This is a genomic window from Comamonas piscis, assembly GCF_014109725.1.
Classification (GTDB): Bacteria; Pseudomonadota; Gammaproteobacteria; order Burkholderiales; family Burkholderiaceae_C; genus Comamonas; species Comamonas piscis.
In genome coordinates, this window is record NZ_CP058554.1 from 1,591,222 (window position 1) to 1,645,387 (window position 54,166).

At 61.5% G+C, this 54,166-nt stretch carries 60 protein-coding genes (1 of these 60 cut by a window edge); 38 read left to right on the forward strand and 22 right to left on the reverse strand.

Features of this window, described 5'->3' with window-relative positions:
* The 3 genes in view from HS961_RS07055 to HS961_RS07065 are tightly spaced (each overlapping or abutting the next) and all read right to left on the reverse strand, a layout consistent with a single transcriptional unit that may run on beyond the window.
* Positions 1–903: the 5' portion of a ParB/RepB/Spo0J family partition protein gene (locus HS961_RS07055; RefSeq protein ID WP_182327031.1), read on the reverse strand. It extends 1,353 nt beyond the left edge of the window; the window shows 903 of its 2,256 coding nt (coding positions 1–903); the start codon lies at positions 901–903; its stop codon lies beyond the left edge, outside the window.
* On the reverse strand, positions 893–1,081 hold the full coding sequence (locus HS961_RS07060) for a hypothetical protein (RefSeq protein WP_182327032.1): 189 nt from the start codon (positions 1,079–1,081) through the stop codon (positions 893–895). Before HS961_RS07060 ends, HS961_RS07055 begins: the two co-directional genes overlap by 11 nt.
* The gene (locus HS961_RS07065; RefSeq protein WP_182327033.1) at positions 1,078–1,293 is read right to left on the reverse strand and encodes a hypothetical protein; all 216 of its coding nucleotides are present in this window, start codon (positions 1,291–1,293) and stop codon (positions 1,078–1,080) included. The genes HS961_RS07060 and HS961_RS07065 overlap by 4 nt, the downstream gene beginning before the upstream one ends.
* Before the next feature lie 155 nt (positions 1,294–1,448).
* Between HS961_RS07065 and HS961_RS07070 the strand changes: the two genes are divergently transcribed.
* From HS961_RS07070 to HS961_RS07140, 15 genes are all read left to right on the forward strand, one after another.
* Entirely contained in the window at positions 1,449–1,838 is a 390-nt protein-coding gene (locus tag HS961_RS07070; RefSeq protein WP_238347822.1) for a terminase large subunit domain-containing protein, read from the forward strand.
* Complete coding sequence (locus tag HS961_RS07075) at positions 1,835–2,677, forward strand: hypothetical protein (RefSeq protein WP_182327034.1); 843 nt, start codon at positions 1,835–1,837, stop codon at positions 2,675–2,677. The genes HS961_RS07070 and HS961_RS07075 overlap by 4 nt, the downstream gene beginning before the upstream one ends.
* Positions 2,674–3,570: a hypothetical protein gene (locus tag HS961_RS07080; protein WP_182327035.1), complete on the forward strand. Its 897-nt coding sequence runs from the start codon at positions 2,674–2,676 to the stop codon at positions 3,568–3,570. The genes HS961_RS07075 and HS961_RS07080 overlap by 4 nt, the downstream gene beginning before the upstream one ends.
* Before the next feature lie 119 nt (positions 3,571–3,689).
* Positions 3,690–4,226 carry a hypothetical protein gene (locus HS961_RS07085; protein WP_182327036.1) on the forward strand — a complete coding sequence of 179 codons (537 nt, stop codon included), beginning with the start codon at positions 3,690–3,692 and terminating at the stop codon, positions 4,224–4,226.
* Between the two features lie 29 nt (positions 4,227–4,255).
* Positions 4,256–5,041, forward strand: coding sequence for a glycine-rich domain-containing protein (locus HS961_RS23755; RefSeq protein WP_327012019.1), 786 nt, complete (start codon positions 4,256–4,258; stop codon positions 5,039–5,041).
* A gap of 9 nt (positions 5,042–5,050) precedes the next feature.
* Positions 5,051–5,620, forward strand: coding sequence for a hypothetical protein (locus tag HS961_RS07095; RefSeq protein WP_182327038.1), 570 nt, complete (start codon positions 5,051–5,053; stop codon positions 5,618–5,620).
* 163 nt (positions 5,621–5,783) lie between these two features.
* Complete coding sequence (locus HS961_RS07100; RefSeq protein ID WP_182327039.1) at positions 5,784–5,975, forward strand: Com family DNA-binding transcriptional regulator; 192 nt, start codon at positions 5,784–5,786, stop codon at positions 5,973–5,975.
* A complete protein-coding gene (locus HS961_RS07105; protein WP_182327040.1) occupies positions 5,941–6,732 on the forward strand; it encodes a DNA adenine methylase in 792 nt (263 codons plus the stop codon). The genes HS961_RS07100 and HS961_RS07105 overlap by 35 nt, the downstream gene beginning before the upstream one ends.
* 67 nt (positions 6,733–6,799) lie before the next feature.
* Positions 6,800–7,180 (forward strand): hypothetical protein, encoded by a 381-nt coding sequence (locus tag HS961_RS07110; RefSeq protein ID WP_182327041.1) that lies wholly within the window; start codon positions 6,800–6,802, stop codon positions 7,178–7,180.
* Positions 7,177–7,581: a hypothetical protein gene (locus tag HS961_RS07115; RefSeq protein WP_182327042.1), complete on the forward strand. Its 405-nt coding sequence runs from the start codon at positions 7,177–7,179 to the stop codon at positions 7,579–7,581. The genes HS961_RS07110 and HS961_RS07115 overlap by 4 nt, the downstream gene beginning before the upstream one ends.
* Positions 7,582–7,658: 77 nt before the next feature.
* Complete coding sequence (locus tag HS961_RS07120) at positions 7,659–8,174, forward strand: N-acetylmuramoyl-L-alanine amidase (RefSeq protein ID WP_182327043.1); 516 nt, start codon at positions 7,659–7,661, stop codon at positions 8,172–8,174.
* Positions 8,171–8,740 (forward strand): hypothetical protein, encoded by a 570-nt coding sequence (locus HS961_RS07125; protein WP_182327044.1) that lies wholly within the window; start codon positions 8,171–8,173, stop codon positions 8,738–8,740. Before HS961_RS07120 ends, HS961_RS07125 begins: the two co-directional genes overlap by 4 nt.
* A 323-nt stretch (positions 8,741–9,063) precedes the next feature.
* Positions 9,064–10,119, forward strand: a complete 1,056-nt coding sequence (locus tag HS961_RS07130) for a DNA cytosine methyltransferase (protein WP_182327045.1) — start codon at positions 9,064–9,066, stop codon at positions 10,117–10,119.
* Positions 10,120–10,136: 17 nt separating this feature from the next.
* Positions 10,137–12,191 (forward strand): ATP-binding protein, encoded by a 2,055-nt coding sequence (locus tag HS961_RS07135; protein ID WP_182327046.1) that lies wholly within the window; start codon positions 10,137–10,139, stop codon positions 12,189–12,191.
* Between the two features lie 632 nt (positions 12,192–12,823).
* Positions 12,824–13,495, forward strand: a complete 672-nt coding sequence (locus HS961_RS07140; protein ID WP_182327047.1) for an MOSC domain-containing protein — start codon at positions 12,824–12,826, stop codon at positions 13,493–13,495.
* Between the two features lie 106 nt (positions 13,496–13,601).
* Here the strand turns inward: HS961_RS07140 and HS961_RS07145 are convergent, their stop codons facing one another.
* From HS961_RS07145 to HS961_RS07155, 3 genes are read right to left on the reverse strand one after another with little or no spacing between them, the layout of a single operon-like run.
* On the reverse strand, positions 13,602–17,999 hold the full coding sequence (locus tag HS961_RS07145; RefSeq protein ID WP_182327048.1) for a translocation/assembly module TamB domain-containing protein: 4,398 nt from the start codon (positions 17,997–17,999) through the stop codon (positions 13,602–13,604).
* A 2-nt stretch (positions 18,000–18,001) separates the two neighbouring features.
* Positions 18,002–19,888, reverse strand: coding sequence for an autotransporter assembly complex protein TamA (locus HS961_RS07150; RefSeq protein WP_182327049.1), 1,887 nt, complete (start codon positions 19,886–19,888; stop codon positions 18,002–18,004).
* Positions 19,889–19,890: 2 nt separating this feature from the next.
* On the reverse strand, positions 19,891–21,078 hold the full coding sequence (locus tag HS961_RS07155) for a vWA domain-containing protein (protein ID WP_182327050.1): 1,188 nt from the start codon (positions 21,076–21,078) through the stop codon (positions 19,891–19,893).
* 73 nt (positions 21,079–21,151) lie between these two features.
* Between HS961_RS07155 and HS961_RS07160 the strand changes: the two genes are divergently transcribed.
* The gene (locus HS961_RS07160; RefSeq protein ID WP_182327051.1) at positions 21,152–21,721 is read left to right on the forward strand and encodes a hypothetical protein; all 570 of its coding nucleotides are present in this window, start codon (positions 21,152–21,154) and stop codon (positions 21,719–21,721) included.
* Between the two features lie 16 nt (positions 21,722–21,737).
* On the opposite strand, the gene HS961_RS07165 is transcribed toward HS961_RS07160, so the two are convergent.
* The 3 genes from HS961_RS07165 to HS961_RS07175 are packed head-to-tail and all read right to left on the reverse strand — an operon-like array spanning position 21,738 to position 23,444.
* Positions 21,738–22,331, reverse strand: coding sequence for a GNAT family N-acetyltransferase (locus tag HS961_RS07165; RefSeq protein ID WP_182327052.1), 594 nt, complete (start codon positions 22,329–22,331; stop codon positions 21,738–21,740).
* Positions 22,332–22,354: 23 nt separating this feature from the next.
* Positions 22,355–22,582, reverse strand: coding sequence for a hypothetical protein (locus tag HS961_RS07170; protein WP_182327053.1), 228 nt, complete (start codon positions 22,580–22,582; stop codon positions 22,355–22,357).
* A gap of 7 nt (positions 22,583–22,589) precedes the next feature.
* Entirely contained in the window at positions 22,590–23,444 is an 855-nt protein-coding gene (locus HS961_RS07175; protein ID WP_182327054.1) for an AAA family ATPase, read from the reverse strand.
* 103 nt (positions 23,445–23,547) lie between these two features.
* On the opposite strand from HS961_RS07175, the gene HS961_RS07180 reads away from it, so the two are divergent.
* Complete coding sequence (locus tag HS961_RS07180; RefSeq protein WP_182327055.1) at positions 23,548–24,228, forward strand: c-type cytochrome; 681 nt, start codon at positions 23,548–23,550, stop codon at positions 24,226–24,228.
* Positions 24,229–24,256: 28 nt separating this feature from the next.
* Here HS961_RS07180 and HS961_RS07185 read toward each other — a convergent pair whose 3' ends face one another.
* Entirely contained in the window at positions 24,257–24,691 is a 435-nt protein-coding gene (locus HS961_RS07185) for a DUF1841 family protein (protein WP_182327056.1), read from the reverse strand.
* A 73-nt stretch (positions 24,692–24,764) separates the two neighbouring features.
* Positions 24,765–26,639 carry a glutathione-regulated potassium-efflux system protein KefC gene (gene kefC / locus HS961_RS07190; RefSeq protein WP_182327057.1) on the reverse strand — a complete coding sequence of 625 codons (1,875 nt, stop codon included), beginning with the start codon at positions 26,637–26,639 and terminating at the stop codon, positions 24,765–24,767.
* 245 nt (positions 26,640–26,884) lie between these two features.
* Between kefC and HS961_RS07195 the strand changes: the two genes are divergently transcribed.
* A complete protein-coding gene (locus HS961_RS07195; RefSeq protein ID WP_182327058.1) occupies positions 26,885–27,523 on the forward strand; it encodes a LysE family transporter in 639 nt (212 codons plus the stop codon).
* A gap of 59 nt (positions 27,524–27,582) precedes the next feature.
* On the opposite strand, the gene trmL is transcribed toward HS961_RS07195, so the two are convergent.
* Together trmL and HS961_RS07205 are read right to left on the reverse strand one after the other, a co-directional pair.
* Positions 27,583–28,068 (reverse strand): tRNA (uridine(34)/cytosine(34)/5-carboxymethylaminomethyluridine(34)-2'-O)-methyltransferase TrmL, encoded by a 486-nt coding sequence (trmL, locus tag HS961_RS07200; RefSeq protein WP_182327059.1) that lies wholly within the window; start codon positions 28,066–28,068, stop codon positions 27,583–27,585.
* A 65-nt stretch (positions 28,069–28,133) separates the two neighbouring features.
* A complete protein-coding gene (locus HS961_RS07205; RefSeq protein WP_238347823.1) occupies positions 28,134–28,889 on the reverse strand; it encodes a ComF family protein in 756 nt (251 codons plus the stop codon).
* Positions 28,890–28,951: 62 nt separating this feature from the next.
* Here HS961_RS07205 and HS961_RS07210 point away from each other — a divergent pair, with 62 nt between their 5' ends.
* The 7 genes from HS961_RS07210 (at position 28,952) to HS961_RS07235 (ending at position 35,497) form a co-directional block, all read left to right on the forward strand.
* Complete coding sequence (locus tag HS961_RS07210; protein WP_182327060.1) at positions 28,952–29,854, forward strand: biotin synthase; 903 nt, start codon at positions 28,952–28,954, stop codon at positions 29,852–29,854.
* A gap of 427 nt (positions 29,855–30,281) precedes the next feature.
* Positions 30,282–31,916: a cytochrome c oxidase subunit II gene (gene coxB / locus HS961_RS07215; protein WP_182327061.1), complete on the forward strand. Its 1,635-nt coding sequence runs from the start codon at positions 30,282–30,284 to the stop codon at positions 31,914–31,916.
* 39 nt (positions 31,917–31,955) lie between these two features.
* Positions 31,956–33,602, forward strand: a complete 1,647-nt coding sequence (gene ctaD, locus HS961_RS07220) for a cytochrome c oxidase subunit I (RefSeq protein WP_182327062.1) — start codon at positions 31,956–31,958, stop codon at positions 33,600–33,602.
* The gene (locus tag HS961_RS23605; protein ID WP_230775372.1) at positions 33,599–33,706 is read left to right on the forward strand and encodes a cytochrome oxidase small assembly protein; all 108 of its coding nucleotides are present in this window, start codon (positions 33,599–33,601) and stop codon (positions 33,704–33,706) included. Before ctaD ends, HS961_RS23605 begins: the two co-directional genes overlap by 4 nt.
* 18 nt (positions 33,707–33,724) lie before the next feature.
* Entirely contained in the window at positions 33,725–34,351 is a 627-nt protein-coding gene (locus HS961_RS07225) for a cytochrome c oxidase assembly protein (protein ID WP_182327063.1), read from the forward strand.
* Positions 34,351–34,563, forward strand: coding sequence for a DUF2970 domain-containing protein (locus tag HS961_RS07230; RefSeq protein WP_182327064.1), 213 nt, complete (start codon positions 34,351–34,353; stop codon positions 34,561–34,563). Before HS961_RS07225 ends, HS961_RS07230 begins: the two co-directional genes overlap by 1 nt.
* 52 nt (positions 34,564–34,615) lie before the next feature.
* Positions 34,616–35,497 carry a cytochrome c oxidase subunit 3 gene (locus HS961_RS07235; RefSeq protein WP_182327065.1) on the forward strand — a complete coding sequence of 294 codons (882 nt, stop codon included), beginning with the start codon at positions 34,616–34,618 and terminating at the stop codon, positions 35,495–35,497.
* 63 nt (positions 35,498–35,560) lie between these two features.
* On the opposite strand, the gene HS961_RS07240 is transcribed toward HS961_RS07235, so the two are convergent.
* Positions 35,561–35,887, reverse strand: coding sequence for a DUF2909 domain-containing protein (locus HS961_RS07240; protein ID WP_238347824.1), 327 nt, complete (start codon positions 35,885–35,887; stop codon positions 35,561–35,563).
* Positions 35,888–35,973: 86 nt separating this feature from the next.
* Here HS961_RS07240 and HS961_RS07245 point away from each other — a divergent pair, with 86 nt between their 5' ends.
* Genes HS961_RS07245 through HS961_RS07265 form a run of 5 tightly spaced genes read left to right on the forward strand, consistent with a single transcriptional unit; the run spans position 35,974 to position 40,160 of the window.
* Positions 35,974–36,795, forward strand: a complete 822-nt coding sequence (locus HS961_RS07245) for an SURF1 family protein (protein WP_182327066.1) — start codon at positions 35,974–35,976, stop codon at positions 36,793–36,795.
* Positions 36,728–37,468 carry an SCO family protein gene (locus tag HS961_RS07250; protein WP_182327067.1) on the forward strand — a complete coding sequence of 247 codons (741 nt, stop codon included), beginning with the start codon at positions 36,728–36,730 and terminating at the stop codon, positions 37,466–37,468. The genes HS961_RS07245 and HS961_RS07250 overlap by 68 nt, the downstream gene beginning before the upstream one ends.
* A 12-nt stretch (positions 37,469–37,480) precedes the next feature.
* The gene (locus HS961_RS07255) at positions 37,481–38,611 is read left to right on the forward strand and encodes a COX15/CtaA family protein (RefSeq protein ID WP_182327068.1); all 1,131 of its coding nucleotides are present in this window, start codon (positions 37,481–37,483) and stop codon (positions 38,609–38,611) included.
* A 33-nt stretch (positions 38,612–38,644) separates the two neighbouring features.
* Positions 38,645–39,544: a heme o synthase gene (gene cyoE / locus HS961_RS07260; protein WP_412101634.1), complete on the forward strand. Its 900-nt coding sequence runs from the start codon at positions 38,645–38,647 to the stop codon at positions 39,542–39,544.
* 7 nt (positions 39,545–39,551) lie between these two features.
* On the forward strand, positions 39,552–40,160 hold the full coding sequence (locus HS961_RS07265; protein ID WP_182327070.1) for an SCO family protein: 609 nt from the start codon (positions 39,552–39,554) through the stop codon (positions 40,158–40,160).
* A gap of 4 nt (positions 40,161–40,164) precedes the next feature.
* On the opposite strand, the gene HS961_RS07270 is transcribed toward HS961_RS07265, so the two are convergent.
* Positions 40,165–40,995 (reverse strand): urease accessory protein UreD, encoded by an 831-nt coding sequence (locus HS961_RS07270; protein ID WP_182327071.1) that lies wholly within the window; start codon positions 40,993–40,995, stop codon positions 40,165–40,167.
* 260 nt (positions 40,996–41,255) lie between these two features.
* On the opposite strand from HS961_RS07270, the gene HS961_RS07275 reads away from it, so the two are divergent.
* The 8 genes from HS961_RS07275 to ureG are packed head-to-tail and all read left to right on the forward strand — an operon-like array spanning position 41,256 to position 46,712.
* The gene (locus HS961_RS07275) at positions 41,256–41,558 is read left to right on the forward strand and encodes an urease subunit gamma (RefSeq protein WP_182327072.1); all 303 of its coding nucleotides are present in this window, start codon (positions 41,256–41,258) and stop codon (positions 41,556–41,558) included.
* Positions 41,559–41,589: 31 nt separating this feature from the next.
* The gene (locus HS961_RS07280) at positions 41,590–42,198 is read left to right on the forward strand and encodes a HupE/UreJ family protein (RefSeq protein WP_182327073.1); all 609 of its coding nucleotides are present in this window, start codon (positions 41,590–41,592) and stop codon (positions 42,196–42,198) included.
* A 14-nt stretch (positions 42,199–42,212) separates the two neighbouring features.
* A complete protein-coding gene (locus HS961_RS07285; protein ID WP_182327074.1) occupies positions 42,213–42,521 on the forward strand; it encodes an urease subunit beta in 309 nt (102 codons plus the stop codon).
* A 49-nt stretch (positions 42,522–42,570) separates the two neighbouring features.
* Positions 42,571–44,289: an urease subunit alpha gene (gene ureC, locus HS961_RS07290; RefSeq protein WP_182327075.1), complete on the forward strand. Its 1,719-nt coding sequence runs from the start codon at positions 42,571–42,573 to the stop codon at positions 44,287–44,289.
* 14 nt (positions 44,290–44,303) lie between these two features.
* Positions 44,304–44,786, forward strand: a complete 483-nt coding sequence (locus HS961_RS07295) for a GNAT family N-acetyltransferase (RefSeq protein WP_182327076.1) — start codon at positions 44,304–44,306, stop codon at positions 44,784–44,786.
* Positions 44,783–45,352 carry an urease accessory protein UreE gene (gene ureE / locus HS961_RS07300; protein WP_272956291.1) on the forward strand — a complete coding sequence of 190 codons (570 nt, stop codon included), beginning with the start codon at positions 44,783–44,785 and terminating at the stop codon, positions 45,350–45,352. Before HS961_RS07295 ends, ureE begins: the two co-directional genes overlap by 4 nt.
* Positions 45,349–46,056 carry an urease accessory protein UreF gene (locus tag HS961_RS07305; protein ID WP_182327077.1) on the forward strand — a complete coding sequence of 236 codons (708 nt, stop codon included), beginning with the start codon at positions 45,349–45,351 and terminating at the stop codon, positions 46,054–46,056. Before ureE ends, HS961_RS07305 begins: the two co-directional genes overlap by 4 nt.
* On the forward strand, positions 46,053–46,712 hold the full coding sequence (ureG, locus tag HS961_RS07310) for an urease accessory protein UreG (RefSeq protein WP_133855334.1): 660 nt from the start codon (positions 46,053–46,055) through the stop codon (positions 46,710–46,712). Before HS961_RS07305 ends, ureG begins: the two co-directional genes overlap by 4 nt.
* A gap of 23 nt (positions 46,713–46,735) precedes the next feature.
* Here ureG and HS961_RS07315 read toward each other — a convergent pair whose 3' ends face one another.
* From HS961_RS07315 to rpoH, 7 genes are all read right to left on the reverse strand, one after another.
* Positions 46,736–47,239 (reverse strand): gamma-glutamylcyclotransferase family protein, encoded by a 504-nt coding sequence (locus HS961_RS07315; RefSeq protein WP_182327078.1) that lies wholly within the window; start codon positions 47,237–47,239, stop codon positions 46,736–46,738.
* Between the two features lie 23 nt (positions 47,240–47,262).
* Entirely contained in the window at positions 47,263–48,186 is a 924-nt protein-coding gene (locus HS961_RS07320) for a DUF6999 family protein (RefSeq protein WP_182327079.1), read from the reverse strand.
* On the reverse strand, positions 48,183–50,126 hold the full coding sequence (locus HS961_RS07325) for a beta-ketoacyl-ACP synthase III (RefSeq protein WP_182327080.1): 1,944 nt from the start codon (positions 50,124–50,126) through the stop codon (positions 48,183–48,185). Before HS961_RS07325 ends, HS961_RS07320 begins: the two co-directional genes overlap by 4 nt.
* A 6-nt stretch (positions 50,127–50,132) precedes the next feature.
* Positions 50,133–51,080, reverse strand: coding sequence for a fatty acid desaturase (locus HS961_RS07330; protein WP_182327081.1), 948 nt, complete (start codon positions 51,078–51,080; stop codon positions 50,133–50,135).
* A 10-nt stretch (positions 51,081–51,090) separates the two neighbouring features.
* Positions 51,091–51,846 (reverse strand): sterol desaturase family protein, encoded by a 756-nt coding sequence (locus tag HS961_RS07335; protein ID WP_182327082.1) that lies wholly within the window; start codon positions 51,844–51,846, stop codon positions 51,091–51,093.
* Positions 51,843–52,814 carry a Bug family tripartite tricarboxylate transporter substrate binding protein gene (locus tag HS961_RS07340; protein WP_182327083.1) on the reverse strand — a complete coding sequence of 324 codons (972 nt, stop codon included), beginning with the start codon at positions 52,812–52,814 and terminating at the stop codon, positions 51,843–51,845. The genes HS961_RS07335 and HS961_RS07340 overlap by 4 nt, the downstream gene beginning before the upstream one ends.
* 172 nt (positions 52,815–52,986) lie before the next feature.
* Positions 52,987–53,964, reverse strand: coding sequence for an RNA polymerase sigma factor RpoH (gene rpoH, locus HS961_RS07345; RefSeq protein ID WP_412101635.1), 978 nt, complete (start codon positions 53,962–53,964; stop codon positions 52,987–52,989).
* Positions 53,965–54,166 lie beyond the last annotated feature (202 nt).

Genomic DNA, 54,166 nt, shown 5'->3' on the forward strand with positions numbered 1-54,166 from the left:
GAGCTGGAGTGAGTTGTGCGCATCCGTCTTGGCCTGGAAGCACTTGCTGTCAGTGCACATATCTGCACCATTGACATCAGCAAAGAGATCGCGGTCATTTGCCGTATTCAGTGGGCACGATGTGCAGGCTCCGGCTTTTTCGCAAAGGGTTGCGTCAGCCGTGTCAAAGCGTGCATTGCGCAAATAAAGCATGAATTGGCGCTGTATAAGTGCCTTGGCTTCACGTGCGGTGCTGTAGTGGCTGCCGTTGCGTACATCTTCCAACGCCTCAATCTGCATTGAGTGGTGCGGAATCCGGGCAAGCATCAAACCACGGCTGGCATCGATATCGCCGTTCCGTAGAGCATCGCGGGCCTCTTGGCACAGGTCCAGCAGCTTCAGCCGGCCGAAGACATAGCTGCGGCTCTTGCCAATCTTGACGGCCACCGCATCGGCGTTGATCTGGTTGGCGGACATGAGGTACTCATAGCCCTCGGCCTCTTCCAGCTCGCTGACATCTTCGCGCTGCAGGTTCTCGATGATCTGGACTTCCAGCGCCTGGGCATCCGTCAGCTGACGAATGATCGCGGGTATGGAGCTTTTCCCGGCCAGCTGGCTAGCCCGCCAGCGGCGCTCACCGGCCACCAGCTCGTATTCGGGCAGAGCAGCTTGTCGGCCTTTGCCCTTGGCTGCTTCGTGCGTATCCTGCAGGCGCGCAGCTGGCAGCGGGCGCACGATGATGGGCATATTCACGCCCATGGATGCGATGCTGTTGGCAAGGTCTTGCAGCTTGACCTGGTCGAATGTCTTGCGCGGATTCGTGAGGCTGGTTGCAATGCTGCTCACGGCCAGGTCGCGCATGGTCGCACCACCGTCGTTAATAGCGATGGGCTGGGTCACGGTGTCATGCTGGTCAGTTGCCATGATCTGCTCCAGGTGGGGTGGTGGATGGTTCGCTGTAATGGGTCTCGTCGGGATCGCGCATGCCGGACATCACCGAGGCCTCGTAACGGGTGTGGCCGTCCTCGAGCAGGTCGAGGTAGCGCTGAGCGGTTCCAAGATCGCAGCCATTTTTGTCTGCGATGTTCTGAGCGCGGCTCACGCCAGCGCTCCCTGTGCATCGCCTGCTTGAGCGCCGTGGTTCAAGAGGACAAGAGGCAGGGGCTGACCCGCTTCGACTTCGCGCTGCATCTGCAGGCGCTCCGGCGCAGTGACGTGCTGCCAGATGCAGCAGTCAAACAGGTCCTGGGCATTGGAGTGCACGCCGTGGCATTGAGGGCAGGCGTGCAGCTGGGGGATAGGCTTGGTGTTCATTGCATAGCTCCTAGAGGGGGTAGCGGCACCTGCAGGATCTCAAGGTTGGCCGCAAGCGTGGCCTGGTCTGGGACCAGGCCGCAGCTGATCGCGCCATCGGCTACTTCGAGCAAGTCCTCAAGCTCAACGGCGGTGAGTATGAAGAGAAGCCGTTCTTGCTTGCACCGTGGCAGGTGTTCATTGTGGGGAGCCTCTTCGGCTGGTACTTTGATGATGGCCGTCGCCGCTTCCGCGTGGTCTACATCGAGACCGGCAAAGGGTCCGGCAAAAGCCCGCTGGTCGCAGGCATTGGCCTCTACGGCCTGACAGCTGATAAAGAGCAGCGCGCAGAGATCTATGCTGCAGCAACCAAGAAGGAACAGGCCCAGATCCTGTTTCGGGATGCCGTGGCGATGGTCAAACTGTCCAAGTCACTCAGCCAGCGCCTGGTGCCATCGGGTCGCGATGAGAAGGTCTGGAATCTTTTCTACCCCGAGACCAACAGCTTCTTTAGGACCATTGCTGCTGATGAGGGCCAGTCCGGTCTTCGGTATCGGGTCTGGTGAGTGGAGCGGCGATTGAAACGATGGTGGCGAATGCTAAGGCCGCAGCAGTTGCGCTGAAGACGCTGCTCAATGACCCTGCATTCAAAGCCATGCTGGACGAGACCATTGACTTCGTGCGCGACCTAGGCAATGACATTGGATCGGTTATCCCTCCCATGTCTACCTACAGCCCAGCCATCAAGGATGTGGTCAAAGGCTACGACTCGGCAACGAAAGCGGCAGAGGATGCAGCGGCCGCAGCTAAGAAGCTGGCAGATCAGTGGCGCAAAACCATTGATGCCATGCTGAACGAGATGCAGCGCTTACGCGGTGAGCTGCTGGGTGTGACGGATGACCAAGGGGCCGCGTACTACGAGGCCTTGTTTGCCATCAAGACCGCCCAGGCCCGGGCCGGAGATCAAGACGCAGCCGACGAGCTGCCCGGGATCATCCGCAACCTGGAGAACATCGCCAAGGCGAATTCATCGTCGCAGGCTGATGTGCTCCTCAAGCAGGCCGAGTGGCTGGCTTCGCTCACCGACACCCGTAACTACCTAGCAGGCAAGTACGGGGTCGATATCGGCAACCAGCAGATCGCAGAGGCAGCTTCGACTGCAGCTGGCCGGGTGATTCAAACGACAGGCAGCGCGGCGTTCTCGGGCGCCCTGCAGTCTTCGAGCGATAACCCTGTCCTGGTGGCCGAAGTGCGTGCCCTGCGCGTTGCGCTGGAGAACCACGACAACAACCGCAAGTCAGAGGCTGCCGCTTCTGTGCCCGCGACCCAGCGCATGAGCAAAGTGCTGACCAGGTGGGATACAGAAGGTATGCCCCAAAACCGAGAAGAGGAGGAAAGCGCATGACGGGATTGAGAACTGTCAGCCCGCTGGAGATCACCGACAGCGTGCTTGTCGCGCAACCTCCGCTGGAGGATTCGGCGGTCGCATGGGTGGCTGGCTCTTGGCCGAAAGGATCAAGGGTCCGGCACCAGCACCAGGTCTACCAGGCCGGGGCTGATGTCAACGATGCAGTACCACCGCCAGACAATCCAACGCTTTGGATCAAAGTAGGGCCCACAAATACGTGGGCCCTTTTTAATGGGCGCACGTCGCAGACTTCCAAGTTCAACGCGACCGCATCCTACCGGTTCAGGTTTGGTCAAACCGTGGACGCCGTATCTGCCATCGGCCTGGATGATGTTCACTCTGTCCGCGTGCGGGTTGAAGATCCAACCTACGGGGTGGTCTATGACACGACATTGACCGTCGGGCTTGCGCCAGAGATGGCCGATTGGTGGGAGTGGCACTTTGGCGAATGGACGCCTACCGGCGCGCTGGGCCTCTTCACGGGGCTACCCGCGTATCCGCAGGCGGATGTGCTGGTGGACTTCACTGGCACCACGCAAATGCAGGTAGGCAACCTCATCCTAGGCAATGCCAAGGAATGGGGCCATGGCGTGCAACTGGGCGCATCGGTTGGCATTCAGGACTTCTCCAAGAAAAGCCTGGATGACTTCGGCAACCGTGTTCTGGTGGAGCGAACTTATATCGGGTGGGCAGATATGTCCGTGCCGATCCGTCGCGCAGAGATCACAGCCATCAAAAACTACATGGCCAAAAACCGTGCCAAGCCAATCCTGTTTCTGGGCTCTCAAGACATTGAGGCCTTGAACGTGTTTGGCATTGCCAAGGATTGGTCAGTCTCTATTGAGTATTACGACTACTCGATGTTTGCAATTCAACTTGAGGAGGTGTGATGCCTTTAGTCGTTCCAACACCTGTGCCCGCATATCCTCCGGCTCCCCAGCCGACTGATGACCGGGTGACCTTCAGCGCCAAGGCGTTTGCCCTGGCCGCTGTCTATGAGCCCCGGCGTGTGTCCTTCAACACGGCGCTAACCCAGGTCTACACCAATGCTCAATGGGCGCAGGCTAAAGCGCAGGATGCACAGGATGCCGCGACCGCTGCAGGAGGCTTTGCAGACGCGGCACATGCCGACCGTGTGGCAGTGGATCAAGCCGCACAGGATGTGCGCGATGCGCTTGATGCCATCGAGGCCGGCCCTGTGGCATCGGTAAACGGGCGCACCGGTGTTGTTGTGGGCCTGCAGGAAGCGCTGGTCCAGCGCACCTCCACGGCGGCCGACAACGGTGTTGCCCTGGTGATGGGGTCTGAGTATGCGCTGTCTGCTGGCTCGGCATACAGCAGGCCATTACCGGCGGGCGTGGCGGGCAATCAAATTGTTTTCAACAGTGCCGGCGGCTGGGGTTCCAGCCTTTTCACGCTTGGCCGCGCAAATGCAGCGCACACCATCAATGGAGTGGCCGACAACGTGCTGTTTGACGCCGTTGATGCGCGCCGTGTCATTGCATCTTGCACCGCGCCAGGTGCTTGGGTCTTGAGCGTTTCCTGATAGGACTATTTATGCAAAATCTTTCAAACATGCTCAGTGGCGGCGGCAAGCTACGTTATCAAGATTTCCTGATTGGCGGAGTGTTCACTCCTAGCCCCAAGCTCTTGGCGTTAGGCGGGGTGGTGCGAGTCATTTTGTGCGGCGGAGGTGGCGGTGGTGGTGGTGGCGGCGCGGGCAGCTCTCGGCCAGGCGGGGGCGGTGGCGCTGGCCGTTACGCCGATGAGAAAACCACTGTAACCGGCGCTGTAGCGGTGACGATTGGCGGCGGTGGCGCGCCTGGTACTGCTGCGGCCGCTGGCTCTAATGGAGGTACGTCCTCATTCGGGTCCTTACTGGTTTGTCCTGGAGGCGGTGGTGGTGGCTTTGGCACCAATCTCCTGACTGGACAAGGTAACGATGGTGCTTGCGGCGGTGGCGGCGGGTCAGGAAACGGAGCAGGCGCTGGTGGTGGTGGCGGAGGTGTATTGCTTCCGGGGCGCGGCACCGCAACGACTATTTCAGACACCGCCACGTATAACCGTGGTGGTCGTGGAACGCATGGCGGAAGTGGCGGCACTGGATCAAGCGGTGCGGGGGGCGATAACAACGGGGGCGCTGGCATAAACGAGCGGTGTGGCGGTGGCGGCGGAGGAGGCACTGACATCAACAGAGCTGGAGTGGGCTCGCATGGCGGGGGTAATGGCGGAGTCGGGAGCTCTACGCCTCCCACTGCCGGCCGAACTAACTCCGGTGGCGGTGGTGGCGGAGGTAGCTTTTCGAACGCAGCTGGAGAACCCGGGGGCTCTGGCTGGTGCCGGGTTGAATGGTTTGAATAAGGAGACGAGATGGACTACGCATTGATCAAATCTGGCCTGGTGGAAAACGTGATCGTGGCCGATGAGGCGTTTGTGGCCCTTGTCGCTCCAGACTGGGATGCGGTTGAGCCGCTGGCTGCTGGTGCCGGCATCGGCTGGAGCTGGAGCGCTGCGGGTGGCTTTGAGCCTCCTGTGGTGGCCGGCCCCGAGCCCGTGGCGCTGCCGGCTGTGGTCATCACTTCGGTGACTGTGGACGAGGCCAACGCAGCCCGTGCTGTGATCGCGCCCGACTTCTCCAGCATGAAGCTGCCGGTGGGCTCGGCTGTGACCATTGATGTGGAGCTGCAGTTGCAGGGCCAGCGTGTGCCAGGCTTCGGCGAGGAATTCGCCATGCCCATGCGCAGCACCGATGGTGCCGTGCGCTTTATCAACATCGCCTTCGATGATGGCCGGGCCCAGTTCACCGCCGAAATGAAGGACAGCAAGCGCTGGGAAGTCACCCCGGAGCTGATTAACAGTGGCCTGCCACCCGAGGCCCATATGGACTTCGCTGGCATCGTCATCACGGCGGTGGAGATTGGCGCGCCTTCCACGGCTTGACGCCGCAAGCGCAATAAAAGACGGGGCGACCTAGAGCAGTGCGGTAACACCGCTCCAGGACCCATTCCCGCAGAACACGCCTGCAAGTCCGGCCAGGGCCACGCCACTCTCGCGAGAGCGGCGATAGTCTAACCGGAGTTTCATTTACAGAAACTTCCTTGCAATGAACGACATCCGATGCGGCAGCTGCGGCCGCAAGTTAGGGGAGGGGGTTTACACCCTCCTGAATATCAAGTGCCCCCGCTGTGGGGCTTTGAACTGTTTGAGGGCATCTAGCCCCACACCAGAGCGCCACAGAGTGCCATTGACGGAGGCCAACAATGGCAACCCCAATCGTGCCCTGGATCGGCGGTAAGCGCCGCCTGGTCGATCTACTTTTAAAACGCTTTCCCCCTCACAGCTGCTATGTCGAGGTCTTCGCTGGCGGGGCCGCTGTGTTCTTTGCTCGCGCGCCTGCCGATGTGGAGGTGCTCAACGATGTCAATGGCGACCTGGTCAATCTCTACCGGGTGGTGACCCACCACCTGGAAGAGTTTGTGCGCCAGTTCAAATGGGCGCTCTCCAGCCGCCAGGTTTTCAAGTGGCTGCAGGAGACCAGGCCCGAGACCTTGACCGATGTGCAGTGTGCTGCGCGCTTCTTCTACCTGCAGCAGCATTGCTTCGGTGCCAAGGTGACAGGCCAGACCTTTGGCACGGCCACCACGGCTCCTGTCGTAAACCTGCTGCGGATTGAAGAAAACCTGTCTGCAGCGCATTTGCGGCTTGCGGGCGGGGTCACCATCGAGCAGCTTGACTGGGCGGCATGCCTGGACCGCTACGACCGGGTACACAGCCTGTTCTACCTCGATCCGCCGTACTGGCAGACCGAGGGCTATGGCGTGCCGTTTGCCTGGGACCAGTACGAGCTTATGGCGCGCAAGCTCAAGGCCGTCAAGGGCAAGGCCGTGCTGAGCATCAATGACCACCCCGACATTCGCGAGTGCTTCAAGGACTTCGCCATGGAGTCGCTGAGCATTGACTACACGGTAGGGGGCGGGGGGAAAGCGGTTGAGCGTGGAGAGCTGGTTATCTACAACTGGAATCCCGAGGACGAACCTGCAGGCCTGTTCTAACAGGCCGCTGGCCGCGCCTTGGTTGTGCCCGCTTCGGCGGGCTTTTTTATTGTCCGAAAGAGGCGGCATGGACTTCACCCAATTATTCGAAGCCGCCAAGTCACAGCTGGGCTCTGCCCTGGCTTTGGCCGCTGTGGTTACCTACTTCATCTGGCGTGAGCGCGGCAAGCAAAAGCTGGAGGACGCCGATAACGCGGGCAGCGTGCGAGCGATTGATGAATGGACGGCCATTGCGCAAGCTCTGCGCGAGGCTAACCGTGAGTTGACCTTGCGCGCTGACGCCTTCGCCAAAGAGCGCAATGACCTGACCGCATCCCTCGGGCTGCTGCAGGGGGAGATCAAAAGCCTGCAATCCACCATCGACAGCCAGGCGCGGCAGATCGAAGCCCAGCGCGGTGAGATCCAGGCTATGCGGTCCGAGGTGCAACAACTGAGGTCACAACGATGAGTAATAGCAATTTTGGTGAGCTGGTGCAGTGCAGCCCACGGGCGCGCAGCGCTTGGCGCTGGGCCAAATCCATCGGCGCAATGACCGTGATCGTTGGCGGCACCTTCTGGTGTGGCGCAACCACCGGCTACTGGGTAGGCGTTGCCAATGAGCGCGAGCGCAGTCAGGAGGAGGTCGAGCGCCTGCAGACGGCCTATGGCCTGCGCCTGGACCTCCTGACGGGCAAAACCCAGGCCGCTGCGGACTCAGCTCGTGACGCGGCTGATGCAGCCGTAGGCAGCAGCGCAGCGGTCGAGCAGGCCGCCACGGAAGTCCAAGCCGCTGCCCTTCGCGCACAGCAGGCCGTGAAGTCTGTGCAGCGCGCTTCCACGGGCAAGCATGCCGCGCCAGATGCGCCATAGCCCTCGAAACCCCTCCATACCCCTTAACCCCATGGCTTCGCCACACAAATGCGCTACGCGCGCGAGGAGTTCGTTTTATGGAATTTGTTATCACAGCTGGTCACAGCAACACCGACCCGGGCGCAGTGGCGCATGGGCACACCGAAGCCGAGATTGCGGTGGATATGCGCAACCTGGTGGCCGCTGAGCTGCGGCTGCGTGGCCACCGTGTCTGGACCGATGGCGAAGGCCGCGATAACCAGCCGCTGGCCACCGCCATCAATCTGATCCGCCATGGCGCAGTCGCGCTGGAGATCCACCTCAACGCATCGAGCAACCCCCAGGCCACGGGCGTGGAGACGATTGCACTGCCCAAGCAACGGGACCTGGCCCAGCGCATCAGCTTTGCTATCTCGGCCATTCTGGGCCTGCGTGTGCGCGGCGAGGCTGGCTATATCGACCAGTCTGCCAGCGCACGCGGCAAGCTGGGTTTTGTCACGGCTGGTGGGCTGATTGCAGAGCTTTGCTTCATCAGCAACCAGAGTGACCTGGTGCAGCTGCAGAGCAACATGCACCGCGTGGCCAGCGCCATTGCGGGGGTGCTTGCGTCATGACGTTAGAACGCACCCTTCTTGCGGTCGCAGCTATCGGGCTTGCAGGCCTGGGCGGTGGCTGGACCTTGCACGCCTGGCGAACAGACAGCCAGCTGCAGGCCAAGGACACCACCATTGCGCAGATCCGGCAAGGTCATGCCGATCAGCTGGAAGAGCAGGCCACGGCCGCACGCAACGTCCAGCGCCTGGTGCAACGGGCCATCGATCTCAACCAGGCCGCGATTGCGACCGTCGACACCAAACTATCAGGAGAGAGAGATGCAGAAAAGCTGGAAGCTGATCGCCTGCGCAAGTGCGTTGGCAATGGCACTTGTGGGGTGCGCCTCGTCACCAAGCGTGCTGCTTGCGCCCCCGGCGCAAGTGACGGTGGAGGGCGCCTCAATGCCACCACCGGCAGCGTGGGCGATGCTACCCTCGCGCTCGATGGAGATACTGGAATCGCTGTTCTTGATCTCCGAGACAGCGTCAAAGAAGACGCCAGGAAGCTCGAATACCTACGATCTTATACCATCCAGTGCGCCGGGATTGAGGCCCAAAACCAACAACTGAACTTGCACCCAAGGTGAAACAGGTCATTCCTAATGGAGCGTAGAAGTCTTAAGTTGGCCTGCGCAGGGAACAGTGGCAGGCATCCAATGCCGCGAGCGACGGCGTGGGTGGTGGGTGGGCTATCTTCGCACTCTATGGGATACAGGACTCGCTTGACTGGATCTTCAACCCAATGTCAATGATGATGAGGCAAAAAGACATGCCATCTAGGTGACCCAACTGGTCCGATCGCCTGAATTTCTACACTCCCAACCCAGGGCAGTTGCAGCGACAATGAGGAACTAGCAAATGTTGTACTGGCCCATCGACGGGCGGCAAACTTTTACTTACACTTATAGCCATGAAGATTGAAGCAATAGACCTTTTTTGCGGAGCGGGGGGATTGACCCGCGGATTGCTGGATGCCGGTGTTTCTGTTAAAGCGGGTTTCGATATAGAAGAATCTTGCCGATATGCATATGAAGCGAATAATAAAGGAGCTCAGTTTTTCGCAAAAAGTGTTGGAGATGTGACAGCTGAAGAATTGACAAATATATGGTCTTCAGCAGGAAAGTCAATTAGATTGTTAGCAGGATGTGCACCTTGTCAGCCTTTTTCCACTGCTGCTAATACGGCTCCCATAAAGAAAAATAGTAAGGAAGATCCAAGATACTTTCTTTTAAATGAGTTTTCTCGCCTCATACGAGAAACGCAACCTGAATTGGTAACGATGGAAAATGTTCCAAAGGTACTGCTTCACAAGCCATTTCTTGATTTTGTGGAAGTTTTGAAATGCCAAGGATATTCAGTGTCGTATCGTGTGATTTCCTGTGAGAAGATAGGGGTTGCCCAAACAAGGAAGCGTTTAGTACTATTGGCTTCTCGGATTGGTGAAGTAGACTCAGACTTATACAAGCTTGTTGATATTAAGGAGACTCTTAACGTTGGTGCTCTGCTAGATACGTTGGATCCAATTGAAGGAGGTGGTAGATCGGATAAAGATCTTATGCACTTTGCCCGGCGCTTAACACCTATTAATATACAGCGAATACGGGCTTCAAAGCCGGGGGGGAGTTGGACAGACTGGCCGGAAAGCTTGCGTGCTGAATGTCACAAGCGAGATTCAGGAGCTACCTACCCCAGTGTTTATTCTCGCCTTGATCCCTCAAAGCCTGCCCCAACGATAACTACACAATTCTACAATTACGGTGCCGGTCGATTCGGACATCCGACGCAAGATCGCGCACTAACCCCACGAGAGGCTGCATTAATTCAGTCCTTCCCCAAGGATTATCAGTTTGTGGAAGATAATAGTGTTGGTATGGACAGAATTGGGAAGATGATTGGGAACGCGGTCCCTCCAAAACTGGGTGAGGTGATTGGTAAAATGTTTTTGAGTCATGTGGCCAGTCATTAATTAATTAAGGAGCTTATATGAGTGAGGGTGCTGCAATTATTAATAAACAACATGACTCTATTGCGGTCGGGAATAAATACAATTTCGTTTTTAATGTTGATATTAATGTCATCAATCACCTAGGCGTTGGATTGTACAGTTCCACCCCTGCCGCGCTGACTGAGCTCGTTGCTAACGCCTGGGACGCAGACGCTGAAAAGGTTACTATTAAAATTTCCCCGGATTCCAAATCTATCGTTATAGAAGATGATGGCCACGGTATGGATGTGGAAGGGATTCGGAAAAAATTTCTAAGGGTGGGTTATTCTCGCCGCGATAATGGAGTCCGCACAAGTGAATCTGGTAACCGTCGGGTTATGGGGCGAAAAGGGATAGGCAAGCTTTCAATGTTTGCGTTGGCAGATCAAGTAAAAGTTACGTCTCAAAGAAGCGGTGGGGAAATTGTTTCGTTTGAGATAAATGTCCCTGAACTGAAAAAAAGTATCGAAAAAGGGCAAAGTATTGAATTGAAGGAGGTTGAAGGAGTTCCTTTTGTAAAGGGACAGGGCACACGTATTGAGTTGCGAGATGTGCTCACTGGGTTAAAGACTACCGAGGCCTACCTAAGATTGAAACTAGCGCGCCGCTTTAGCGTGATAGATGGGAAACATAATTTTTCTATCTTGCTCAATGGAGAGCATATTAAGAAAGAGGATCGAGGTTTTTATAATTATATTCAGTTTCTTTGGGCTTTTGATTCTGCCACAAAATCAGATATTGAGAATATATCTCCAAAAATTGCCTCTGTAAAAAATGAAAACACAGGCATGGATGAGAAATGTATTCAAACTTTAGATGGTGTATTTGATTACAATGGTATCCAGTTAAATGTTACTGGGTATATTGCGAGCGTGGAGGAACCGAAAAATCTTGGCGCGAAAGATGAGAGTGCAAATATGATTTCAATATTTGCAAACGGTCGTGTATTTGCAGAAGATGTGCTCGCTGAATTTAATAGTGCAAAATATTATAAAAATTACCTCGTTGGTGAAATTCATGCGGATTTCTTGGATGATGACGAGATAGATCGGGCCACTGCAAGTCGAGAAGCTATAAAAAAAGATGACCCAAAATTTCGAGAGCTATTAAATTTTCTGACTAAAAATCTATCTGATATTGGCGACGTTTGGGATGATTGGCGCATTGAGATGGGGTTGTCAAAGTCTATACCAGCTAATGCTGCAGTAGTGGAATGGCTAAGTACTTTGAAGGATGCTCGTGATAGAAAGCTTGCTCATAAACTAGTCACATCTATACAAAACGCAAGCATTCATCCTGATGAGGAGAAAAACTCTAAAGCAAAGAAGTTTTTGTATCGAGGGGCAATTATTGCCTTTGAAAAATTAAAGCTAAAAAATCAATTGGAGAAATTGTCTGAGATTAGTGATGTGCTCAGCCCAGAGTTTTCGGCTGTTTTTTCTTCTTTAAGCGATATTGAAGAGGCTGCATATTCGGAGATTACAAAGCAAAGGTTGGAGATTATTCGAAAATTTAGAGATATTGCTAATGATGCAACTAAGCTAGAGAGAGTTGCTCAAGAGTACTTATTTAATAATCTTTGGCTTTTAGATCCGTCGTGGGACAGGATCAGTGGTACTGAGGAGATGGAGAAAACATTAACACGGGAACTCAAGGAGGTTGATGATTCATCCACTGGTGCGCGCTTAGATATTACATTTAGAAAAAATAGTGGAAGGCATATTGTTGTCGAGTTGAAGCGTCCGCGGAAGACAGATTTGAAGTCGATGGCTCTTTATGAGCAAGCGAGAAAATATAATATCGCGATTAATGCGTATTATAAAAAGCATTACTCTGGAGTTCCGGTTCCTCCGAAAGATATTTATCTGCTGGTATCACAGGTCCCTGCGGACTTTACTGATGATGATCTGGAATCCTACGCGAAGCAAAATGCGAAAATTATCACATATGAGCAGTTGATAAATAATGCATTTAATGCTTATCAGGCTTATTTAGACGTTCATTCGAGCTTAAGCTCGGTTGAAGAGGTTTTCAGGAAAATAGATGCTTGTTAATGTTAGGGGTCTTCTGCATAGGGCTTGTTAGGCGTGATGGAACGTGCTGCACTGCGGGGCTCCCGAGCGACGTTTAAAACATAGCCCGGAGTTTTGCAGAGGACTCTTGGTGCATTGAGCAACGATCAGGACTCATGCGCAATCTTTACTGCCGCTTCAACGCTGTAGTAGAGGCGACGTTGAAGGAGCTGAGAAGTTTCATCTCAACCTTCGAATAGAGTCCGCTCATCAAGTGGACGTTCCGGTATAGCGGATCGGTTCCTGTAGCCTCTTCACCTCCTTTGATTTGAGGTTTGATGGCTAGACCGACGAAGGAGGCTTAACCGCGCAAGCCTCACATTGAGGGAGTTTGGTGATACAAATTTGATACGGGAAATCAAATTCGCCTATAGATCTACCCCCTGAACTACGGAGAGGGACAGCGGTGTATTGTAGAGGACTTGCCAGGCCCCACAGCCGATCTGCGCGCCACGGCGCCAGATGCCCGCGTTTTGACATGGCTGGGGAGTCTGCGTTCCGCGTGCCAGCAGCGGGGGCCCCCAGCAGTTTGCATGCCCCAATTCCACAGCATGTTCCCAGCCCCTCCTATTCCAACCCTCGCATTCGCTGAACCCAAAGACAGCTGGCAACCCATGGGTTCTCTCCAATCGCTTTACGTCCGAGGGAGCAACGAGCCAGAGCCTGAATCAGTCACCGAGGTCCAGGCCCTCAGCGGCTATGGGCTCGCGGGGGATCGGCATGCGTCGCGCTTGTCCCCCAGGCAGCTGTTGATTGCTGGAGACGATGCCTACCGGCGCTGGGGTTTGGCGGCAGGCGCACTTCGAGAGAATTTGCGGGTGGACTTCTCGACCAGCGGGCTGGCTTCGGGTGACTTGCTGCGGATTGGCAGCGATGTCGTCATCGGGATCATGTTCCTCTGCGAACCTTGTCGTCTGCTGGAGCGCAGGGCGCCGGGAATCGTTGCCAACATCGGGCGGGATCGAGGGATGCTTGCCCGTGTTTTAAGAGGCGGAACCATCCGCAGCGGTGCAGAGATCGCCTTGTACCCTGCCATGGCGCCGGTGTTCAGCGACCGCTGGCAGGACCGCGTTATCCAGGTGGCCTGTGCTGTCCCAGAGGGCACCTGGATCAGCTACCGACAGCTGGCCGAAATGGCCGGTGTTCAAACCGCCTACTGCCGGGCCTTCCCCAAGGTGCTGTCCCAGTTGCCAGAGAGCGTTGCCGCAAGAGTGAGGAGTCAACGCAGTGCCTCGGGCGTGGTGCCGTGGTCTGGGGAGGGATTCTTTGGCATGGGCATGGATTGAGCTTTGCAGCTCTCGACTCTGCGGAGCTTTGAATAAACATGCCCCCGCCGTCTTACAACTGCGGGGGCATGTCTTTGGATGCTGCACGTGATTAGCAGTGGCTCAATCAGTCATAGCGCAAGGTGTAGATCAGATCCAGAGCGCTGGTCGTACCGGCCGAGCCACGCAACTGGAGATTGCGGGTGAAGTCGTAGAAGATGTACAGCGCGCCCAGGGTGCCGGCCAGGCCAGCTTCATACGTGACGTACAGGTCTTGCGACAGGCGCTTGCCGACGGACAGGCTGGCGGAATCGCGGTCGGTGCCGCCAATGCCGATCTCGTCAAAGCCCAGGCTCTTGGCGATATTGCCGGTCACGCTTTCGCCGGAGCCACCGCTCAGCAACGCCAGTGCAGCCTGCTGTATCAGCGCGCTGCTGGCGCCGCCCTGGCCAGGATCACGGCCCATGACCACCCAGGAGATCTTTTCTGCATCGGGCATCTCGGGGTTGGAGTAGAGGCTGACCCGTGGCGCCTGTGCCGAGCCAGTCACCTGCACACCGGCCTTGACGGCGATGTTGGGGCGCAGTGCCAGAATATCGAGCGAGGGGTTGTTGTAGGGGCCGTTGAAGCGGATCAGGCCGGTCTCGACATTCAGCACCTGGCCCCAGGCGCGGTAGCGGCCTTCTTCGGTGCTGATGACACCAGTGATGCGTGGCATGCCCATGCCGGCGCCGCCGCTGCTTTGCACATTGAGTGCGCCAGTCAGCCGGGTGGTGATGCCATAGCCTTGCAGTGCAAAGTCTCGGCCCAGGTCCAGCTTCACGTTCAGGATCAGCGGCTTGGCCGGTGTCACCTGACCCGCAGGGGCATCGAGCTTGGCCTGCGCGGCCTTGGCTGCCTCTTCCTTGGCCTTCTCTGCGGCAGCTGCGCGGCTGGCCTTGGTGCTGACCACCACATCGCTGCCCAGCTTGGGCGATGAGGCATCGGCCAGCATGATGCTGGCGCGGTCCACCTGCAGATCACCGGTGATGCTGATCTGGCCTTGCTGCAACTGGCTGCGCACCTGGCCGGAGATGCTGACCTGGCGGTCGGCACGCACCAGCACCTGCAGTGCCTTGGCCTGGGTGCGGATGTCCATGCGGATATCAGGTGCCGCACCGTTTTGCGGCATGGTCCAGTTGATGGTGCCGGTGGCATCCAACGTGCCGCCGCTGGTGGGCGCGGCCGTCAGGTTGCCGCTGTAGCCGGCGATACGGGCACGGCTGCCCTCGCCGCCATCAAAGTGCAGGCTTTGCAGCTCCAAGGTATTGCCATTGAGCTGTGCGCGCAGGCTGCCATTGCGCAGGTCCACGCCATCCAGTTGCGATTGGATGTGCATCTTGTCGGCGGTGATGGTGCCGCTCCAGCGCGGGTCTTGCAGGTTGCCCGCCAGCTGCACATCGGCGGCCAGGCTGCCGGCCACGCGCCAGCCCGGTGGCGCAAAGCTGGCCCAAATACCCAGATCGGGCATTTGTGCCTGTACTTTGCCCGTCAGTGGCGCATCGGGTGCCACGGTGGCGCCCAGGTAGTCCTTGCCTTCGTACTGCAGCGCTGTTTGCACTTCGGCCGTTAGCTGGCCGGCGTTGACCGAATCCCACTGCACGCGGCTGCGCACCTGGCGGTCTTGCACGGTCAGCTCCACCTTGGCAGTGCGGATGCGGGCGGTGATGGTCTGGCCCTCGGCCGAGAAGGCTTTGGCTACAGCGCCTTCTTTGCCGCTGGAGTGGAAGGTCACGTTCTTGGGCGCGCTGCCCTGGGTGTGCAGTTGCAGATCGCCGCTGGCGCGCTCGATCTCCAGCTTGGCATTGAGCCCGTTTTGCGTGTTCACGTCCCAGCGGCCTTGCACCACCAGGTCGGAGTCAAAGGGGCTGTGCTTTTGCGCTTGGCTGGGGTCGGGCTTTTGGAAAGCGCGAATCCAGCGCACAGGCAGGCCTTGCAGGCTGCCGGTGCTTTGCAACTGCACGGCCTTGTCTGCACCCTGGCTGAACTGCAGCGGGTTCCATTGCAAAGTGACGGTGCCTGGTTGCGGGCCGGTCAGTTGCAGCTGGCTGCTGCCGGTGCTGGCGCGCAGTGGCTGGTTGCCTGCCGGCAGCTGCAGTTTGAAATCGAGTGGCTGCTGCAGCTGCACCTGCCAAGGCTCCTTGTTGGGCGGCAGCGTGGCGCGGGCTTGCAACTTGCTCAGCGCACCGCTCCACTGCTTGGCGGCCGTGCTGTTGGCGGCCAGGCTCAGCTGGGCCGCCATCTGCTGCTCGCCATGCTGGGCTTGGGCTCGCAGATCGAGCTGCACTTTTTTAAGGTTGCCGACCAGCGCCAGCTCGGTATCGCGCAACTGCCACAGGTCGGCAGCATCGGCGCGGGTGCGCACGCTCAGTTGGGGCGTGGTGATTTTGGCATCCAGCGCAAAGGGCTGGCCACCGGAAGGTATGCCTTCCGGCAACTTGGCCAGCAAGCCGGCTTGCTGCAGCTGGCGCAGCGCATCGCCGTAGCCGCCGCTAAAGCGTAGCTTGGCATCCAGGCTACCCTGGGCCAGCAGGCCCTCGGGCAAGGTTTGCGCCATGCCGGGCACCTTGCGCAGCCACTGCAGCAGTTGTTCGGCACTGCTCAGGCGCAGTGCCAGGTTGCCCTGTCCGCGCAGCGGTGCGGCCTGGGCTTTGGCGTCGATATTGGCGCCGGGCGCTTGGATAGACAGCTCGCCCGCGCCACTGCGCTGGTCGATATTGGCGCTGACCTGCTTGGCGCTGATGTGGGCTCCCAGCGCATCGATTTGCGCGGTTTGTAGCTGCAGCTCAGGGGCTTTCCACTGGCCCTTGGCGATGACGCGGTCGATCGGCAAGGTGGTACTGGCCGCGCTCGCCTTGGCGGGGGTGCGGCGGTCAGAGGTGATATTGGCGTCGAACACCAACGCCTCGTTTTGCGACTCGGCCGACAAAGTGCCGGACAGCGGCGCGCTGTCGATGCGGGTGTCGACCAAGGCCGGGTTGATGGCGCGCAGCGCCGCCTGGATGCCGGCATGGTGGTCCGCCAAACGGTAGTGGCCTTGGGCGCTCAGGCGGCCGCTGCCCAGTTGCACCTCGCTGCCTTCCAGCACATCCACCCGCTGGCCGTCAAACAGCGCATGGGTCTGGATGGCACTGACGGGCAGATGCTGGTGGTTCAGCGGGCCGGGCAGGGCATTGCTGAGCTGGATCTGGATATCCAGCGGCACGGGCAGCAGGGCTGGGGGCTCTGCAGGGGGGGGAGCTGGAGTATCGGAAGCTGTTGTGGCTGCAGCGCTGGTAGCCATCGGGTCCACCGGCGTATCCAGCAGCGCGGGCGCAGGATGGGCGGCATGGGTGCTGCGCATCAGGTCGGGAGCAGCTTCGCTGACGGCCAACTCGCCATTGAGCAAGGTGGTAGGCAAGCTGGGCAAAAAAGCAGCCAGGTTGACGCTTTGCAGTTGCGCCTGCGCGGGGCCCAGCGGCCAGGGGCGCCAGGGGTAGACGGTGGCCTCCACATTGGCCTGCATCGGGGTGGCACCGGCCAGCGCCTGGGCCGAGCGGGCGGCTTGTGCCTTGGCGGCTTTCTCTTGGGCCGATGGCGTTTTTGGGGTGGTCTTTTTGCGGGCGGCAGTGGGGGCTGGTGCCTCGGCCAAGGCGGGCTTGGGCGCTGCCGCTTCAAACTGCGGCTTGACCTGGGCCTGCACGCGCAAGGCGGCATCCAGGCCCGACAAGCTGCCGCTGACCTGCACACCGGCATCGGCCAGAATGGCGGGCAGGGTCTCGGTCGCGGGCTGGTCGAGCTGGGCTTTCAGGTCGGCATCGATGTGCATGGGTGCCAGCGCATCGACGTTGGCCTTGGCCTGCAAGCGGGCGTTAAAGGCCTCGACCTGGTCGATCTGCAGCTGGTGCTTGTCAGCGGCATACAGATAGTGGCCTTTGAGATTAGTGACGGTAATGGGCTGTGGTGCAGCCCAGATGATTTCATCGACGGCGAAGGGCACCTCCAGCAGCTTCAAAGGCAGCGGCAGCTGTTCCAGAGGCTTGGTCGGCTCCTTGGGCTGCTCAATGCCGGACGGCGTGATGGTGACTTTGACGATATGGATGGGCGCTAGGCGCAGCTCGCGGTCCAAAATCTTGTCCAGGCTCCAGCCGATGGTGGCTTGCTCCACCTGCACGCTGATAGCGGGGTTGCTCCACTGCAGCTGGCCGATGCTGCCGCCGCCGCGCAGGCTGCCGCTCACGTCTTGCGCTTGCAGCTGCATGTCCGCCGGCAAAAAGCGTTGGGCCAAGGTGATAGTGCGGGCGAGCGAATCGTTTTGACCAGTCCACCACCAGGCGCCACCAATCAGGGCGACCAGCAGCACAACAAGGGCGATAACTAGCCACAGCAGGTAGCGTGCGGCGCGCCGCAGACCACTGCGCTTTTTGGGGGACTGGGGGCCAGAGGGCGAGGAAGCCGGGGGCTGCGCCGCGCTGGCTGGGGGTGCAATAGCGTTTGTATCTGCCATGTTTAAAAGCTGTATCCCAAGCGCACGTGCAAGCGGAAGCGTTCGTCTTTCAGGCCATAGGCCACATCGGCCTGCAGCGCGCCCACGGGGCTGCGCCAGCGCAGGCCCGTGCCAATGCCCCAGTAGGGCGACAGATCACCGGCCTTGTCTGCGACCGAGCCCACATCGGCAAACACGGCCGATTCCCAGGCGCTGATCTCGCCATTGCGCACCAAGGGGCGCTGGTACTCGACACTGCCGACATACATGTAGCGGCCGCCATAGACCTGGTCGTCCGCCACGCGGGTGCCGATCTTCTTGTAGCCATAGCCGCGCACGGTGGTGTCGCCGCCAGTGATGAACAGCTGGGTGGCCGGGATCACGGCCGAATCCTTGGCCATGATGGCGCCGCCCTCGGCCCGCAGCGCAATGCGGGCGTTGCGCGAGCCGCCATTGGGCGCCGTGACCTTGCCCGCCGGCACAAAGCCTTGCCAGCGCAGCAGACTGCGCACAAAGGGTTCGCGGTCCGGCGTGATGGTGTAACCCGCGCCCAGCTCGGCAGCAATGCCGTAGCCGCGCGTCGGGTCTGTGTTGTTGTTGAAGTAGCGGCCCGTCCAGCCGTAGTTAACGCTCAAGGCGCTACTCGACGGGATCTTTTCCTGGCCTTGCACCGACGAGAAGTCGTACTGCAGGAAGGCACTGCGGTCGATATGGTCGGTGCTCTTCTTGTGGCCCCCACGCAGCTGCATGGAGTTGACCGTAAAGTCCCCGTTCAGCTCACGCTTGACTTCGCCGGCGCCGAAGTAGGCCCAGCCGCTTTCCTTGGGCAGATCGGTCCACTCGGTGGACAGCAGTTTCTTGTCGCGCTCGAAAGAGAACTTGCTCACTGCCCGCCAGCCCAGCCAGGGCATTTTGTTGTGGGTGTGGTCCAGGCTCAGGCGCGGGCCGGTGTCGGTGGACATACCGACACCAAACACCACCTTTTGCAGCTTGGCTTCGCGCACCTGGGCGATCACCGGCGCCTCCTTGGGGTTGGCGGTGTCGGTATCGAGGGTCAGGAACACCGAGTCGTAGTAGCCGCTGGCGGCCAGCCGGCTCTGCGCGTCCAGCATGTCGGCTTCACTGTAGTTCTGGCCGCTGGGCAGGCGCGCGATCCGGGCAATGCCTTCGGCGTCATAGCGCTCGGTGCCCTCAATGCGCAAGGTGCCAAATTTGTAGAGGGGGCCGCTTTCGTAGCCGACCGCGAGTTTGGCCTGGTTGGTATCGCCGTCGATGTCGGCCTTGCTGTTGCTGATCCTGGCGGTAGGGTAGCGGTTGCGCTGCAGGCTGCGCAGGCCCTCGGACTTGGCGCCATCCCAGCCTTTTTGGGTAAAGCCCTCGCCGGGTTGCAGATCCCAGTTGCGCTCAAAGCGGGCGCGCCGGGTGGCAAAGTTCTTTTCTTCGGTCACCTCGCCGCTGTAGTCCAGGGCCACTTCGGCCACCTTGGTCTGCGGACCGGGTTCGACCTCGATCACCAGCTGGGGGCGGATCTGGCTGTTTTCGGCAGAAATGTCGCTGTCCGCCGGGGCGGTGCCGGTGTCGTAGGCATCGATCTTGATGTCGGGGCTGAAGTAGCCCAGGGTGCCCAACAGCTCGCGCACATCTTCGTCGGCACTGCCCAGCAGGCGCGTCATCTCGCTCATCTGCAGACCGGGGAAGTTGCGGTAGCGCTTGAGCTCCACATGCTGCTCCAGATACTCGCGTACCTTCTTGGGCGCCTTCACGGTGATGTCAAACGCGGGCTCGCTGCTGGCATGCGTCGCGGAATCCTCCGCGTCGTCGGCCTTGGGGGTGCTGCTGCAGCCTGCGAGCAGGGCAGCAGTAAGAATAAAAAACGCCGGCAGGACCGGCGTCGTCAGACGTTGGCGCATGGTCACTTTGACAGCAAGCGCATGGTGTCCTCCAGCCCTTTGAGCGACAGGGGAAACATGCGATCACCTACTAGTTGTTGAATCAGGCTGATGCTCTGGCGGTATTGCCATACGCCCTGGGGTTCCGGATTGATCCAGGCGTGCTTTGGAAAGGCGTGGGTCAATCGTTTAAGCCACTCGGCCCCAGGCTCCTCATTGTTGTACTCAACAGAGCCTCCGGCTTGTAGGACTTCGTATGGACTCATTGTGGCATCGCCCACAAAGATCAATTTGTAATCCTTGTTGTACTTTCGGATGATGTCCCAGGTCGGGAATTTCTCAGCGTAACGGCGTTTGTTGTTCTTCCACATGTAGTCGTAGACGCAATTGTGAAAATAGTAAAACTCCAGGTGCTTGAACTCGGTTTTGACCGCGCTGAACAGTTCCTCGACCCGCTGGATATGGTCGTCCATGGTGCCACCCACATCCATCAGCAGTAGCACCTTCACATGGTTATGGCGCTCGGGCACCATCTTGATGTCGAGGTAGCCGGCATTGGCGGCGGTGGCGCGGATGGTGTCGGGCAGGTCCAGCTCCAGCTCATTGCCCTCCCGTGCAAAACGGCGCAGGCGGCGCAGCGCCACCTTGATATTGCGGGTGCCCAGCTCCTGGGTGTCGTCGTAATCGCGGTAGGCCCGCTGCTCCCACACTTTGACGGCGCTGCGGCTTTTGCCGGGGCCGCCAATGCGCACGCCGGCCGGGTTGTAGCCGCCATGGCCAAAGGGGCTGGTACCGTTGGTGCCAATCCATTTGCTGCCGCCTTCGTGCCGGCCTTTTTGCTCTTCCAGGCGTTTTTTGAGCGTCTCCATCAGCTCGTCCCAGCCCATCGCCTCGATGGCGGCTTTTTCTTCAGCGCTCAGTTCTTTTTGCAGCACCTGCTTGAGCCAGTCCTCGGGCAACTCCTTCTTCCAGTCGGTGAGCATCTCCATGCCCTTGAAGTAGGCACCAAAGGCCTGGTCGAACTTATCGAACAGCTTCTCGTCTTTGACCAGACAGATGCGGGCCAGAAAGTAAAAGTCGTCCAGGCTCCAGGCGTCCTCGGAGCGGGGGCCCGCCAGCCCCTTGTCCAGCGCTTCGAGCAGGGTCAGCAGCTCCTTGACCGACACCGGCAACTTGGCCGCGCGCAAGGTGTAGAAAAAGTCTATCAACATGGTTTTGTAAACAATCCGTAACAGTTGGGCGCTAGCCTCTGCAGTCTAACGGGTACTCAAAAGGCAAGCTGTCATGGTGATGATCAAAACGGACAAGGCACGCCAGGCGTTGCGTGACCGCGGCAGCCTGTCGGTACAAGAGCGCCAGATTCTGATCTTGTGCGATGGCAACCGCTCGCGTCAAGAGATCGGGCGTTGGGTTGGGGACAGCGCCGGCAGCGTGCTGGATGCACTGATCAGCGGCGGCTATCTGGCCGTGCAGAAGCCTGCGGCGCCGCCACCACCACCTCCGCCGCCGCCTACACCCCCTCCCGTGGCCGCCCCTGCGCCCGTGCAGGTGGCGCCAGCTGCTCCGGTGTATGTGGAGCAGACACGTGCTAGCCAGGGCAGCAAGCGGTCGCTAGCGGGCTGCAAGATGTATGCGGTGGGTATTTTGCAGATGCAACGCAGCGCCGATGCGATGGCGCTGGCGGTGCGGGTGCAGCAGGCGGGCGACGAGACCGAGCTGCTGCTGGGCCTGGTCGACATGGTCACCTTCCTGGAGCAGATGACCAACACCGGCTATGCCGACAATGTCAAAACCCATCTGCGGCAGATTCTGCCGGAGCAGTACCTGGGCGTGCTGAACCTGCAGGCGGCTTGAATCAAGTGCTGGTAAGTCAGCGCGGCCGGTTCAGCAGGTACAGCAGCTGCGCCTTGGCCTCAGGCCATTCGCCGGCCAGCATGCTGTAGAGCACGGTATCGCGCACGGTGCCATCACGGCGCGGCGCATGGTGGCGGATGACGCCATCCTTCTTGGCACCCAGGCGCTCAATGGCGCGCTGGCTGGCAAAGTTGTAGTTGTCGGTGCGCCAGCCCACCACGGCGGCGCCCAGGGTCTCAAACGCATGGGTCAGCAACAGTAGCTTGCAGGTGGTGTTGACATGGCTGCGCTGCACGCTCTGGGCATACCAGGTGTAGCCAATCTCCACCCGCTTCAGCGCAGGCACGATGTCGTGGTAGCTGCTGGTGCCCAGCAGCTGGCCGCTGGCCTCATCGACCACGGCAAACGGCATGCGGCTGCCGGCCTCGCGCATCGCTAGCGCCTGCTCGATATAGGTACGGGTGTTGTCCGGCTCAGGCACCGAGGTGACGCGTATGTTCCACAGCTCGCCATCTTGTGCGGCGGCGCGCAGGCCCGCCTCATGCGCCAAGGTCAGCGGGGTCAGCAGCACGCCACGGGCGCGCAGTTCAATCGGTTCTACAAAGGCCATATGCCTCTTCCCTGTTGTTGGTTTTAGGAGCTTTTGTCGGCCCTGCGGCTGCGCCAACGCCGGGCCAGTTGCAGGCCGGCGCCACCGCCTAGGCCCACCAGCACAATCGCAGCAATGCTGCCTGCGCCATAGCCCTCGGAGAACAACTCCCAGCCGAGCAGGGAGCCCAGGCCCCAGCCCAGCACGGCACCTGCGACAAAGCCGACGGCATCCGTCAGCCCTTCGATCAGCAATTGCTGTGGAGTAGCCATGGCTGTTTTAGCGGTTGCGCTGGTTCATGAAGACCAGCTTTTCAAACAGGCTCACATCCTGTTCGTTTTTCAACAACGCGCCCACCAGTGGCGGAATGGCGATTTTCTGGTCAGCGGTCTGCAGCACTTCGGGCGGAATGTCTTCGGCCACCAGCAGTTTGAGCCAATCGATCAGCTCGCTGGTGGATGGCTTCTTCTTCAGGCCCGGCAGGTTGCGGATGTCGAAAAACACCCGCATGGCTGCTGACAATAGCTCTTGCTTGAGCGTGGGGAAATGCACCGCAACGATCTGCTGCATCGTCTCCGCATTGGGGAACTGGATGTAGTGGAAAAAGCAGCGACGCAGAAAGGCGTCGGGCAGCTCTTTTTCGTTGTTGGAGGTGATGAAGACCAGCGGCCGGTGCTTGGCGCGGATCATCTGGCGCGTCTCGTAGCAGTAGAACTCCATGCGATCGATTTCGCGCAAGAGGTCATTGGGGAATTCGATATCCGCCTTGTCGATCTCGTCGATCAGCAAGGCCACCGGCTGGTCGGCCGTGAAGGCCTGCCACAGCACGCCCTTGATGATGTAGTTGTTGATGTCCTTGACGCGGCCCGCGCTCTCGGGGTCGGCGAGCTGGCTGTCCCGCAAACGACTGACCGCATCGTACTCATACAAACCCTGCTGTGCCTTGGTGGTGGACTTGATATGCCACTGCAGCAGCGGCATGCCTAGCGCCTGTGCAACCTCCTCCGCCAGCATGGTTTTCCCTGTCCCTGGTTCCCCCTTGACGAGAAGCGGTCTTTGAAGGGTAATTGCCGCATTGACCGCCAGCATGAGGTCATTGGTCGCGACGTAGTTCTGTGTGCCTTGGAATTTCATGGAAGTGGATGCAGAATCGTGATGACGGGGCCAGTACAGCGTTGACTATAAACCCAGATCTCCGCAGCAAAGCGGCGGCCTGAACCACACGATTGTGCGCACAATGAATAAAAGATGGACCACGATATTTGCCTTGCTTGTCGCGTCAGCGACGGGCGCAGTCTGCGCGCAGGAGATCAAGGGCAATGCCAAGGCGGCTGAGGGCAAGGTAGCGATGTGCATTGGCTGCCACGGCATTGTGGGCTACAAGGCCAGCTTCCCCGAGGTCTACCAGGTGCCCAAGATTTCCGGCCAGAGCGAGAAATACATCGATGCGGCCCTGCATGCCTACAAGAAGGGCGACCGCAAACACCCCACCATGCGCGCGATTGCCGATTCACTGAGCGAGCAGGACATTGCCGACCTGGCCGCCTACTACGCACAGCACACAGTGGGCGAGACCAAGCTGGCCGATACGCCTTCCAAGGTGCCCAGCGCCGAGGTGGCAGAGCTGCTGAAAAAAGGCACTTGCGTCAGCTGCCATGGCGACAACTTCTCCAAGCCGCTCGATCCGTCGTACGCCAAGCTGGGCGGTCAGCACCCTGACTACCTCTACGCGGCACTCAAGTCCTACACCGTCGAGAAAAATACCCGCATCGGCCGCAACCACCCGATCATGGTGGGCATGGCCAAGCAGCTGACCCATGCCGAGATGAAGGCGCTGGCCAACTACATCGGCAGCCTGGATGGCCCGCTGCAGGTGGTGCCGGAGTCGCGCTTTCGCAGCAAGCAGGCGGCCAACTGAACGCTGAGTCTGGCCGGCCGTTAGGGAATCAGTCCTTGGTGGCCTGGCGCTGCACGGCGGCCACATAGGCATTGCCGTCAGGCGGGCGGCCTGAGCGCTGGCTCTCCCACAGCATCGTCCCCAGGCATTCCATCGTCACATGGTGCGCGTCGTGCAAGGAGCCCAGGCGCTTGGCCAGCAGCTCCACTGCCTGGCGAATGCCGCGCGGTTGGTCAATGCTGCACTGTTCGCTGATCGACAGGTGCATCGACAGATGCAAAAACGGGTTGGTCTTGTCTGGCGTCAGGTCGTAGTTGCGGGCAATGGCCGCATCGACATCGCTCAAATCTGCGCGGTATTCCGGGTGCTCATCGATCCACAGCGCAGCCAGGGTCTCGATGGCTTCCATCGGCAAGCCTGCCTGCTGCTTGGCATAGACGGCGCAAAAAAATCGCCGGACATCGGCTTGGGAGGGGTTGAACATAGGGCGTAAAGCGTAGCACGCAGAGGGCGGCTACGCTGGGCTGTGGTTAAGCGACAACCGCTTCACCCAGGGCTCAAATCTGGCTGTGCGGGTCTTCTGGCGGTGGCGGGTAAGGGCTGCTCGGGGCGTCCTTGGCGTCCTGCACCTGGTCCTGGCGTTCCTGGCGCTCGCGGGCCATCTGCTCGACCAGCTGCTCGCGGCCCTGCTTGGCAACGGCCAGCATGGTTTCGCGGTCGTGGTGGTGCTCGTACATCTTGTCGGACAGCTCAATGTTGTGCGCGCGGAACACGGTCACCACATACTGCGCATCTTCTTCGCTGTAGCCCATCAGTTCCAAAGCCTTCTCGGCCGTTTGCAGGCTGGAGTCAAACACCTCGCGGTCGACATGGTGCACGCCCATGTCGCGCAGCGCGTACCAGTGCGCCACATCCTTGGCCCGGGCGACGATCTTGAGGTGCGGAAAATGCTGCTGCACCAGGCGCACGATCTGGTTGGTCTGCAGTTCGTCATCTACCGCGATGACCATCACCTCGGCTTTCTCCGCGCCGGCGATGCGCAGCAGGTCCTGGCGCGTGGCGTCGCCATAGAACACCCGGTAGCCAAAGTTCTGGGCCACCTGCAGCATCTCTACGCTGTGGTCCAGGATGACGGCCTTGATGCCCTGGCTCAGCAGCACGCGGGTGACGATCTGGCCATAGCGGCCAAAGCCGGCGATCAGCACGGTGGCTTCCTGCTGCTCGCTCAGCTCGGGCGGCGTATCGCCTCCCTTGGCCAGGTTGGCAAAGCGCGGCATCAGCCAGCGGTCCATCGCAGCCACGATGAGCGGCGTGGCCACCATCGAGATGGCGACCGAGCCAATCAGCAGGGACGACTGCTGGGGCGTCAAGATGCGCTGCGCCTGGGCGGCGCTGAACACCACAAAGGCAAACTCCCCCCCCTGGGCCAGCAGCAGGGTGAACAGCGGGCGCTCTTGCACCGGCATGCGCAGCAGCTTGGCCAGGCCATAGATGACCACGCACTTGATCAGCAGGAAGAGCGTCACCAGCACCAACATGGTCAGCGGCGACTGCAGGATGACGGAGAAGTCGATGCTCATGCCGACCGCGATAAAGAACAGGCCGAGCAGCAGGCCCTTGAAGGGTTCGATATCGGTCTCCAGCTCGGCGCGGAACTCGCTGTCAGCCAGCAGCACACCGGCGAGGAAGGCGCCCAGCGCCATCGACAGGCCAATCTGCAGCATCAAAAACGCAATGCCCACGACCAGCAGCAAGGCGGTTGCGGTGGATATTTCACGCGATTCGCTCTGGGCAATCCAGCGCAGCACTGGGCGCAACAGGTAGCGGCCCACCAGGATGACGGCCACGATGATGGCCAGGGTCTTGCCGATCTCCAGCAGGATATTGCCGTCGTTCTGTGCCGCTTGGTGGCCCACGGCCAGCAGCGGAATCAGCGCCAGGATGGGAATGGCTGCCACGTCCTGGAACAGCAGGATCGCAAAGCTGGTCTTGCCACTGGTGGTGGACATCAAATTGCGCTCGGCAATGCTTTGCAGCGCGATGGCGGTGGACGACAGCGCCAGGCCCAGCGCCGCAATCAGCGCCAGATGCCAGTCATAACCAAAGGCCAGGCCGGCTGCAAACAGGCCGGCGGTACACAGCACGACCTGGGCGGTGCCCACGCCGAAAATCGGCCGGCGCATGCTCCACAGCCGGCTGGGCTGCAGCTCCAGGCCGATGAGGAACAGCATCAGCACCACGCCAAATTCGGAAAAATGCAGGATGTCCTGCACATTGCTCACCAGCTGCAGGCCGCTCGGGCCAATGAAGATGCCGGCCACCAGGTAGCCAATGATGGTGCCCAGCCCCAGCGCGCGCGATATCGGCACCGCGATGACGGCCGCTGCCAGGTAGAGAAAGGTATAGGTGAGCCAGGCGGGAGCGTGTTCCATGCTTGCGATTTGTTATGGATGTTTGTAGTTGCGGAGCACAGATTACTTTTATTTGCCCTGTCACGGTATTTTCTTGCAATGTTTTGCGGTTGGCGCTTGTGGGTATTGCCCGGCTAGCTATCAAAAAATACTTGTGTGGCACTGGCTGCGGCGCGCTTGGGGCTGGCGGGTCGGCGCGATAATCCTCGCTTTGCCCATTTCCGGGCAGGCTTGCAGCGGACTGATCCGCTGCCCCAGGATGAACCATGGATTTGCATACTTGGATGGCGTATCTCGTAGCGGCTTGCATCATTGCCGTGTCCCCCGGATCGGGAGCGGTGTTGTCAATGAGCCACGGGCTGTCGTATGGCGTGCGCAAGACCAGCGCCACCATCCTTGGCCTGCAACTGGGCCTGCTGTTGATCTTGCTGATTGCGGGTGCCGGCGTGGGTTCGCTGCTGATCGCTTCTGAGACCGCCTTCAATGTGGTCAAGATCGTCGGCGCCTGCTACCTGATCTACATCGGCTTTGCGCAGTGGCGCGCCAAGGGCGGCATCATGGACGCCCAGGCTGAGCAGCCCGCCAGCGGCAGCTGGCAAAAGCGCGCGCTGAGCGGCTTTTTGACCAATGCCACCAACCCCAAGGGCATCATCTTCATGGTGGCGGTGCTGCCCCAGTTCATGACACCGGATCGCCCGCTGTGGCTGCAGCTGCTGATTCTGGCTGCGACCACCTTGGCAGTGGACACCATCGTCATGCACGGCTATGCCGGCAGCGCCAGTGTGTTGCGCCGCCTGCTGCGCGACAGCCGCGCCATGCGTATCCAGAACAAGGTGTTTGGCGGCCTGCTGATGCTGGTGGGCATGGGCCTGTTCTTCGTCAAGCGCACGCAAAGCGCGGCTTGAGCCTGAGACCGCACCCGCTGGGGTAGCGGGAGTTGGTTGGTGCTTGCTTGCGTACTGGCTTACTGTGCCGGCGTACCGTCCGGCATCGCAAAGCCATTCTGGCGCCAGGCCTCGAACACCGTCACCGCCACCGCATTGGACAGGTTGAGGCTGCGCTGGCCGGCCACCATGGGCAGGCGCACGCGCTGGCTGGTAGGAAAGCTGTCGCGCACGGCCAGCGGCAAACCCCGGGTCTCGCAGCCAAACACCAGCCAGTCGCCGGGCTGAAAGCGCAGATCAAAGGCGGGGCTGCTGCCATGGGTGGTCATTGCAAACATGCGGTCAGCGGCAGGCTGCATGCGCTCGATAAAGGCGTCCCAGTTGGCATGGCGCTGGGTGGCGGCGTACTCGTGGTAGTCCAGGCCGGCGCGGCGCATCAGGCGGTCTTCCATCGAAAAGCCCAGCGGCTCGATCAAATGCAAGCGGCTGCCAGTATTGGCACACAGGCGGATCACATTGCCGGTGTTGGGGGGGATTTCGGGTTCGACCAGGACGACGTTGAACATGGCAAATGCGCAAAAAACAAGGGCGCCAGTGTAGCGGCCCTGCCAAACATCGGTGGGCCGCTGCGCTATTGGCCGGGCGCCGGCGTTCTGGCAAACACCAGCGCCTGCACGGCGGGCGTGCCCTGCGCCTGCAGCAGCTGCGCCACGGCGCCCAAGGTGGCGCCGGTGGTCATCACGTCATCAATCAGCAGCGGGCAGGCACCCAGATCCTGCGCCTGCAGCCCCGGGCGCAGCGCAAAGGCATGGCGCAGGTTGCGCAGCCGGGCCGCGCGGTCGAGGCCCGCTTGGGCGGGCGTATCTACCAGCCGCTGCAGGTAGCCAGGCTGTACCTTGGCCAGCACCAGCCCGCTGGGCGCCTGCCGACACAAGGCCTTGGCCAGCAGTAGGGCCTGGTTGTAGCCGCGCTCACGCAGGCGGCCGGCAGACAGCGGCACCGGCAAGATGACGCTGGCTTGTTGCAAGCTCTCCAGCACACCGGGGGTCTGCAGCAGCAGCTGGGCCATGCGGTTTGCCCATGCCAACTGCTGGTGAAATTTGAGCCGCAGCACCATGCCATCCCAAGGCGGGCTATAGTCCACGGCGGCATGGCAGCGCTGTAACAGCGGGCTATCGCGCAGGCATCCCGCGCAGACCTGGCTGCTGGCTGGCAAAGGCAGCGCGCAGCGGCTGCAGCGACGCAGATCCGGCTGCCAGCACACCTGGGCGCAGGCCGCACAGATCCAGTCACTCGGCCAGCTGCGGCAGACCAGGCACTGGCTGGGCACATGGTTCAGCAGCTGGGCAGCACGCTGCCACAGGCTGGGCCGGTGTGTGTCGGGCATCGCTGCTGTCCTTGCTTTAATACCAATCAATAATCTGCGCGCCAAAGCGCAGGTGTTCCCCCATGGCTGAATTTACCGCACCTCCGTCGATCGACCCTAACGCCGCCCATGCCTGGCAGCGGCGCGCGCCTGCGCACAGCCCCTGGCTGCACGAAGAGGTGGGCCGGCGCATGCAGGACCGACTGCAATGGATTGTGCAAAAGCCCGAGGCCTGGTGCAGCTGGGAGCCCGTGTACGGCGGGCTGGAGGCGCACCAGCAGGTGGCAGAGCGCTATCCGGCTGCCGACATCCATATCGTGGAAAGCCGCCCCGCCCATGCCGCGCTGCTGCGCAGCCAGCTGGACAAGCCCTGGTGGGCGCTGAGCCGCTGGCGCCAGGCCAAGCTGCACTGGGGCCTGCCTGCGCCCGGAAGTGTGCAGATGCTCTGGGCCAATATGGCCTTGCACCAGCATCCCAACCCGCAGCAGCTGTTGCAGACCTGGCACCAGAGCCTGGCGGTCAATGGTTTTGTGATGTTCTCCTGCTTTGGGCCCGACACCCTCAAAGAGCTGCGCGCGGCCTATGCGAGCCAGGGCTGGCCCGCTGCCAGCCATGAGTTCACCGACATGCACGACTGGGGCGACATGCTGGTGCAGGCCGGCTTTGCCGAGCCGGTGATGGACATGGAGCGCATTAGCCTGTCTTACTCGGGCGCCGCCCAGTTGCGCGCCGAGCTGCGCGAGCTGGGGCGCAATCTCCACCCAACCCGCTTTGGCGGCCTGCGCGGCCGCCAATGGCGCGACCAGCTCGATGCCTTGCTGACCGCCAAGCTGGCCGATGCGGAGCAAAAGGGCCGCTTGGTGGTCTCTTTCGAGATCATCTACGGCCATGCCTTCAAACCCACGCCCCGCATGAAAGTGCAGGGTGAGAGCAGCATCAGCGTGCAAGACATGCAGCAGATGCTGCGCCAGGGACGCATGGGCTAGCGCCGCCAACACAACCCTTGATACGTCGTTGCTCGGCCTTGTCGTACTTTTTGTACTGCCTGCGGCCTCGTGCCTCGTCTCAACCGCAAACCTCCAGTTTGCTGGGTCGTGTTAACGGCGTTTAGTGCCAGAGGGCCCCGGCTGCTGGCGCTGATATACAACGCATCCACAGGATTTTCTCCGCGGGCATTAACACATTCAGGCACTGTCTAGTATTGGACAGCCGCTGTTGTGAATCTCCTATGATCCCGGGATTGCATGGGTTGCAATCTTGCGCGGTTGCGGCCATGCTCGCTGTAATGACAAAGTGGCATGGGTGCAAGCGGAGATGCACCCGGCGGTGTCTGCACCACGCGGTTGGATGGTTTCCCCCAGCTATCCCAGCCTGCCCCTATAACGATGAGAAGATGAGAAGTAAGTGACAACTATGAAAAGTGATTCTCATAAGCTGGCTTCTTGGCTGCTGGTGGTCGCATCCGGCTTCGCAACTGCAGCGCATGCGGTGCAGAGCCTTCCGGGCGGCCCGGCGGTCGGGCAGATGAACCTGGCACCGCCCGTCACCCGCATTGCCCAGGAGCAGCACACCCTGCACTGGATGATGCTCTGGATCTGCACCATCATCTTTGTCGGCGTGTTCGCGGTGATGTTCTATTCCATCTGGAAGCACCGCAAATCCAAGGGCGCCGTCCCCGCCACCTTCCATGAATCGGTCACGGTCGAAGTCACCTGGACGGTGCTGCCCTTCATCATCGTGATCTTGATGGCCTTGCCCGCCACCAAGGTGCTGGTCGCGCAAAAAGACACCACCAATGCGGATTTGACGATCAAGGTCACTGGTTACCAGTGGAAATGGGGCTACGACTACCTGACCGGCGAAGGTGAGGGCCTGGGCTTTATCTCCACCCTGGACAGCGGCCAGCGTGCCATGTCCAACAGCGGCGATGTCTCCAACGCCCCTAACGATTATTTGCTGCGCGTCGATAAACCGCTGGTCGTGCCGGTGGATAAAAAGGTGCGCATTATCACCACTGCTGCAGATGTGATCCACTCGTTCATGGTGCCGGCCTTTGGTATCAAGCAGGATGCGATTCCCGGCTTTGTGCGCGACACCTGGTTCCGCGCCGAGAAGACCGGCGACTTTTACGGCCAGTGCGCCGAGCTCTGCGGCAAAGAGCATGCCTACATGCCCATCCATGTGAAGGTGCTGTCGGCCGCTGATTACACCGCATGGGTGGCAGAGCAAAAGAAGCTGCTCGCCGCCCAGGCCGATGACCCCAACAAGGTCTGGGAGCTGGCAGCGCTGGTGGCCCGGGGTGAAAAGGTCTATGCCGCCAACTGCGCCGCCTGCCACCAAGCAAACGGCAAGGGTGCCGGCCCCATCAAGGCGCTGGATGGCAGCCCTGTGGTGCTGGGCCCCACCGCCGACATGATGCACACGGTGCTGGAAGGCCGTGCCAATGGTGCCATGCCATCCTGGAAGCAACTGAGCGATACCGACCTGGCAGCGGTCGTCACCTTTACCAAGAACCACTGGGGCAACAAGACGGGCACGATGGTGCAGCCGGCGCAGTTTGTGGCGGCGCGCACCGGTAAATTCCCGGAAGGCGGTGGCACAGCGGCCCCAGCGGCCACACCGGCAGCCGCAGGCGCTGCTGAAGCGGCACCAACCGCTGCACCCGCTGCCACCGATGCCCCGGCAACTGCGCCAGCCGCTGCTGCGCCAGCCGCTGCTGCAGCACCAGCAGAAGCGCCAGTCTCCCAAATCCTGTTTGCCAGCGGCAAGAGCGAGCTCGACAGCCAGGCCCAGGACGCGGTGAGGAAAGCGGCAACGACCTTGGCTGGCCAGAGCGGCAAGGTGGCGTTGTCCGGTTATGTTGATGGCACCGGCAATGCCGATCAGAATGCGGTGTTGGCCAAGGAGCGCGCCCAGGCGGTGGCCAAGCTGCTGGTGGCGCAAGGCGTGGCAGAGGCGCGCATTGAAATGCGCAAACCCCAGGCCATTACCGCCGGCGAGGGCGCTGACAGCCAAGCGCGCCGTGTTGATATTCTTGCTGCCCCTTAAGCGCTGCAAGCCCCAGAAGAGCCATCGGAGTCAAGATTTATGAGCGCTGTTCTCCCCACAGACCCCAGCCATAGCGACCACGGCCACGCCGACCATACCCATGATGACCACCACCATGGCGCGCCCAGCGGCTGGCGGCGCTGGGTGTTTGCGACCAACCACAAAGACATTGGCACGCTCTACCTGCTGTTCTCGTTCACCATGCTGATGGTGGGCGGCGTGCTGGCGCTGCTGATCCGTGCCGAGCTGTTCCAGCCGGGGCTGCAACTGGTCAACCCCGAGCTGTTCAACCAGCTGACGACGATGCACGGGCTGATCATGGTGTTCGGCGCGATCATGCCGGCCTTTGTCGGCTTTGCGAACTGGATGCTGCCGCTGCAGATTGGCGCCAGCGACATGGCCTTTGCCCGCATGAACAACTTCAGCTTCTGGCTGATGATCCCGGCCGGCCTGATGCTGGTGGGCTCGTTCTTCATGCCGGGCGGCGCGCCCGCTGCGGGCTGGACCTTGTACGCGCCACTGACCCTGCAAATGGGTCCGTCGATGGACACCAGCATTTTTGCGATGCACATCATGGGCGCCTCGTCCATCATGGGCTCGATCAACATCATCGTCACCATTCTCAACATGCGCGCGCCCGGCATGACCTTGATGAAGATGCCGATGTTCGCATGGACCTGGCTGATCACCGCCTACCTGCTGATCGCCGTGATGCCGGTGCTGGCTGGTGCGATCACGATGACCCTGACCGACCGCCACTTTGGCACCAGCTTCTTCAACCCCGCTGGCGGCGGTGATCCGGTGATGTACCAGCATATCTTCTGGTTCTTTGGCCACCCGGAGGTCTACATCATGATCTTGCCGGCCTTTGGCATCATCAGCCAGATCGTGCCGGCCTTCAGCCGCAAGCGCCTGTTTGGCTATGCCTCGATGGTCTATGCGGTGGCGGCGATTGCGATCCTGTCCTTTATCGTCTGGGCGCACCATATGTTCACCACCGGCATGCCGGTGACGGGCCAGCTGTTCTTCATGTACGCAACCATGCTGATCTCGGTGCCGACCGCGGTGAAGATCTTCAACTGGGTGGCGACGATGTGGCGCGGATCGATGACCTTCGAGACGCCGATGCTGTTCTCTGTGGGCTTTATCTTTGTGTTCACGATGGGCGGCTTTACCGGCCTGATCCTGTCGATGGCGCCGATTGATATCCAGCTGCAGGACACCTATTACGTGGTGGCCCACTTCCACTATGTGCTGGTGGCCGGTTCGCTGTTCTCGATGTTTGCCGGCTACTACTACTGGGCTCCCAAGTGGACCGGCGTGATGTACTCCGAAGCACGCGGCCGTATCCATTTCTGGGGCTCGCTGATCTTCTTCAATATCACCTTCTTCCCGATGCACTTTCTGGGCCTGGCCGGCATGCCACGCCGCTATGCGGACTACCCGATGCAGTTCGCCGACTTCAACATGATTGCGTCGATCGGCGCCTTCGGTTTCGGCTTCATGCAGGTGTATTTCTTCGCCTTTGTGGTCTGGCCTGCGATGCGCCACCGTGGCGAGAAAGCGCCGCAAAAGCCCTGGGAAGGTGCCGAAGGCCTGGAGTGGGAAGTGCCATCCCCTGCGCCATTCCATACCTTTGAGACCCCCCCCAAGCTGGACGCTACCGCTACCAAGGTGATTGGATGATCACACCGGCGCAGCGCAAGGCCAACCGGCGACTGGCATGGATTCTCGCGTCGATCGCGGTGGCGTTCTTCATCGGATTCTTGGTAAAAATGACGGTGCTCTAGCAGCACAGGGAGTAGCAGGTGAGCAGACACGCAGAGAACGTGAAGATGGTGGGGAAACTGGCCGTAGTCGCCTTCGGCATGTTTGCCTTCGGCTATGCGCTGATCCCGCTGTACAAGCGCATCTGCGAGATCACTGGTATCAACATCCTGGCGCTGACCGAGCGCGATGTTCCAGGCAATGGCACGGCGGGCAAGAACGTCAAGCTCAACAGCCAGATCGACGAGAGCCGCACCATTACCGTGGAGTTTGACGCCAATGCCCGCGGGCCCTGGAGCTTCAAGCCGGCGGTGCGCTCGATGCAGGTACACCCCGGCGCGCTGAGCACGGTGATGTACGAGTTCCGCAACGAGCAGGACCACCGCATGTCGGCCCAGGCGATTCCCAGCTATGCGCCCAAGCAGGCGGCGCCGTATTTCAACAAGCTCGAATGCTTTTGCTTCAACCAGTACACCCTGGAGCCCGGTGAGCAGCGCGAATGGCCGGTGGCCTTTGTGATCGACCCCAAGCTGTCCAAGGATGTGACGACGATCACCTTGTCCTATACCTTTTTTGAGGTGGGTGGCCGCATCCCCGCAGCGCCCGCATCGACAGCGGTGTTGGCGCCTGCGGTCCAAGGCAGTGCGGCGCCAGCAGGGGCGTCCTGATGGCCAGCACGCCCGGCCCCCATCCGCCGCGCAAAGGCAATCTCTGGCGCACGGTCAAGGCGGTGGCCTGGTCCATGCTCGGTGTGCGCAAGGGCTCGGAATGGCAGGAGGATGGCGTGCAGGTCACGCCGTTGCAGGTGATCGCCGTGGGCTTGGTGGCGATTTTCCTGTTTGTCCTGGGGTTGATGGCCCTGGTGAAGTGGCTGGTTTGATGCCAGTATCGGCATAGTCCAAGAATGAATTAAACAACTATCAGGAGCAGCGATGAGTGCGACACCCCATGGCACCACACCGTACTACTATGTTCCCGCCGAGTCCCGCCACCCGGTGATGGCGGCCATTGGCCTGGGCTTTGTGATTGCCGGCGCTGGCAACTGGGTCAACGGTCACACCTGGGGCATGTACCTGCTCTTTGTCGGCATTGCCTGGTGGCTGTTTGTGCTCTACCAGTGGTTTGGTGATGCGATCCGCGAAAGCGAGCAGGGGCTGTACAGCCACCGCATCGATCTGTCCTACCGCTGGAGCATGAGCTGGTTCATCTTCTCGGAGGTGATGTTCTTCGGCGCCTTCTTCACCGCACTGTGGTGGGCCCGGTCCCATTCGCTGCCTACCTTGGGCAGCCTGGACAATGCCATTCTCTGGCCCGACTTCAAGGCCGTCTGGCCCAGCGTGGAAATGGGTGCCACCGGCTCGCCAGCGGGCATCGTTGATCCGTTCCAGACCGTCGGCCCCTTTTGGCTGCCCACCATCAACACCGCGCTGCTGCTGACCTCCGGCGTGACGTTGACCATTGCCCACCACGCCTTGCAGGCCGATATGCGCCGCAAGTGCATCCGCTTTATGTGGATGACCGTTGTGCTGGGCATTGTCTTTCTCTGCGTGCAAGGCTACGAGTACTACCACCTCTACACCGACCTGAACCTCAAGCTCAACTCGGGTGCCTATGGCTCCACGTTCTACATGCTGACGGGCTTCCACGGTCTGCATGTGTTTGTCGGAATGCTCATGCTGCTGGTCATTACCCTGCGGCTGCAAAAAGGCCATTTCACCGCCAAAAAGCATTTTGGCTTTGAGGGCGCCGCCTGGTACTGGCACTTTGTCGATGTGGTCTGGCTGGGCCTTTACGTCGCCGTGTACTGGATGTGAGAGAGGCTGCCTTGGCGCGCTGTGGGTGCGCCGGCCCAGGGCTAGGCCCTTGGAAGAGGGCGTTTAGGCGCCCAGCGGAATGCCATGGGGCTGCAGATAGCCCAGCTTCCAGGCCAGCAAGATGCCGGCAAACACCAACACCGATATCGCTATGCGCAAGGTCAGTGCCCAGGCCATGCGTTTGCCACCGGCTTCGGACTGGTTGCCGCGCAACATGAAAAGCCCGGCAGCGGCCAGGCAGGCGAGTATCACCACAAAGGCGAATGCGATGAGCAGGTGCATGGTGCTGTCCTCGGTAATTTTTATCAGCGGGGTATCGGGGCTGGCGGTGCGTACCGCCGCAGCCCGGTGCTTGCTGCCATTGTGCGGCAGCACCCACCAGGGCACCATCGGAGGCCACCCCAATGCCTTTTGCTTTTTGGTCGCAGATTCGGGTCGTGCTGGCTGCGAGTATCGGCGCACGGTATAACCAGTCCATGTCCGCTGTACCCGCCTCGCCCTCCGTCCTCGAACGCAATGAACGCCTGCGTTTTCTGCTGATCACCATAGCGGCAGAGGCCTCGATGCTGCTGACCGCCTCACTGGGATTTTGGCAGCTGCGCCGCGCCGATCAGAAGCTGGCCTACCAGGCCCAGCTCGATGCCCGTGCCGCCTTGCCGGCGCTGGACGGCGCCAGCCTGCTGCAACCCATGGACGAGGCCGAAAGGATCAGCCTGCAGCACCGGCAGGTGGTGCTGCGCGGCGAATGGCTGCCGCAGTACACCGTCTACCTGGACAACCGCCAGATGCAGGCGCGCCCCGGTTTTTATGTGCTGACACCGCTGCGCTTGGTGAGCATGGCCGGCGAATCAGCCCTGGGCCAGCCGCAGACCGTGCTGGTGCAGCGCGGCTGGGCACCGCGCAATTTTGAGGACCGGCTGGCCTTGCCTGAGGTACAAACGCCTGCGGGAACGGTGCAAATCCAGGGCCGCGTTGCGGGCCAGCCGGCGCGGCTTTTTGAGCTGCAGACGTCCGCCGGTAGCTCAGGGGTTTCCCGAATCCGGCAAAATCTCGACACCGATGGTTACGCGCAGGAGACAGGCCAGGCCTTGGCTGCGTTGACGGTAGTGCAGACCGGGCCGGCCAGTGAAGGCCTGTTGCGCGACTGGCCCGTAGTAGGCAGCGGCGTGGAAAAGCATTATGGTTATGCATTTCAATGGTTTGGTCTGTGTAGCCTGATTGCGATCCTCTATGTCTGGTTCCAAATTGTCCGACGTGTCCTTCGACGACGCCGCCACGCAGGCACCGCCGCCCGCTGATGAGGCGCTGCTCGGCCTGACTGTGCATGGCTTGCCGCCTGCCGAGCAGGCCGAGGCGGCGCTGGAGGTGGCTGAGCGTTCGCGCAGCGGCCGCCTCAAGATGCTGCTGGTGCTGCTGGTGTGTGCCGCGCCGGTCATCGCCTCCTACTTCACCTATTACGTGATCCGGCCTGAGGGGCGGCGCAATTTTGGCGAGCTGGTCAGCCAGCAGCCGACGATACCGGCCGCGCAGGTGCAAACCCTGGATGGCCAGCCGTTTGATCTGCAAAGCCTCAAAGGCCAGTGGTTGCTGCTGAGCGCCTCGGGCGCCGCCTGCGACGAGGTCTGCCAGAACAACCTCTACCTGCAGCGCCAGTTGCGCGAGAGCCTGGGCCGCGAGAAAGACCGGTTGGACTGGGTCTGGCTGGTGACCGATGACGGCGAGCCACCCCCGGCGCTGCGCGCTGCTATGGACCAGGCCACCGTGCTGCGGGTGCCCCAGGCGCTGGTGGCCAAGTGGCTGCAGCCGGCTGCTGGCCAGCAGCTGGGCGAACATTTGTATGTGGTGGACCCGCTGGGCCACTGGATGATGCGTTTCCCCGCGCAGCTCAGCCGCTCCGATGCGGCCAAGGCGCGCAAGGATCTGGAGCGCTTGCTGCGTGCGTCATCGAGTTGGGACCAGGAAGGGCGGTAGTGGATAGCTAGTATGACTTCGCAGGATTTGTATGATTTCGCGCCGCTGGCGCGCTTGTTGCTGACTGGCGCCATCATTGCGCTGGGGCCGATTGTCTGGATTTGGTGGCGCCACCGGGGCGCCACGCCGCTCAAGCGCCTTCAGGTGCTGGCGGTACTGACCTTGTTTCTGTCCTTTGACCTGGTGATGTTTGGCGCGTTCACGCGCTTGACCGATTCTGGCCTGGGCTGCCCGGATTGGCCCGGTTGCTACGGCAATGCCAGCCCGATTGGCGCGCATGCCGAGATCTCCGCCGCGCAAGAGGCCATGCCGACCGGCCCGGTGACCCATGGCAAGGCCTGGGTGGAGATGATCCACCGCTACCTGGCCACCGCCGTGGGCGGCCTGATCATTGTGCTGACCGCCAGCGCCTGGCTGCAGCGCAAACGCGGAGGCGCGCAGCCGATCAGCCCCTGGTGGCCCACGGTCACCCTGGTCTGGGTGCTGATCCAGGGGGCCTTTGGCGCGCTGACGGTGACGATGAAACTCTTCCCGGCGATCGTGACCCTGCACCTGCTGGGTGGCACGGTGCTGCTGATGCTATTAACCGTGCAGGCAACGCGCCACACGCAATTTGCCGATAATCTAGGGTTAGTCCCAGTGCCGCGCCTGTTGCGTGGCATGGTCATGGTCACCGCGCTGCTGGTGTTTGCGCAGGTGACCTTGGGTGGCTGGGTCAGTACCAACTATGCGGTGCTGGCCTGCACCAGCTTTCCGATGTGCAATGGCGCCTGGTGGCCGGCAATGAACTTTGACGGGTTCCAGATCTGGCGCCCGCTGGGTTTTCTGGCCGATGGCGCGCACATCAGCTATGAGGCGCTGGTGGCCATCCACTACATGCACCGGCTGTTTGCCTATTTGGTGATTGCCGCCTTGCTGTGGCTGGGATGGACCTTGCGCTCGGTGCCACTGCTCCGGCAGCAGCGCCGCTGGCTGATCGGCCTGACGGTGCTGCAGTTTGCCACCGGACTGTCGAATGTGGTGCTGGACTGGCCGATGCTGGCGGCCGTTTTGCACACCGGGGGCGCTGCCGCCATTATGGTGGTGCTGACCTGGATCTGGTGTACTGCGGGCCCCAAACCTGCCCGCAGTGCTGCGAGCTGAATACCCTGTATGGAACAAAGACTGAGTGCCCCGATGACCGAACTTGCCGCAACGCCAATGCCGAACCGCTTTGCACAGTTCTATGCATTGACCAAACCCAAGGTGGTGCAGCTGATTGTGTTTTGCGCGCTGATCGGCATGGTGCTGGCCGTTCCTGGCGTGCCGTCTGGCGCGGAGCTGCTGCGCATGCTGGTCGCTTGCGTGGGCATCTGGCTGGTGGCAGGCGCTGCCGCCGCCTTCAACTGCCTGGTGGAGCAAAGCATTGATGCGCGCATGAAGCGCACCGCCTGGCGCCCCACCGCGCGGGGCGAGCTGTCCAACCGCCAGACCCTGTTGTTCTCTGCCTCGCTGTGTATCGCCGGCTCGGCGATCCTGATCATCTGGATCAATGCCATCACCATGTGGCTGACCTTTGCCACCTTTGTCGGCTACGCCATCATCTACACGGTGATCCTCAAGCCGCTGACGCCGCAGAACATCGTGATTGGCGGCGCATCAGGCGCCATGCCGCCGGTGCTGGGCTGGGCCGCGATGACCGGTGATGTCTCGCCCCAGGCGCTGCTGCTGTTCCTGATCATCTTCCTGTGGACGCCCCCGCATTTTTGGGCGCTGGCGCTGTACCGGGTCGAAGACTACCGCAAGTCCGGCCTGCCGATGCTGCCGGTCACCCATGGGAACTATTACACCCGCGTGCAGGTCTTGCTCTACACCGTGGTCTTGTTTGCCGCCGGCCTGCTGCCCTTCATCATCCAGATGAGCTCCTGGATCTACCTGGTGGCTGCCGTGGTGCTGGGTGCCGGGTTCTTTGGCTATGCCTTTGCGCTGTGGCGCAATTACTCCGACGCGCTGGCACGCAAGACTTTCCGTTTTTCACTGGTCTACCTCAGCCTGCTGTTTGCGGCCTTGTTGGTAGACCACTATGTGACCTGGTAACTCTGCAATGAACAAGCGCAATGCTCTTCGCTGGCTGGCCGGCTCGGCCGTAGTGGCCTCGACCGGCGGTTTTCTGACCGCCTGCAAATCCAAGGCCGATTTCAACGCCATTGATCTGACGGGCAGCAAAGAGTATGGGCAGGATTTCTCCATGCCCGACCAGCATGGCCAGCGCCGCAGCATGGCGGATTTCAAAGGCAAGGTCGTGCTGGTGTTCTTTGGTTTCACCCAGTGCCCCGATGTCTGCCCCACCACCTTGGGCGACCTGGCCGCCGTCAAGCAAAAGCTCGGCGCCAAGGGCGACAAGCTGCAGGTGATCTTTGCCTCGGTCGATCCCTCGCGGGACACGCCCGAGATTCTGCAGGCCTACCTGGCCAACTTTGACCCGAGCTTTCTGGCGCTGCGCGGCAGCGATGAGGAAACGGCCAAGATGGCCAAGGACTTCAAGGTCTATTACAAGCGGGTGGACGGCCAGACCCCTGGCAGCTACACGATGGACCACACTGCGGGCGACTACATCTTTGACCCGGAAGGCCGCCTGCGCCTGTACAGTCGCTATGGCACGCCCGTCGATACCCTCGCCAAAGATATCGAGCAGCTGATCGACGGCGCTTAAACGCTCACATCGACCAGATGCGCGGGCGCTGCGCCGGCAGCCCCATCAGGCTGCTGCGCCAGTGGCCCCATACCGTCTTCCATAACTGCATCGCCGGCTCCACCACCGGGGCCAGGCCGCGCAGCACCAGCATATGCGCATTCGGGGCGGTCACCCCTGCCATGACCTCCGCCGGTGCCGCTTCCAGCAACAGCTGCGTGCTCTCCAACAACGCCTCGCGCTGCGTGCGCGGTATGGGCGAGCCGCAGGCATAGACCAGACTCGCCATGCAGCGCTGCCCCGCCAGGCCCAACTGACCGTTGAGCAGCAAGTGGTCATCGGCGCGGATGCGACCTCTTTCTAAAAAATGCCCTGGCCATGCAATGTGCTGCGAAAACACCCCTTCTACAAAAGGCTGGCCCGCCAGCGGCAAGCCGAGCGCGGTGATATCCCAGGTCAGCAACTGCGCATCGGGCGCCAGTTCCATCTGCAGCTCGTTCGCGGCATCGCAGGCGTTGTAGGCAATGGCTTCCAGCGGCAGCCATTCCAGCCGGGCACCGGCCTGCAACTGCAGCCGGGTGCGCTGCAAGGCCGGTTGGCCATTGGTCTTGTAAAAGCGTGTCGCCCCTGGCGTGGTCACCAGTGCTTGGGCGCCTGCACCTACCTCGACCGAGATATCCAGCACATCGCCGCCCACCAACCCGCCCGGTGGATGTACCAGCACGTTGTGGCAAATGCCCGGGCCTTCGGGGTAGAGGCTTTTTAAAATGCGCAAAGGGCCATCGTGGCTGAACTGCACCGAGGTCTTGCCCGCCTGCAGGCCATAGCGCAGGTCGAGTTGGGCATGCCAGCTCATGGCCGTCGCGCACGGTGGCTATGGCATGGGCGGCAAGGCCCTGGGGCGGGGATTGGGTGCAATTGGGGGGCGAGAGGCATGCCAGGGCTCTGCAAGCCACGTGCCAGGTTCTGCACCGCTATGGGCTGCCGTGTGTGCCTATTTGGTGCGCAGCGGCTGCCGGTGCTGCGTTGTGGTGCCGATGGCAGTGCGCTGGCACAGAAAGCGTGCAGGGTGCGATGCCCTGCCGTGATTGGCATGTGCCTTGCTTTGCTCTCGGCATGGAACTGACACCTCGCGAAAAAGACAAGCTGCTGATCTTTACCGCCGCCTTGCTGGCCGAGCGGCGCCTGGCCCGGGGGCTCAAGCTGAACTACCCCGAGGCGGTGGCGCTGATCAGCGCCTTTGTGATGGAAGGTGCGCGCGATGGCCGTACCGTCGCCCAGCTGATGAGCGCCGGCCGCTCGGTGCTGACCCGTGCCGATGTGATGGAGGGCATCCCCGAGATGATTGCCGATATCCAGATCGAGGCCACCTTTCCCGATGGCACCAAGCTCGTCACCGTGCATGAGCCGATTGCCTGATTCCCCTCCTTTCCCTGCGCAAGCAAGCACCATGAAACTCCATAAATTCTCTGCCGCTCTGGCCACCGCCGCTGCCGCCATGCCTTTGTCAGCCCTCGCCCATGTGGGCGCCGATGGTGGTGACCACCACAGCTTTTTGAGCAGCTTTGGCCATGCCTTTGCCCACCCCTTTACCGGCGCCGACCATATGGCCGCGATGCTGGCGGTAGGCGCCTGGAGCGCGCTGACCGTGACGCCGGCCTGGCGCGCACCGGCCGCCTTTGTGGCCTTGCTGGTGGCCGGCGCACTGGCCGGATTTTCCGGGCTATGGGTACCAGGTGTGGAGCCGATGATTGCCGCATCGGTGCTGGTGCTGGGCTTGCTGGTAGCCGTGCAAAAGCAGATGCCCTGGGTACTGGCCGCTGCGCTGGCGGGGGTGTTTGCGTTCTTCCACGGGGCGGCACACGGCTTTGAGCTGGCGGGCGACACTGCGTTGGCATCGGTGGGCGCGCTGGCAGGCATGGCGCTGGGCTCAGCCTTGCTGCATGTGGGCGGCTTGGTGCTGGGCAAGGCCCTGATGCAGCGCCACCGCTGGCTGGCCAAGGTAGCGGGCGGGGCCACCGCGGTCTTGGGCGCCGTCATGCTGACGCGTTTGGCCTGACGAGGAGCCGCACGATGATCCCAGGTGAACTGCTGCTGGACGACGGCGAACATCTACTGAACCCCGGGCGCCGCACCACCACGGTGGTGGTACACAACGCCAGCGACCGGCCGATCCAGGTCGGCTCGCACTACCACTTTGCCGAGACCAATGCCGGCCTGGTGTTTGACCGCCAGGCAGCCCATGGCATGCGCCTGCATATTGCCAGCGGTATGGCGGTGCGCTTTGAGCCCGGCCAGCAGCGCACCGTGGAGCTGGTGGACATTGGCGGCGACCGGCAGATCTACGGCTTTCGCGGCCTGGTGCAAGGAGCGCTGGAATGATGCGCGGCACGCAGCCTGCTGGCTTGGGTACTAAGACTGGATGGTTCTGATGGCAACGATGGACAGACGCGCATACGCAGAAACCTATGGGCCCACGGTGGGTGACCGCCTGCGCCTGGCCGATACCGCGCTGATCGTGGAAGTGGAGCAGGACTTCACCCTGCGGGCCGGTGGCTATGGCGAAGAGGTGAAGTTTGGCGGTGGCAAGACCATCCGCGACGGCATGGCGCAAAGCCAGCGCAGCAGCGCGCAAGGCGCGATGGACACGGTGTTGACCAATGCGCTGATCATCGACCACTGGGGCATTGTCAAGGCGGACATTGGCCTCAAGGCCGGCCGCATTGCCGCGATCGGCAAGGCCGGCAACCCGGACACGCAACCGGGCGTGGACATCACCATTGGTCCGGGCACCGAGATCATCAGCTGCGAAGGCAACATCGTCACCGCCGGCGGTATCGACACGCACATCCACTTCATCGCCCCCCAGCAGATCGAAGAGGCGCTGACCAGCGGGGTGACCACGATGATTGGTGGCGGCACCGGCCCGGCCACCGGCACCTTTGCCACGACCTGCACGCCCGGCGCCTGGAACATGGAGCGCATGCTGCAGGCGGCCGATGCCTTCCCGATGAACCTGGGCTTTTTGGGCAAGGGCAATGCCAGCCTGCCGCTGGCTTTGCATGAGCAGATCGATGCCGGCGCGATTGGCCTCAAGCTGCATGAGGACTGGGGCAGCACGCCGGCCGCCATCGACAACTGCCTGGATGTGGCCGAGCTGACCGACACCCAGGTGGCGATCCACACCGATACGCTCAACGAGAGCGGCTTTGTCGAAGACACGGTGGCGGCTTTCAAGGGCCGCACCATTCACACCTTCCATACCGAAGGCGCGGGCGGCGGCCATGCGCCCGATATTTTGAAGGTGGTGGGCGAGAGCAATGTGCTGCCCAGCTCCACCAACCCGACGCGGCCTTACACCATCAACACCTTGGACGAGCATGTGGACATGCTGATGGTCTGCCACCACCTGGATGCCGGCATTGCCGAGGACCTGGCCTTTGCCGAAAGCCGCATTCGCAAGGAAACCATTGCGGCCGAGGACATCCTGCACGACATCGGCGCAATCAGCATGTTCAGCTCCGACAGCCAGGCCATGGGCCGGGTGGGTGAGGTGATTCTGCGCACCTGGCAGACGGCGCACAAGATGAAGCAGCAGCGCGGCGCCTTGCCGGGCGACAGCGACCGGCATGACAACTTTCGCATCAAGCGCTACATCGCCAAGTACACCATCAACCCCGCCATTGCCCATGGCATCAGCCACGAGGTGGGCAGCCTGGAAGTGGGGAAGTGGGCCGATATCGTCATCTGGAAACCGGCCTTTTTTGGCGTCAAACCGGCTTGTATCCTCAAGGGTGGCTTTATTGCGATGGCCGCCATGGGCGACCCTAATGCTTCTATCCCGACGCCGCAGCCGGTGCACTACCGCCCCATGTTTGGCGCCTTTGGCGGTGCGATTGCCAAGACGTCGCTGACCTTTGTGTCGCAAGCCGGCCTGGCCGCCGGCATCGGCCAGCGCTTTGGCCTGGCCAAGACCTTGTCCGCCGTCAAAGGCATACGCGGCCTGCAAAAGCAGCACATGCTGCACAACGACCTCGCCCCGCGCATGGAGGTGGATGCCCAGACCTATGCGGTGCGCGCCGATGGCCAGTTGCTGACCTGCGAGCCGGCCAGCAGCCTGCCGATGGCGCAGCGTTATTTTCTGTTTTGAACCCGGATAGCCCCATGGCAAGCCCATTGATTTTCAAGCTCGACCCGGTGACCGACGACCGCGTGCTGGCCTTTTTGGAAGAGCACCTGAGCGATATGCGCCGCATCTCGCCGCCCGAGAGCGTGCATGCGCTGGACCCGGAGCAGCTGCGTGCGCCCGGCATGTACCTCTGGACTGCCTGGAGCGCCGAGCAAGAGCCCCAGGCCCTGGTCGCCACCTGCGCGCTCAAGACCCTGGATGTTGGCCATCTGGAGCTCAAGTCGATGCGGGTGGGCGCGGGGCAGCGAGGCTCAGGCGCAGCCCAGCAGGTGCTGGACCATGTACTGGCCCAGGCCCGCGCGCTGGGGGCAAAACGCATCAGCCTGGAGACAGGCACCGAGGCCTTTTTTGCGCCGGCGCGTCGTTTTTACGAACGCAATGGCTTTGTCGCCTGCGCGCCGTTTGGCAGCTACCAGCCCGACCCGAACAGCTGCTTTATGCGCTTGGAGCTGCCATGACCGCACCAGCGATGCTGCAAGTCTCCAAATGCCTGCCCGGCGGCCAAGGCCTGGCACCGGCCCTGCGCAAGCGCGCGAGCTTTGTCGAGTTGGACTGGGATGTGCGCCAGAAATCGCGCTTCTCCGCCACCGACAGCAGCGGCCGTGTGCTGGCGATTTTTCTGCCACGCGGCCAGGCCGTGCGCGGTGGCGATGTACTGGTGGCCGAAGATGGCTCGGTGGTCCTCGTGCAGGCTGCGCCGCAGAAAGTGCTGCATATCAGCGCCTGCGCGCAGCATGGCTCGGCCTTTGATCTGATGCGCGCCGCCTACCACTTGGGCAACCGCCATGTGCCGATCGAGCTGCAGCCCGACCACCTCAAGATCGAGCCCGACCATGTGCTGGCCGACATGCTGCGCAGCATGCACATGACGGTCGTGGAGGCGGACATGCCCTTCGAGCCCGAAGGCGGCGCCTATGGCGGCCATGTCACCAACGACGGCCACAGCCACCATGGGCATGGCCACGGGCACAGCCATGACCACGGGCATGACCATGCCCATCCGCATCCGCATCCGCACGGATGAGCATGCAGCCCCTCAGCCTGTCACCCGCCAGCTTTTTGCAGCTGATGTGGCTGGCCTCGCCGGCTTTGCCCATAGGCGGCTTCTCTTATTCCGAAGGGCTGGAGGCAGGTGTGAATGCCGCGCTGGTGGGCAACGAGGCAGAGGCGGCAGACTGGATTGCGGAGCAGCTGCAGCTGAGCCAGGCCCGAGGCGATATGGCGGTGCTGGCCCAGGCGATGCAGGCCTGGCAGCGCGATGACCGCGCCCGCGTCGTTGCGCTCAATGCCTGGGTGCTGCAGACGCGTGAGAGCAGCGAGCTGCGGCTGCAGGCCGAGCAGATGGGGCGCTCCCTGGTCGCGTGGTTGCAAAACCGCCATGCCGATGATGCCCAGGCGCTGGCGCTGGTGAACTGGCTGGCGACCCAGGATGCGAGCTACCCGCTGGCCTTTGCCTTGGCCGCTCACCTGGCGGGGGCGGGCCCGCGCGATGCGCTGCTGGCCTATGCCTTTGGCTGGGCCGAGAACATGGTGCAGGCGGCCATCAAATCGGTGCCGCTGGGCCAGAGCGCCGGCCAGCGCATTCTGGCGCGGCTGGCGCAGGCGATACCGGGCGCGGCCGACCATGCGCTGGCGCTGGGCGATGACCAGCGCCAGGCTTTTTCTCCGATGCTGGCCATTCTTTCGGCCCGGCATGAACACCAATACTCACGGCTATTTCGATCATGAGCACTGCACTGCACCACATTCCCCACCGCAGCAAAAAACTGCCACCGTTGCGCGTCGGCATTGGCGGGCCGGTAGGCTCGGGCAAGACCACCATCCTGGAGATGCTGTGCAAGGCGATGCGCGACAAATGGGACCTGATCGCCATCACCAATGACATCTACACCAAGGAAGACCAGCGCCTGCTGACCGTCAGCGGCGCGCTGCCGGCCGAGCGCATCATGGGCGTGGAGACGGGCGGCTGTCCGCACACCGCCATCCGCGAGGATGCCTCTATCAACCTCGAAGCGATTGACCGCATGCTGGGCCAGTTTCCCGATGCGGATATCGTCTTTATCGAATCGGGTGGTGACAACCTGGCTGCCACCTTCAGCCCCGAGCTGTCGGACCTGACCATCTATGTGATCGATGTAGCCGCTGGCGAGAAGATCCCCCGCAAGGGCGGCCCCGGTATCACCAAGAGCGATCTGTTTGTGATCAACAAGACCGATCTCGCGCCCTATGTGGGTGCCAACCTGGATGTCATGCGCAGTGACACCGAGCGCATGCGCAGCGGCCCCAAAGGCACCAAGCCCTTTGTGATGACCAACCTGAAGACGCTGGACGGCTTGGATGAGGTGGTGGCCTTTATCGAAAAGCAGGGGCTGCTGCTGGGCTGAGCCTGTGGCTTGAGGTCTGCTGCTTAGCTCTTGGGCGTGTTCAAGCTGAAAGCCGTATCGGGGTGCTCACGGCCCTGCTGTGCAATCCATTCCAGCCAGTCTTGCGCGGTGATCTGCATGCGGCCTTGCAAGGCCGGGGGCAGGGCCTCGTACACCAGCACCTCCAGCGGCTGCCGGCCGCCGCTGACTAGCTCCACATCCAGGGTCAGCACCCGCTTGCAGTATTCGCCAATATCCACAGGCCATATGCCTTCCACTTGGTCCATCGCCTGCTCCAGCGCATCGTTCAGGGGGTAGACCTCGGCGAGCACCAGGCCGCTGCCCTGCAGTTGCAAGCCGGGGTACCAGCCCAGGTCAAACAAGGTGCCCGTCAACAAGCTGCGGCCCAGGCAGACAATGTCAGGCTGCAGCCTGGCAATGTCGTTCACGCCGCCGGCACGCAAGGTGCCGTACACGGCGACATGGCCTGCGCCGCAAGGCTGCCAGGGCGGTTGGGTGCTGGGGTGGTCTGGGGTGGGCGTTGGCATCAAAATTCTTGCGGAAATGGGAGTCAACTGGCCTGCGCAGGCCGGCCTGCTGCTTGCCGGGTCTTGGCGATTTCGCGGCTGGGCAGCGGGGTTTCTCCGGTGGCCATGCGCATCAGCAGGCAGTGCAGCATCTCGGTGGACAAGCCATGCAGCACCAGCCGGTGGCCAGCGCGCAGGGTAGAGAGGGGCACGAGCGGGTGCTTGTTGTTCAGCATCACCAGGTGCTCGGGCGAGGACAGGATCTTGGCCGCATAGATGGCGACGGTCTCGTCGAGCTGCAGCGAATTGCTGGCGCGCCAGAAGTCGTTGTCGGTCAGCAGCAGCTGGTAGACCGGGGTGTAGATCTCGATGGCGCTTTGTAGATCGAGAATGTTCAGCCGCCCCTGCGGCATCGCGGCCAGCTCCAAGGGCGGGTCGCAGAGCATGCCAAAGTTGGGCTCGGCCACCGGGCCCATGTGCTGGCCATGGCTGCGCAAGGTGGTGTTGAGGCGGATGACAAAGTTGAACAGGTTCAGGTCGTGCTTTAAGAACAGCTCGTCCTTGATGTCGTCGATCTCCATCGGTGCCAGCGGCTTGGTGGGCACGGGGGTGGGGGCGTTGGCGCCGATAAAGCTGAGGATCTGCGAGCCCAGGTGGAAGTGGCGCATGATCAGCCAGTTCGCCTCGGGCGAGACAAAGCGGTTCATGCTGAAGGCGAGGGTGCGGTGCAGCAGCTTGGAATGCGCCCAGCGCTTGGGCAGCAGCACCTTGAGCACCTGGATCAGGATGATGCTGATGCGCGCAATCGGCCGGATAAAGGGCAGTAGAAACTGGCGTGAGCGGCTGCTGGAATCCTTGAGCCAGGCGGCTTTGACATGGTCGGGCAACGGTGTGCTGTCGTCCAGGTAGAGCGCCAGCCAGGGGTTGGGATCGCGCTCGTCGTGGGGGATGTCGCGGAAGTCGGTCATCGTGCGGGCTCCGTGGCCGTAGCGTCCAGAATGTGCCGGAACTGCATCAGGTAGAGCGCAGCGGTATGGCGTGCAGTGGCGGCAATCGCCGCGGCCGCCGTGCCGGTCTCGTCCAGCGCCATGACCATCTGCACCGCCAGCAGCCAGCGTTCCAGATGGTCTTCGTCATTGGCACCGTGGTATTCCAGAAAACGGAAGCAATCTGGGCCCAGCGCCAGGTGCTGGCGCAGCATGGGCAGCAGGCTGGGCACAATGCGCTGGCCCGTGCCTTCGATGATGTAGATGGCGCCCAAGAGCCCAATCGGGTTAGGGGTGGCCGCCAGGCTGTGCAGATAGCTGTTGAGCGCCTCGCCGCCGGGGTTGCGGCGCAGCTGCTGGATATCGGTTTGCGTGCCACCGGCGTTGAGGTAGTCCTGGTGCAGGATCTTGAAGTCGTTCTGCTCCTCGCTGGCATGCACGCCCATCAGCGCCGCCAGCTCGGCATAGGCCCCTGTGAGCGAGGCCGCGCCTTCGCGCATCCACAGGCTGCCTTCGCGCACCTGGGGCACCCACTGGCTCATCCAGCGCACATAGTCGGCCTGCTTGATCTGGCCGCTGTGGATGCGGTGGACCAGCGGCGTGCGCCAGACCTGGGAGCGGTAGTCATGCCAGATGCTGGCCAGCTCGGTCAGCAACGGCGCCAGTCCTGCCGGGGCGGCGGCTGGGTCATGGGGCGGGGCAATCAGCGCGCTTTCTGCAGCGACGGCGGCCGGAGTGGCACGCTGGGCTGGCGTGCTGGCGCGGGCTGCTGCCGGGCTGGCGGGCGTAATGGGCTCTACCTCCAGCAGCATATAGCCGGCGGTAAAGCGGCCGGATTCGGGCACAAAGCAGAGCATGGTGTCGCCGGGTTTCAGGCGCTCATGCTGGGTCTGCAGGTACTCGGCGATCATCACAAAAATGGAGGCGGCGCCGGTATTGCCGCGCCAGGCCAGGTTGCTCCACCAGCGCTCGCGTGGGATCGACAGCTGGGCCTTGTTCAGCAGTTCATCGACGACGGGAATGAATTTCTCCGACGAGTAATGGCAGAGAAAGTGGTCGATGCCGCGCTCGGGCAGCCAGCCCTGGTGGGCGATACGGGCGTACTCGTGGATGCAGACATCAAAGAGGTGGGGCAGCAGACGGATGTCCTGGCGCAAGGACAGCGCGCCAGCGGCCTCTGCTTCGGCCCAGGATGGGAAATCCAGATGGCTGCGCTGGCGGTCATGCGTCAGGCCCAGCTGCATGCAGACGGGGTAGTCACCGGCAAAGCTGCGTTGGTGCGTCCAGCGCAGTTTCAGGCGCAGGTCGGGGCGCTGGGGCAGGGCGGCGCCTTGGCCCAGCAGCACGGCGCCGGCGCCATCGCTCAGCATCCAGCGTAAAAAGTGCGCATCAAAATCGGTGTTGTAGTCCTGGCCTGCGTAGCGTGAGCGTTTGAAGAGGCGCGACGGCATCTCGCTGGCCACCGCCAGCGCATGACCATGTGTGCCATGCTCTACCGCCAGCGCCGCGCTTTGCAGCGCGCCCACGCTGGCCGCGCAGACGCCATGCACGCTGAGCAGCTCCATCGGCGGGGCGGCCATTTCGCCCTGGATCATGCTGGCAAAACCGGGCATCAGCGCGTCGCCGCCCGATGAGCCACTGGCCATAAAACCGATATCGGCGAGGGGCCGTGCGGCTTGCGCCAGTGCCGCTTCGATAGCGCCCTTGGCCATTTGCGCGTTGCTGTAGGTGGTGCTGCCATCGGGCGCAATCGCGTAGTGGCGCTGCTGGATGCCGTTTTCCGCCAGGATGCGGCGCTTGATGCGCTCGGACAGCCGGTTGAGCGGCGCCACATAGGCATCCATGCCGTCATTGGCAATGGGGGCGCCGGGCATGAAGTGACCGGCGGATTCGATATAGACCTGCGAGTAAGCGACTGGCATAAATGACTACTTTTTCTCCATAGGTGGCATCAGCGACCGGCTGCGTGCTGATCGGCAAACCAACCCTCCCACAAAGACCCGTGCCATATAGGGCACCAGGCCTGCCTCATTGAGCACCGGGTGGACCCGGTGTCGGTATTCGTTGGCATGCAAACCGGTCAAAGTAGACCAGTGGGCATGCGGGCACTCATGGTGGGCGGTGTGCAGGCCAATATTAAAGAGCAGGGGGTTGACCATGCCTTCAAAATTGCGCGCGTAGTTCAGCATGCCACTGCCGGTATCGTTTTTAGGCTTGCGGCCGTCGGCATGCGCATGCTGCAGGTAGTTGGTGGCCAGCAGCCAGTGCAGGCCGTGGAGCTGGGGCAGGATGACAAAGACCAGCGCCTTTTTCCAATCCAGCGCCAGCAGCCCCGCCCAGCTGCCCAGCCACAGTGCGTACTGGCCCATGCAGTAGCGAAAGGCGCCCGGGCTGCGCTGGCGCAGGCCCGCCAACCAGCGGATGAACAGCGGGTACAGCACCCAGGCGGCCTGCAGCGGGTGCAGCAGATAGCCCCAGAGGTGGTTGGTGTCGCCACCAAAACGGTAGGTGCGGGCGATGTCCTGCTCGCCATGTTTGTAGCGGTGGTGGTTGCCCACATGGGCGGGCCAGAACACAAAGGTGGGGTGACCCTGCAGCAGGGTCAGCGCATAGTCGGTGGCCCGGTTGGCCCATCGGCTGTGCGGCCCCGTCCACATGCGCAGATGGGTGTGGTTGTGGTGGATGACGCCGATGCCCAGGGTCAGGAACAGCCCCAGCAGGTACAGCCACCAGACCAGGCCGTGCTGCCACTGCCAGGCGGCGATCAAGGGCAGGGCCAGCATGTACAGCAGCGATTGCCAGTCGCGCCAATGGCGCAGCCGGGGCAGCTTGCGGGAGGCGGTGGCGGGCAGGGATGGGCTGGCGTCGCGGGTCATGCCAGCGGGCTTAGGCAGCAGGGCGCCGGGGGGCCGGGCGCGGCGGCAGCGGGTCGGCTTCGCTGCGCATCAGGCGGTCCATAAAGGCCAGTGCAAAGCCATAGTTGCCGGCAGGCCGCGCATGGTGCAGGTGGTGGCGGCGGCTGGCGGCCAGCGGGTGGCGGGGCCCTACGCGCGGGAAGAAATCGTAATTGGCATGGCCCACGGCGTTGAGGAAGATGCTGAACACCGGCACCGAGGCCAGCGACCAAAACGAAAAATCATGCAGCACCATCGGCAGCAGGATCACATTGCCCAGCATCATCGCCTCGATGGGGTGGAAGCTGTAGGTGGACCAGGGGGTGACCACGACCGAGCGGTGGTGGTCGCCATGGAAGCGCTTGAACCAGCGCGTATGCAACAGGCGGTGGTTGATCCAGAAGTGCACATCGTTCCAGATCAGCAGCACCCAGATCTCGAGGGCGATCTGCCAGCCGCTGGAGTTGATGGCGAAATGCGCCCAGCCCAGCTGCACAAAGCCCCAGGGCACGACCATGCCCAGGCCAAATACGAGGATGGAGTGGAAGGACTGGCGCCATTCGCGGCGCAGCTGGTCAGGCTTGAGCGGCCGGGTATCGAGCACCCGGCCGATGCCACGCTTTTGCAGAAAGCCGGTGAGGGCCGTCATGCCCAGGCCACCCGCCACATACAGCGCGCTGAAAAACACCAGGCCCCAAGCCATCACCTGCCAGGCGCTGAGATGGGTGAAGGCTTGGGCTGCCGTCATTGCGCGCGGATGTTCTGTTCTTCGATGATGGTGCCCAGCGCCTTCACATCGGCATCAATGCGGTTCTTCAGGCCTTCGGGCGAGCTGCCCACCGCCTGCCAGCCTTGCAGTGCCAGCTTCTGGCGCATCTCGGGGCTGCGCACGATCTCGCCCACGGCCAGGGCCAGCTTTTCGACATGGGCCTTGGGCATCGCCTTGGGGGCCGCCACGGCGTTCCAGATTTCCATGTCGTAGTTGGCAATGCCCAGCTCCTTGAGGCTGGGCAAGCCGGGTGCGAGGGGGCTGCGCGCGGCCGAGGTCACGCCAATGCCGCGCAGCTTGCCTGCCTGGATCTGGTTCATCGCCAGCGCCGGCGGCAGCATGGACAGCTGCAGATCGCCGCCCTGGATGCCGTTGAAGACCTGAGGGTAGCCAGGGTAGGGGATGTGCTCGGGCTTGATCTTGGCACGGCTCTTGAGCAGTTCCATGCCCAGGTGGCCGATGGTGCCCACGCCCGGTGAGCCATAGCTCCAGCTGTTGCCCGCTTGGGTGGCGGCTTCAAAGAAGGCCTTGCCCTCAGGCGCCTTGGCAGGCGCGACCAGCACCAGCGGGGCCACGCCAATCAGGCCGACGGGCTGCAGATCGGTCAAGGGGTTGTAGCGAATCGATGGATTGAGCATCTTGGCAATCGTCATATTGCCGTTGATCATCACGCTGAAGGTGTAGCCATCGGTGGCGCGCGCCACGTACTCGGCGGCGATGTTGCCACCCGCTCCCACCTTGTTCTCGACGATGATGGGCTGGCCCAGCGCTTTTTCCAGCGGCTCGGCCAGCGCACGGGCGGTCAGGTCAGGAGAGGATCCCGCCGGAAAGCCCACAATCAGGTGCAGGGGTTTGGTCGGCCAGTTGTCCGCAGCCAAGGCGCCAGTGCTGGCGAGGGTGGCCAAGGTGGCTGCCAACAGGCAGCGGCGGGACAGGGGAAAATGCATAAAAGCTCCAAATTCGCATGGCTGCCCGCATGGGTGGAGGTTTATCCGTCTGTACGTCCGCCGGGCTCATACGGGCCATAAAAAAGCGCACAGGCCGGAGGGCATGTGCGCTTTGATTATCGCCAATTGCGATGTCGATGGGTGCTGCGATAGCAGACCGTTGCAATACAGCTTAAGCGTACTCGGCTAAGGCCTTGCGCATTTTCTTCATCGCTGCCGATTCGATCTGGCGAATCCGCTCGGCGCTGACGCCGTAGACGGCAGCCAGGTCGTGCAAGGTCATGCCTCCCGAGCCATCGTCGTTCACCTTGAGCCAGCGCTCTTCCACAATGTGGCGGCTGCGCTCGTCCAAGGTGGCAAGGGCTTCCTGGATGCCATCGGTCGCCAAGTAATCGCGCTGGCGCGATTCGATCATGGCGGTTGGCTCATGTGATGCATCCGCCAAATAAGCGATGGGACCATAGGCTTGCTCGCCATCATCGGAGGGGCTGGGATCCAGCAGCACATCACCGCCCGACAAGCGGGTTTCCATCTCCATCACATCTTCGCGCTTGACGTTGAGGTGGGCAGCCATGGCGTCGATTTCGCTCTCGGACAGGGTTTCGCGGTGCATGGCACCGTCTTCCATGCCAGCTTCGGCCTTGAAGCCTTGCTTCATCGAGCGCAGATTGAAGAACAGCTTGCGCTGGCTCTTGGTGGTCGCCACCTTGACCATGCGCCAGTTCTTCAGAATATATTCGTGGATCTCGGCCTTGATCCAGTGCATGGCGTAGCTGACCAGGCGCACGCCCTGGTCCGGGTCAAAGCGCTTGACGGCCTTCATCAGACCGACATTGCCTTCCTGGATCAGATCGCCGTGTGGCAGGCCGTAACCCATGTACTGGCGCGCAATGGACACCACCAGACGCAGGTGCGACAGCACCAAGCGGCCAGCGGCTTCGACATCGCCGTTTTCCTTGAGTTTTTTGGCATATCCCAGCTCTTCCTCGGGGGTGAGCATGGGGATACGGTTGGCCGCAGTGATGTAGGCGTCCAGGTTGCCCAGGGGTGGTACCAACGACCATGGGTTTGCAGGAGCCAGTGCGGTAGAAATGGTGGCGGCTCCAGAATGAGTTGTCACGCTAGAAGTCCTTTCGTCTATGCGATACATAGTAACACCGGTAGGAGTCCCTTGATGCTGTGGGAGTTCCCTCCAAATGCTGCGGTATTTGTGGGTTTAAGATTCAACTAAGAATCGCCGTAATCGTTGCCAATCAAGAAGAGTTTGCTCCTGTTTTTGAAGGTCTTCAACTTTCTTTACGGTGCCGATGACGGCGCGCTGAGCGGGTGTCTGACACCCGATCGCGCGTTAT

Excerpts from the sequence above, each read along its gene's own strand:
- HS961_RS07065 (WP_182327033.1), bottom strand. The coding sequence starts at position 1,293 with ATGAACACCAAGCCTATCCCCCAGCTGCACGCCTGCCCTCAATGCCAC.
- HS961_RS07080 (WP_182327035.1), top strand. The coding sequence starts at position 2,674 with ATGACGGGATTGAGAACTGTCAGCCCGCTGGAGATCACCGACAGCGTG.
- HS961_RS23755 (WP_327012019.1), top strand. The coding sequence starts at position 4,256 with ATGCTCAGTGGCGGCGGCAAGCTACGTTATCAAGATTTCCTGATTGGC.
- HS961_RS07095 (WP_182327038.1), top strand. The coding sequence starts at position 5,051 with ATGGACTACGCATTGATCAAATCTGGCCTGGTGGAAAACGTGATCGTG.
- HS961_RS07100 (WP_182327039.1), top strand. The coding sequence starts at position 5,784 with ATGAACGACATCCGATGCGGCAGCTGCGGCCGCAAGTTAGGGGAGGGG.
- HS961_RS07105 (WP_182327040.1), top strand. The coding sequence starts at position 5,941 with ATGGCAACCCCAATCGTGCCCTGGATCGGCGGTAAGCGCCGCCTGGTC.
- HS961_RS07110 (WP_182327041.1), top strand. The coding sequence starts at position 6,800 with ATGGACTTCACCCAATTATTCGAAGCCGCCAAGTCACAGCTGGGCTCT.
- HS961_RS07115 (WP_182327042.1), top strand. The coding sequence starts at position 7,177 with ATGAGTAATAGCAATTTTGGTGAGCTGGTGCAGTGCAGCCCACGGGCG.
- HS961_RS07120 (WP_182327043.1), top strand. The coding sequence starts at position 7,659 with ATGGAATTTGTTATCACAGCTGGTCACAGCAACACCGACCCGGGCGCA.
- HS961_RS07125 (WP_182327044.1), top strand. The coding sequence starts at position 8,171 with ATGACGTTAGAACGCACCCTTCTTGCGGTCGCAGCTATCGGGCTTGCA.
- HS961_RS07130 (WP_182327045.1), top strand. The coding sequence starts at position 9,064 with ATGAAGATTGAAGCAATAGACCTTTTTTGCGGAGCGGGGGGATTGACC.
- HS961_RS07135 (WP_182327046.1), top strand. The coding sequence starts at position 10,137 with ATGAGTGAGGGTGCTGCAATTATTAATAAACAACATGACTCTATTGCG.
- HS961_RS07140 (WP_182327047.1), top strand. The coding sequence starts at position 12,824 with ATGGGTTCTCTCCAATCGCTTTACGTCCGAGGGAGCAACGAGCCAGAG.
- HS961_RS07145 (WP_182327048.1), bottom strand. The coding sequence starts at position 17,999 with ATGGCAGATACAAACGCTATTGCACCCCCAGCCAGCGCGGCGCAGCCC.
- HS961_RS07150 (WP_182327049.1), bottom strand. The coding sequence starts at position 19,888 with ATGCGCCAACGTCTGACGACGCCGGTCCTGCCGGCGTTTTTTATTCTT.
- HS961_RS07155 (WP_182327050.1), bottom strand. The coding sequence starts at position 21,078 with ATGTTGATAGACTTTTTCTACACCTTGCGCGCGGCCAAGTTGCCGGTG.
- HS961_RS07160 (WP_182327051.1), top strand. The coding sequence starts at position 21,152 with ATGGTGATGATCAAAACGGACAAGGCACGCCAGGCGTTGCGTGACCGC.
- HS961_RS07165 (WP_182327052.1), bottom strand. The coding sequence starts at position 22,331 with ATGGCCTTTGTAGAACCGATTGAACTGCGCGCCCGTGGCGTGCTGCTG.
- HS961_RS07170 (WP_182327053.1), bottom strand. The coding sequence starts at position 22,582 with ATGGCTACTCCACAGCAATTGCTGATCGAAGGGCTGACGGATGCCGTC.
- HS961_RS07175 (WP_182327054.1), bottom strand. The coding sequence starts at position 23,444 with ATGAAATTCCAAGGCACACAGAACTACGTCGCGACCAATGACCTCATG.
- HS961_RS07180 (WP_182327055.1), top strand. The coding sequence starts at position 23,548 with ATGAATAAAAGATGGACCACGATATTTGCCTTGCTTGTCGCGTCAGCG.
- HS961_RS07185 (WP_182327056.1), bottom strand. The coding sequence starts at position 24,691 with ATGTTCAACCCCTCCCAAGCCGATGTCCGGCGATTTTTTTGCGCCGTC.
- kefC (WP_182327057.1), bottom strand. The coding sequence starts at position 26,639 with ATGGAACACGCTCCCGCCTGGCTCACCTATACCTTTCTCTACCTGGCA.
- HS961_RS07195 (WP_182327058.1), top strand. The coding sequence starts at position 26,885 with ATGGATTTGCATACTTGGATGGCGTATCTCGTAGCGGCTTGCATCATT.
- trmL (WP_182327059.1), bottom strand. The coding sequence starts at position 28,068 with ATGTTCAACGTCGTCCTGGTCGAACCCGAAATCCCCCCCAACACCGGC.
- HS961_RS07205 (WP_238347823.1), bottom strand. The coding sequence starts at position 28,889 with ATGCCCGACACACACCGGCCCAGCCTGTGGCAGCGTGCTGCCCAGCTG.
- HS961_RS07210 (WP_182327060.1), top strand. The coding sequence starts at position 28,952 with ATGGCTGAATTTACCGCACCTCCGTCGATCGACCCTAACGCCGCCCAT.
- coxB (WP_182327061.1), top strand. The coding sequence starts at position 30,282 with ATGAAAAGTGATTCTCATAAGCTGGCTTCTTGGCTGCTGGTGGTCGCA.
- ctaD (WP_182327062.1), top strand. The coding sequence starts at position 31,956 with ATGAGCGCTGTTCTCCCCACAGACCCCAGCCATAGCGACCACGGCCAC.
- HS961_RS23605 (WP_230775372.1), top strand. The coding sequence starts at position 33,599 with ATGATCACACCGGCGCAGCGCAAGGCCAACCGGCGACTGGCATGGATT.
- HS961_RS07230 (WP_182327064.1), top strand. The coding sequence starts at position 34,351 with ATGGCCAGCACGCCCGGCCCCCATCCGCCGCGCAAAGGCAATCTCTGG.
- HS961_RS07235 (WP_182327065.1), top strand. The coding sequence starts at position 34,616 with ATGAGTGCGACACCCCATGGCACCACACCGTACTACTATGTTCCCGCC.
- HS961_RS07240 (WP_238347824.1), bottom strand. The coding sequence starts at position 35,887 with ATGGTGCCCTGGTGGGTGCTGCCGCACAATGGCAGCAAGCACCGGGCT.
- HS961_RS07245 (WP_182327066.1), top strand. The coding sequence starts at position 35,974 with ATGTCCGCTGTACCCGCCTCGCCCTCCGTCCTCGAACGCAATGAACGC.
- HS961_RS07250 (WP_182327067.1), top strand. The coding sequence starts at position 36,728 with ATGTCTGGTTCCAAATTGTCCGACGTGTCCTTCGACGACGCCGCCACG.
- HS961_RS07255 (WP_182327068.1), top strand. The coding sequence starts at position 37,481 with ATGACTTCGCAGGATTTGTATGATTTCGCGCCGCTGGCGCGCTTGTTG.
- cyoE (WP_412101634.1), top strand. The coding sequence starts at position 38,645 with ATGACCGAACTTGCCGCAACGCCAATGCCGAACCGCTTTGCACAGTTC.
- HS961_RS07265 (WP_182327070.1), top strand. The coding sequence starts at position 39,552 with ATGAACAAGCGCAATGCTCTTCGCTGGCTGGCCGGCTCGGCCGTAGTG.
- HS961_RS07270 (WP_182327071.1), bottom strand. The coding sequence starts at position 40,995 with ATGAGCTGGCATGCCCAACTCGACCTGCGCTATGGCCTGCAGGCGGGC.
- HS961_RS07275 (WP_182327072.1), top strand. The coding sequence starts at position 41,256 with ATGGAACTGACACCTCGCGAAAAAGACAAGCTGCTGATCTTTACCGCC.
- HS961_RS07280 (WP_182327073.1), top strand. The coding sequence starts at position 41,590 with ATGAAACTCCATAAATTCTCTGCCGCTCTGGCCACCGCCGCTGCCGCC.
- HS961_RS07285 (WP_182327074.1), top strand. The coding sequence starts at position 42,213 with ATGATCCCAGGTGAACTGCTGCTGGACGACGGCGAACATCTACTGAAC.
- ureC (WP_182327075.1), top strand. The coding sequence starts at position 42,571 with ATGGCAACGATGGACAGACGCGCATACGCAGAAACCTATGGGCCCACG.
- HS961_RS07295 (WP_182327076.1), top strand. The coding sequence starts at position 44,304 with ATGGCAAGCCCATTGATTTTCAAGCTCGACCCGGTGACCGACGACCGC.
- ureE (WP_272956291.1), top strand. The coding sequence starts at position 44,783 with ATGACCGCACCAGCGATGCTGCAAGTCTCCAAATGCCTGCCCGGCGGC.
- HS961_RS07305 (WP_182327077.1), top strand. The coding sequence starts at position 45,349 with ATGAGCATGCAGCCCCTCAGCCTGTCACCCGCCAGCTTTTTGCAGCTG.
- ureG (WP_133855334.1), top strand. The coding sequence starts at position 46,053 with ATGAGCACTGCACTGCACCACATTCCCCACCGCAGCAAAAAACTGCCA.
- HS961_RS07315 (WP_182327078.1), bottom strand. The coding sequence starts at position 47,239 with ATGCCAACGCCCACCCCAGACCACCCCAGCACCCAACCGCCCTGGCAG.
- HS961_RS07320 (WP_182327079.1), bottom strand. The coding sequence starts at position 48,186 with ATGACCGACTTCCGCGACATCCCCCACGACGAGCGCGATCCCAACCCC.
- HS961_RS07325 (WP_182327080.1), bottom strand. The coding sequence starts at position 50,126 with ATGCCAGTCGCTTACTCGCAGGTCTATATCGAATCCGCCGGTCACTTC.
- HS961_RS07330 (WP_182327081.1), bottom strand. The coding sequence starts at position 51,080 with ATGACCCGCGACGCCAGCCCATCCCTGCCCGCCACCGCCTCCCGCAAG.
- HS961_RS07335 (WP_182327082.1), bottom strand. The coding sequence starts at position 51,846 with ATGACGGCAGCCCAAGCCTTCACCCATCTCAGCGCCTGGCAGGTGATG.
- HS961_RS07340 (WP_182327083.1), bottom strand. The coding sequence starts at position 52,814 with ATGCATTTTCCCCTGTCCCGCCGCTGCCTGTTGGCAGCCACCTTGGCC.
- rpoH (WP_412101635.1), bottom strand. The coding sequence starts at position 53,964 with ATGTATCGCATAGACGAAAGGACTTCTAGCGTGACAACTCATTCTGGA.